Raw genomic sequence first — 48,022 nt, 5'->3', positions numbered from 1 at the left:
ACTCACATTAACTGGTTGAAGTTATGGGTATTTGCTTGTCTGGAGTTCGAGGAGAAGATGAACTTGCGGCGGGGTGTTTATCTCGGGAGGGAGTGCGTGCGGGATGGATCTCCGCGCCGCTGTTCTGCCGCTTCCCGCTCTCTGCACGCTGTGGGCAAGGCGCACCACGTGCTGGACAACCGGACGGGACAGACTCCCTCCTGTGCGCCCTGACCCATCAGGGTTACCCCTTCGATGAGCGGAAGAGGCTTGTTCCTCCCCCGGCGCGGTAACCCGCAAGTTACCCTTGTTCCCTTCGCAGGTTTTAACCTGATCAGGTTCCACGGATCCCGAATTAACGGTCTCAGCTTCGCGTCGTTCGACGGTCAGCACTCCGACAAGATGGCGCCAGTATAAGGGGGAAAATCTAAAGCACAAGCCGTTAACAATATGGGTCAACGGCTGGTGCAGTGGTCAGACGGGGTTACTCCCCGCGCGACCAGGTGCGGATGGCGGCGATCTCCGCGGCGGGGATCTGCAGGGATTCGAGGAATTCCTGATGGGCCTGCGGCTCCATCTTCTCGAACTGGATATGCCAGTTGCGCATCATCTCTTCAGTCATGCCGGCGGCCTGCATGATGGCAACCCAGCGTGCCTTGTCTACCATGGGGATCTCCTCGTGTGTCTGTTGGCGATAGAGGATGATGGCCCGCTGCTGACGCCTCAGCTCGGCGATCTCCTGCTCCAGTCGCAGCAGGTGACCATCGAGGCAGGAGTGGCTCTCCTGCCTCGCTGCCAGCAGGGTGCCGATCTCTTCGAGCGGCAGTCCCATGGCGCGAAAGCTGGCGATCTGCCGCCCCCGTTCCAGCTCGGCCTCGCCATAGCGGCGATAGCCGTTCTCCCCGCGCAGGGCGGGCAGCAGCAAACCGAGACGTTCGTAATAGAGCAGGGTGGTGCGGCTCAGGCCCAGTTCTCTGGCCAGCCGGGTAATCGTCAACATAGGGGTTCCTTCATCCAACGGGCTGAGGATAAACCCGCCTATTGTAGACGGGTCAACACCTTCGCAGGAGTGACCACCAGGATCAGGAGCCACGGGCAGTAACAGTGAGTGATATGAGAAGTGGGGTAGATAGGCAATCCGGAGAGGGATCCATGGCCGGCAGGTGATGCAGGCCCCCATGAAAGGGGCCTGCGAGTGAGGTTATTGAACCGGTGCTATGGTCAGGGATACGTTGCCAAACCCTTCGCTGGCAAGGGCCTCGCTGTCCAGATCCACACCGGTCAGAGCCACACCTTCAGCAGAGGAGTTACGCAACTGCGCAGCCTTCGCGGAACGGGTCTGGGGCTGACCAATCTCGATATCACCGGCAAACTGGCTCTCGGCATAGAAGTCACCGGTCACTGCCGAACGGATCGGGCGCAGCACACGGCCCAGGTTATTCTGCATGGTCGACAAGCCATACTCGCTGATGGTCCAGTTCCAGTCCCACCACTTCACTTCACCCGGGATATAACGCTTGTCCCACTGGTAGCGGATGCTGCTGGCCTTGTCGCGGAACGGGCCGACGGCAAAGGTGTGCTCCCAGGTAGGACGATTCTCAGGATGGGTATACCAGGCATTGCCGCCCCAACGCAGGAAGCCCTTCATGGTCAGGTCATAATTGACCTCGGCCTTGAACTCGTAGGGGTAGGAGATATTGGACTTGTAGAGCGCAACCCGCACCGGCAGGCTGGAGTGAGGCGGCACCGTGGGGCGCGCTTCAACCGAGACGGTCTCGGTGGTCGAGCCCCCGTGTTGGGAAGCCCAGCTCTGGCTCGCCGCAATCTCGATGGCAAGCTCGGTCTCACCCACCAGCGGCCACTGAAATTTGTTCTTGGTGGTCACCTTCTCGCTCAGGCTGTAGGTGTCGGTCTTCGACCAGTTGGTGGCCTTGTCGTACTTCAGGGTCACCACCACCTGCTGGGGAAGGTCGGTGTAGTTGGTCGCATTGGCCGTGATGGTCTTGACCAGCTGCTTGCCACTCTCGGTAACCTGACCATGGCTGAAGGAGTCGGGTTCCAGAGTATATGAGAAGTTGCTTACCTTGATGGAACTCTTCTCCCCACAACGATATCCGGAGCAGCCGCCGTCATTATTTCCCTTTATCAACCAGCCATCACCAACCCGGGTAACATCCATATCTTCCCCGACATAGGGGCTATGATTTCCACCTACCCAAGCGTATCCCAAATAATGGGCGAGATAACTGACTGGCTTGATAAAATAATCATTGTCGTGGACAAGACGCCATTGAACATCGACCTCATCACCCGCCGGAATATTCCAGTCAGAGAGTGTTGGTATTTCTCCGGAAACAGGTGAATTGGGATAACACCAGGTTTCTCCGGCAGTGCCCTGTTTGATTTCGCCATTATATCCCGGCCCCATAATCACCCAGCGATCCGCCAGCCCGGTGATCTGCCACTGCCCCATGCGGCTGACCAGATTACCCTTGATACTCATGGCTTCATCGCGGGTCAGAGGACGATAACCACTGGCACAGACGCCCGTGCCAAGACCCGCCCACTTGACCTGATCAGGGTAGACAGGTTCAGCCGCCTGCACCTGAGCGAGCATCAATGAAGACGCCAAAAACGCCAGATTGGCGGTAATTATTCTATTCATCATTTATCCCTCTTTCAGACATACGATAATTGTTATTGTGTAGAAATATCCTTTTTCATTTGACAGGTATGGACTCCGACAAAACCTGACACAAATAAAATAAACCACCAAAAAACATTCATGACAAACAAAATAATGGTGATACAGGAAAATAATTAGAGTGATGACTTTATTGAGGAATAAATCATAAATATTGTGACAGTCATTATTTAATGGCTGCCACAATATGGTGAAACCATATTAAATAAGAAGATACTGAATTACTCTTCCGGATTGATCACTTCAATTCCCTGCAATATTCCATCCGCCGAACGGATCAATACCAGCTCGCTCCCGGCATGCAGATCGGCGGCCGAGCCGTTGACCCAGCGCACCTGCGGATTGAGTGGCAATGTGCCCAGGGTGGCCAACGTGAGCTGCCGTTCATCGAAGGATTGCAGGCGATCTTGCGCCCGCTGCCAGGGCTGATTGGCCAGCGGGGCTCTGGCGGCCAGCAGCTCAATGCGGGTGGCAACGCCATCGGCCACCAGCAGGGCGAGCTGGTCGCCGGGTTTGAGTGGCTGCGGCCAAATCTCCCCCTGCCGCCAGATGGCGGCACTGCCCAGCTCCACTTCGGCCCCCTGAAATTGCAGGCGGATGCCGTCGCTGTGCTCCAGTTCCACCAGCCACAATTCGTCGGCTCCCGCCTGCGCCGCCCAGAGCGGCACACCCAGCATCCATGCACACCACTTTCTCGATTGTTCCATCTTCGTTCGTCCCTGAACAAAAAGCCCATGCTGGACAAGCATGGGCTTCATTCGGGAGCATTTCTAATCGGAACGCAGAGATCGGATCAGTCATCCTCACGGCAGCGGCTCAGGCGCATGCCGTCAAACTTGCACTCCAGCTCGAGCCAGCGCCCTTCAAACGGCGCCAGACTGTTATCCGAGGTGGTGTAGCCCCAGATCCGCCCCCCTTCGACCGGCCCCTCCAGATCCATTTCGTCCTTGTCATCTTCGTCGAGGGCCTCGACCTTGCGCACATAGCGCACGCCGTTCTCCACCACCCCCTTCATCTCGACCCAGGTACCGCCGAGGTCATCCTCGTTGAGCCAATCCTTGAAGCGAGTCTGGTCGTCGATCACGAACGGCATGCCGTTGACCATCAACTGGCCAAGCTGCCAGGTGGTGCGGCCGGTCAGTTTGAATTCGGTCGCCTGTGCGGTGCCAAGTGGCAACAAGATAAGCAGCAGGAGGGCGCAGAGAGACTTCTTCATCAGGGATCCTCGGGGTTACACTGGCAAACAGGATGCCGAATCCGGTGTGAAAAGAGCGTGAAACGCTCGCCAACCAGGAGAGCAAAGCATGAAGATTTTGGTAGTGGAAGACAATCCTCAGGTGGCGGAAACCATCATGGATTATCTGGAGCTGGCCGGTCACCGCCTCGATTGTGCCTATCACGGTCAGGCGGCGCTGCAACTGCTGGAGGAGCAGCGTTTCGACGTCATCATCATGGATGTGATGATGCCGCGCCTCGATGGCCTCAGCACGGTAGCGCGCCTGCGCGAGCAGGGGATTGCCACTCCCGTGCTGTTTCTCACCGCCCGCGACAGCCTGGAAGACAAGCTGGCGGGCTTCAAGGCGGGAGGGGATGACTATCTGGTCAAGCCGTTCGCCATGGAGGAGCTGGAGGTACGGCTGCAAGCTCTGAGTCTGCGTGGCCCGCGCGGCGATGTGGGGGCCATCAGCTTTGGCGATCTGACGGTCGATGTCGCCAGCGGCCGCGCCACCCGTGCCGGTGAGCCCCTCAAGCTCGGCAAGATCCCGTTCCAAATCCTCGCCCTGCTGGCCCGCCGCGCCCCCGCCATCGTCAGCCGTCAGGAGGTGCTCGACACCGTCTGGGGGGATGAGGAGCCCGACTCCGATGCCCTGCGCAGCCATATCTACGCCCTGCGCAACGCGCTCGACAAACCCTTCCCTACTCCCATGCTGGAGACCCTGCACGGTCAGGGCTATCGACTGGTGAGCGCATGAGCCTGCCGAGCCTGCGCCGCCGCCTGATCATGGCGCTCGGCGGCGCCGGGGTGGTGCTGCTGATCCTGCTCTCCGGCCTGATGATGGTGGCCGAGGACAAGATGGAGGAGCTGAGCCTGCGCCACTGGCTGGAAGCCGAAGTGACCCGCTACAGCGATGACTGGCTGCGACTCGGCCCGGCGGCGGCAGCTCCGAGCCCCAGACAGTTCTCCAGCTACTGGACCGAGGCGGGCCGCTTGCCGAAATGGCTGAAGCCCTACCAGACCCCCGGCTTTTTCGAGCACCAACTGGGCAAGGAGGACAAACACTTTCTGGTGGCCCGTCACCCCTCCGGCGAGGGACTGCTCTATCTGGTCTTCAACGACGACGCTGACGACTACCTCGACCCCTACGAAGACAAGCTGCATCTGGCGACCCGGCTGATCGGGGTGACCCTGCTGCTGGGCTGCCTCGGCTTCGGCATCTGGCTGGTGCGCCATATCACGGGGCCGCTGCAACGGCTGCAACAGAGGGTTGCCCACCTCACCCCGGATCAGGCGGATTTCGAACCCGACGCCCCCTGGCAGGAGCTGCGGGATATCGAGCTGGCGCTGCTGGCCGGCAAGCAGGAGGTGAGCGCAGTGTTCGCCCGCGAGCAGGAGTTCAGCCGCTTCGCCAGCCACGAGCTGCGCACCCCCAACATGGTGATCCAGGGCTCGGCCGCCCTGCTCGGCAAGGTGACGGATCTGCCCGCGCCAGCCGCCCGCGCCACCACCCGCATCCGCGCCGCCGCCGACGAGATGGCACTGCTCACCGAGACCTTCCTGCTGCTGGGCCGCAAGGAGGCTGTGGAGCGACCGCTGCAGCAGGTGACCCCGCTGATCCGTCAGGAGCTGGCCCGCCTCGCCCCGCTATTGCAACGGGAGGCCCTCGATATCCGGCTTAATCTGGATGAGAGCAGCGAAGTAAATGCCCCCCTCTCCCTGCTCGCCATCGCCCTCGGCAACCTGCTGAAAAATGCCCTGAGCTATGCCGAGGGACATATCGACATCGAGCTGTGTGGCCCGGTGCTCACCATCAGCAACCCGACGGCGGCGGCTCCGGATCAGATCCTCGGCTACGGCTGTGGCCTCACCATCATCCAGCGCATCTGCGAGAAGCTGGGCTGGCAGATCGATACCCGGCTGAAGGACGGAATTTTCAGCGCCCGGCTGGCGATGATCACTGCCGAACAGTTCCCTCTCCCTTTGGGAGAGGGTTAGGGTGAGGGCGCAGTGGCACCGCCAACCCACCAGCCAGATAGCAACAAGGCGCCCGAGGGCGCCCTGTTTCTATCTGACGGATGCAAGCCCGCGGCTCACTCCGCCGGTTTGTTCTTGCGGCTCGCCTTGAGTTCGAGGAACTCGATGATCTTGCCGGCCACATCCTTGCCCGAGGCGGCTTCCACCCCTTGCAGGCCGGGGGAAGAGTTGACCTCCAGCACCAGCGGGCCACGGGCGCTGCGCAGGATATCCACCCCCGCTACATCCAGCCCCATGATCTTGGCGGCCTGCACCGCGGTGGCGCGCTCTTCCGGGGTGATCTTGATCGCTTCGGCGGTGCCGCCACGGTGCAGGTTGGAGCGAAACTCCCCCGGCTGGGCCTGACGGCGCATGGCGGCAACCACCTTGCCGTTGACCACCAGACAGCGGATATCGGCACCATTGGCCTCGCGGATATACTCCTGTACCAGAATGTTGTTGTTGGTCTGGATAAAGGCTTCGATCACGCTCTCGGCGGCCTTCTGGGTCTCGCAGAGCACCACGCCAATCCCCTGGGTTCCCTCCAGCAGTTTCACCACCAGCGGCGCCCCGCCCACCATGGTGATGAGGTCGGGCACGTCGTGGGTGCTGTGGGCATAGCCGGTGATGGGCAGGCCGATGCCGTGGCGGGAGAGCAGCTGCATCGCCCGCAGCTTGTCGCGGGAACGGCTGATGGCCACCGAGCTGTTGAGGGCCATGGTGTTCATCATCTCGAACTGGCGCAGCACGGCGGTGCCGTAGGCGGTAATGCTGGCCCCGATCCGCGGGATCACGGCGTCATAGCTTCCCAGCTCCCCACCCTCGTAATGAATGGAGGGGTTGTGGGAAGCGATGTTCATATAGCAGCGCAGGGTGTCGAGCACCTCTACCTGATGACCGCGCGCCTGTGCCACCTCGACCAGACGGCGGGTGGAGTAGTTTTTCGGCTCACGGGATAAAATGGCGATCTTCATGACAATTCCGCTAGAAGGCTGTGCCTGGGCAGGATGGGGCGGGAGAGTATAAGGTGCCACAGCGCCAAGACAACGCCAATTGTTTATCCTGACAACAAGACAAACCACACCAAACCGCACGCTACCACATCACTGTGACCAACAGGTTAAACGGCGGCTCTGCGCAGGTTGTTCAACCCGAGCAAGGATGCCGCCGTTTCTCGTTAAAGATCAACCGATGTCACGCGGGAGTCAGTTCAGGTTGGGCCCCAGCCAGCGCTCGGCCTCGGCCAGCGTCATCCCCTTGCGGGCGGCGTAATCTTCCACCTGATCTTGCTGGATCTGCGCCACCGCGAAGTATTTGCTCTCGGGGTGGGAGAAGTACCAGCCCGACACCGCCGCCCCCGGCCACATGGCGTAGGATTCGGTCAGCTGCATGCCGATAGCCTGCTCCACCTCCAGCAGTTCCCAGATGCTCCCCTTCTCGGTGTGCTCCGGGCAGGCCGGATAACCGGGGGCCGGGCGGATGCCCTGATAGTTTTCGCGGATCAGCTCCTCGTTGCTGAGGGCCTCCTCGGGAGCATAACCCCAATGAACCTTGCGCACCTGCTCGTGCAGATACTCGGCAAAGGCTTCGGCGAGACGGTCGCACACCGCCTGAATGAGGATGGCGTTGTAGTCATCGTGCTGCGCCTTGTAGGCCTTGGCGATGGCCTCCTCGCCGATGCCGCCGGTCACCGCGAAGGCGCCGATCCAGTCGGGCTTGCCGCTCTCTTTCGGCGCCACATAGTCCGCCAGACAGTAGTTGGGGAAGCCCTGCTTCTCGCTCTGCTGGCGTAGGTGGTGCAGCACTTTTTTCACTTCGCTGCGCGACTCGTCGCAATAGACCTCGATGCTGTCCCCCACCGCATTGGCCGGGAACAGGCCGATGATGCCGGCGCAGCGCACGCTCTGATCCTGTTCCAGCTGATCCAGCATGGCGTTGGCATCGGCAAACAGCCTGGTCGCCTCCTCGCCGATAATCTCGTCTTCGAGGATGCGCGGAAACTTGCCCGCCAGCTCCCAGCTGAGGAAGAACGGCGTCCAGTCGATGTAGGGACGCAGCACCGAAATGGGTACATCTTCGAACTTCTGCACCCCGAGCTCGCGGGGCTTGGGTGGCTGGTAGCCAACCCAATCCAGCTGATGCCGGTTAGCGCGGGCGTGGGCCAGACTGACCGGGCGGGAGCGCGGCTGCTTGCGGGCATGCTGATCCCGGGCGATCTCGTACTCCTTGTCGATGCGGGCGACAAACGCCTCCTTCAGATCCGGGCTGAGCAGGCTCTGGGCCACCCCTACCGCGCGGGAGGCGTTGGAGACATAGACCACTGGCTCCGAGTAGTTCTGCTCGATCTTCACCGCAGTGTGGGCCTTGGAGGTGGTGGCACCGCCGATCAGCAGCGGCAGCTTGAAGCCCTGACGTTCCATCTCCTTGGCCACGTGCACCATCTCGTCCAGCGACGGGGTAATGAGACCCGACAACCCTATGATATCGGCGCCGACCTCACGCGCAGTCTTGAGAATGGTCTCGCAGGAGACCATGACCCCGAGGTCTATAATCTCGAAGTTGTTGCACTGCAGCACTACCCCGACGATGTTCTTGCCGATGTCGTGCACATCCCCTTTCACGGTCGCCAGCACTATCTTGCCGTTGCTGGAGCCGCCCGATTTTTCCGCCTCGATATAGGGCTGCAGATAGGCCACAGCCCGCTTCATCACCCGCGCCGATTTCACCACCTGCGGCAGGAACATCTTGCCCGCCCCGAACAGGTCGCCGACCACGTTCATGCCATCCATCAGCGGCCCTTCGATGACATGCAGCGGCTTCTCGGCGCCAGCGCGTGCCTCTTCGGTATCCTCTTCGATAAAGTCGGTGATCCCCTTGACCAGTGCGTGCTCCAGCCGCTTGCCCACCGGCCAGCTGCGCCACTCCTGATCCCGCGGATCCTCAGCCTGTGCACCGGCACCGCGATATTTCTCGGCGATGGCCAGCAGCTCCTCGGTGGCGTTGTCATTGAGGTTGAGCACCACCGCCTCGACCTTCTCTTTCAGCTCGGCCGGAATATCTTCATAGATGGCAAGCTGACCGGCGTTGACGATCCCCATGTCCATGCCGTTCTTGATAGCGTGATAGAGGAAGACGGCGTGAATCGCCTCGCGCACCGGCTCGTTGCCGCGAAACGAAAACGAGACGTTGGAGACGCCGCCGGAGATCATGGCGTGGGGCAGATGCGTCTTGATGTCCTTCACCGCCTCGATGAAGTCCACCGCGTAGTTGTTGTGCTCATCGATGCCGGTCGCTACCGCGAAGATATTTGGGTCGAAGATGATGTCTTCCGGCGGGAAACCGACCTGATCCACCAGGATTCGGTAGGCACGCTGGCAGATCTCGAACTTCCGGGCGCGGGTGTCGGCCTGCCCCACCTCATCGAACGCCATCACGATGACGGCGGCGCCGTAGCGGCGCAGCAGTTTCGCCTGCTGAATGAACTTCTCCTCCCCCTCTTTCATGGAGATGGAGTTGACCACCGGCTTGCCCTGCACGCACTTGAGGCCCGCTTCCAGCACCTCCCACTTGGAGGAGTCGATCATCACAGGCACCCGGGCGATATCTGGCTCACCGGCGATAAGGTTCAAGAAGCGCACCATGGCCGCTTCGGCGTCCAGCATCCCCTCGTCCATGTTGATGTCGATGATCTGGGCGCCGTTCTCCACCTGCTGCTTGGCGACATCGAGCGCCTCGTCGTAGAGCCCCTCCTTGATCAGCCGCTTGAACTTGGCCGAACCGGTGACGTTGGTGCGCTCCCCCACGTTCACGAACATGGATTCAGGGGTGATGATCAGCGGCTCAAGACCCGACAGGCGGCAGGCTACCGGCAGCTCGGGCAACACGCGCGGCTTGATGCCCGCCACGGCGTCGGCCATGGCGCGAATATGGGTCGGGGTGGTGCCGCAACAGCCACCGACCAGGTTGAGGAAGCCGCTTTGGGCCCACTCGCGGATATGCTCTGCCATCTCACCCGCATCGAGGTCGTACTCGCCGAACGCATTGGGCAGACCGGCGTTGGGGTGGGCGCTGACGCAGGATTCGCTGATGCGAGACAACTCCTCCACATACTGGCGAAGCTCGTCCGGCCCCAACGCACAGTTGAGGCCGAACGATACCGGTTTGACGTGGCGCAGCGAGTGGTAGAAGGCTTCGGTGGTCTGGCCCGAGAGGGTACGACCGGAGGCATCGGTAATGGTGCCGGAGATCATCACCGGCAGGCTGTAGCCCAGCGCCTCGAACACCCCTTCCACCGCGAAGGCGGCGGCCTTGGCGTTGAGGGTATCGAAGATGGTTTCAATCAGAATGATGTCGGCGCCGCCCTCGATCAGGGCATGGGTCGATTCGGTGTAGGCGGCCACCAGCTGGTCATAGGTGACGTTGCGCTTGCCGGGATCGTTCACATCCGGCGAGATGGAGGCGGTGCGGTTGGTGGGGCCCAACACCCCTGCCACGAAACGCGGCTTGGCGGGATCTTTTGCCGTCCACTCGTCGGCCACGGCGCGGGCCAGACGGGCGGCTTCACGGTTGATCTCGGCCGAGAATTCTTCCATCTCGTAATCGGCCATGGCGATGCGAGTGGCGTTGAAGGTGTTGGTCTCGAGAATGTCGGCCCCGGCAGCGCAATACTGCTCGTGGATCTCGCGGATCACCGCTGGACGGGTCAGCACCAGCAGATCGTTGTTGCCCTTGATGTCGGTATGCCAGTCGGCAAACCGCTCACCCCGATAATCCGCTTCCCCCAGCTTGTAGCCCTGGATCATGGTGCCCATGGCCCCGTCGATGATCAGGATCCGCTCCCTGAGGCAGGCTTCCAGCTTCTTTGTTACGTCCGACTGCTTGCTCGGCTCTCTGCTCGACATTACGTTCGACACCGCGTGTTCCTCTTACATCCATGCAACTGCGTAAACAGCATCCTAACAGCAAACAAATAAAATGGAAATCTAGCCGTCTATCAGTCCAAATGTGCCACCATATACTCATTTATGGGTAATGAGTAACATAGGGCCCGAGAGTAACCTATGCCCGTCCTGCATAGGGATACGTGCTTGCTGTCTACCAACGAGAAAAAAATAACTATGAGCGTCTACTACACACTCTGTTTTCTGGCAGCGTTGGCGATTTTTATCGCCTTTGCCAACCAGTATGTTGTGAAGATCCAGACCACCATCGCCATTACTGCGGGCTCCATGCTGATCTCCGCACTGCTGGTGCTGTTTGGCAAACTGGGCTGGTTCAACCTGGAACCTCTTGCCGTCAAGACCATGGAGAGCATCGACTTCCAGAACTTCCTGCTGAAGGGGATTCTGGGCTTCCTGCTGTTCGCCGGTGGCCTTGGCATCAACCTCAAGGCGCTGCGTAGCCAGAAGTGGGAGATCACCATTCTGGCCATCATTGCCACCCTGCTCTCCACCTTCCTCATCGGCTACGGCTTCTGGTTTATCGCCAAGCTGCTGGGCTGGGAGTTGCCGCTGGTCTACTGCATGCTGTTCGGCGCGCTGATCTCCCCCACTGACCCGATTGCCGTACTGGCCATCGTCAAGAAGATGAAAGCGCCACCCCAGATCGCCATCCAGATCGAAGGGGAATCCCTGTTCAACGACGGTGTTGGCCTCGTCATCTTCGCTACCGTGTTTGCCGTCGCCTTTGGCGGTGTCGAGCCCACCTTCGGTAGCGTGGCCGGTCTGTTCCTGCACGAAGCCCTCGGTGGCATCCTGTTCGGCGCCGTGCTGGGCCTTATCGCCCACGTGATGATCAGCGCCACCGATGACGGTTCATTGGAGCTGCTGCTGACCCTCTGCATCCCGACCGCCGGTTTTGCCTTTGCCAACATGATCGGCGTCTCTGGCGCACTGGCCATGGTGGTCACCGGCATCATGATCGGCAACTGGACCCGTCACTCCGGCTTCTCCGAGCAGAGCAGCCATCACCTGGATCACTTCTGGGAGTTGATGGACCAGTTCCTCAACGCCCTGCTGTTCCTGCTGATCGGTCTGGCGCTGGTACTGCTGGATCTCGCCTGGCGTGACTGGATCCTGCTGGTCATTGCGGTGCCGCTCTGCCTGGGCGCCCGCTTTATCAGCGTGTCGCTACCCTATGTGGCTTTCCGCCGATTCCGCAATTACAACACCTTCTCGGTGCGGATCCTCACTTGGGGTGGCCTGCGCGGTGGTCTGGCCATGGCGATGGCGCTGGCACTCCCCTCCGGCGTCATGATGATCCCGGAACATGGCGTCGATCTGCGGGAGGTCATCCTGGTGATGACCTACTCGGTGGTGATGTTCTCCATCGTGGTGCAAGGCATGACCATCACCCCGATGATCACGGCCGCCAAGAAGGCCTGTGGCGACTACTGAGTCGGCCCACTGTGCTGATTGCAGAATGAGAGAGGGCTCCCGTCGGGAGCCCTCTTTTTATGGCGGATAGTTGCGAATATTTGCTGCTGATAGCGCCTTGATTACACAGAGGAAAAGCGTACTGACTTCAACATCGGCAAATTATTGTTTGCTTTTTATTCATTTCGAGGAGAGAATGCTCGTCGGCTAGTTAATCAGCCCTGTTTATGTTTATCCTGCAATGCTTCACCTCACGATGAATCCTGCCAGTACCCGCATAACCTTCTTCTGATTTACTCGCCTTGAGAACCGTCAGGCTGTCTGCCTGCGTTGCCCGGCTCTCACGGTGCAGACCCGATCTGCCCACCCAATTTGATTTATGCATCAGCATATTCCTTGAAAGTGCAGACGCCCTTTAACCGGGCTGGGTATTCCTGCGCGCTTGTCGTTCACCCAATCGATCGCGCCCATTGACCTGACATTTGCCAATACAAGGAGCAAACACCTAATTTATATAGAGAAATACCATGATGAAAGCAGTACAAACACACAAGCCCCTGCGTCGCAGCAAACCCATCAACCTGCCTGTGCAAGAGCACGACAATGATGCGTTTCTGATCCAGTTCAGCACCCGCTTCAGCGGCGGTTTCGCCATCTCCTGTGATGGTATCGCTGGCGAGTTCTCCATCGAAGACCTCAACTGATCCTGCCTGCCCTCCGGCAGCGCCCGATGCAGACAGGCCGCAACTCACGGCGGCCTCTTTGCTTATCCCCCTCCGCCATCATCTGGTGATAGTACACCCCGCATCGTCTCTGCTCCTTCCCTTAGCCTCTTTATCTCATTCGCCTTGCAAACCACCAATGTGCCACTCCGATCACAAATCGCAGTAAAGCGAACCGCAAGAGGTAGCTGACATACCGAGTTGTCGTTATAAGAGAGCCCCTTATCTCCGGAGTATGAACAAGGCAATCAGATGGCCACCATCAGACAGGTCGCAACCCTCGCCAAGGTCTCGACGGCAACCGTCTCAAGAGTGATCAATAACTCTGCCCATGTTGAACCGGCGACCAGGGAACGGGTAGAGAAAGCAATGCGTGCGCTCGACTATCGACGCGACATGGCGGCAGTGGCTCTGGCAAAACGCAGCGGCAATATGCTCGGCCTGTTGACCGGCAATCTGGCCGATCCCTTCTTTGCCAGACTGGCCCGCGGAGTAGAAGCCATCAGCCGGCAGCACGGCTTTCGGTTGATGGTCTGTAGCGGGTCCCATCAAAGCGAGCAGGAGCAGTATGGGCTCGAGTTTCTGATCAATCAGGGCTGCGAAGCCATCGTTGCCCATACCACTCGCCTCTCTGACGAACTGCTGCTCCGTTACGCCTCACACATGCCAGCACTCATTCCCATCAATCGCTATCTGCCCGAGCTGGCTCACCGCAGTGTCTGGCTGGACAACCGGGCAGGCACCCGAGCCGCCGTCGACCATCTGGTGGCTCAAGGTCATCGCCGGATCGGCTTCATCACCTGTGATTTGCCCATCGCCGATCGGCAGCTCCGCCTGGAGGGATATGAGCAAGGAATGGCTCACTATCATCTGGCACTCAAACCACAGTGGGTTATCAGCCAGCCCTTTACCGAGGAGGGGGGCGAACAGGCGGCGGCGCGCTTGCTTGCTGAGTGCCCCGAGGTAACCGCCGTGCTCACTTTCAACGATGTGATGGCGGCAGGCATGATGTCGCACCTGAGAAAATGCGGGCGACGGATCCCTGAAGACCTGTCGATTATCGGGTTCGATGACATCATGCTGGCCCGCTACCTCTACCCGACACTGACCACTCTGCACTACCCCATTGAGACCATGGCCAAACGGGCTGCTGAGCTGGCCATCACCCGACTGCAACAGCAGGACCCGGGCCCGGAGATCCATGAGTTCACCCCTGCACTGGTCATTCGCGAGTCGGTTATGCCCCTGACGCAACCTCCCCTTCTGCGACCATGATCACGTTCCAGAACACCATGTAACCGGTTACATGGCTGGCGTGCAAGGCTCACATTTCCACCAGGCTGCTCGCCCCACAATGGCGCCATGTTCTGAAGCGATGGATCAACTGTGATGAAACAAGAGAGAAAGACCCTGACCCTGGGGCTTGCCACATTACCCATTCTGGTGATGCTGGGGCTCCTGATCGTTGGCTATGTTCTGATGGGATTGCGCATTGAGCCACTGCTCCTGCTGTCCGCCATCTTCACAGCACTGCTCGCCTGCTGGCAGGGATATAGCTGGGACGAGATCATCCAGTCCATCGTCCAGAAGCTGGCCAAGGCGATGCCGGTCATTCTGATCCTGGTCTGTGTGGGTGGATTGATTGGCAGCTGGATGTTCAGCGGCACCATCCCTTACATGGTCTATTGGGGGCTCAAGCTGATCAGCCCGCAATACATTCTCATTGCGGCCTTCTTCATCACCAGTCTGGTCTCGGTCTGTACCGGTACCTCCTGGGGATCAGCGGGCACCGTCGGGGTAGCCCTGATGGGGGTTGCGCACGGTCTGGATGTTTCGCTGGCAGCGGCAGCCGGGGCGGTGGTGTCAGGCGCCTATTTCGGCGACAAGATCTCTCCTCTCTCCGATTCGACCAACTTCGCCGCCATTGTGGCCGATACCACCCTCTACGCCCATATCCAGCACCTGCTCTGGACCACGCTGCCCAGCTTCCTGCTGGCTGCCGGCGTCTTCTTCGTCGCCGGTTTTTCAGTCATCGGTGAAGAGGTGGCCACACCGGAGAAGGTCATCACCATCCTGTCCACACTGGAGCAGCTCTACCACTTCAATCCTCTCCTGCTGCTGCCCCCGCTGATTGTGCTGTGGGGGGCGATCGCCAAGAAGCCCACTATTCCCTTGATGCTGCTGGCCAGCGCCATCGCCATTATCCTCGGGATTACGTTGCAGGGATTGCCGCTACAGTCCGGTTTCAATGCCCTGATCGACGGCTTCAACCTCACCATGTTCACCCCGCTGGGTCATGACGTCAGCCAGCTGCTCCCCGATATCCCCCGCCTACTCAATCGCGGTGGCATGTTCTCGATGATGAGCACCATTCTACTGGTCTTCTGCGCCTTCTCCTTTGCCGGTGTACTGACCCTGACGGGGGCGCTCGACCTCATCATCAATCGCCTGCTGACCCTTATTCACTCCACTGGCCAATTGATCGCCTCGACCATTGCAACCACCCTGCTGGTCACCGGTGCCACCAGTGACGGCAAGCTGGCCCTGCTCATCCCGGGCGAGCTGTTTCAGGACGCCTACCGTCGCATGGGGCTGGATACCAAGAACCTCTCCCGCACCATAGAGGATGCGGGCACCGTGATTGAGCCCCTGATCCCCTGGACGGCTGCTGGTGTCTATATGGCGGGCACCCTTGGCATCCCGACGCTCGATTACCTCCCCTGGGCCATCCAGTGCTATGCCGCCCTTTTCTTTGCCCTGGGCTACGGCTTTACCGGTATTGGCATCGCCCATGCAGACCGGAAAGAGGTGACAGAGGAGCCGCGGACCATGACAGTGGCGGAGGAGCGATAAGATGCCGGAGCACAACTTTGACCAAGTGATTGATCGCCACAATACCAACTCCATCAAATGGGACTGTATGCCCCAGTACCTTGGCATCGACGGCAGCGATCTGCTACCCATGTGGGTATCCGATTTCGACTTTGCCTGTCCACCAACCGTGCAGCAGGCACTGCAACGGCGGGTCGCCCACGGCGTATTCGGATACAGCGAGCGACGGGATGACTACTTCAGCGCCATACAACAGTGGTTTGCCCGGCGCCATCAGATCACCATAGAACGGGAGTGGATCCACTCCGTCGAGGGGGTGATCCCCGGCATCTCGCTGCTACTGCAAATGCTGACACAACCCGGAGAAGGGATTGTTGTCCAGGGCCCCTGTTATGGTTCCTTTGCCAAGATCATCGCGCTGAACGAGCGACGACTGCTAGATAACCCGTTGCTGCGAAAAGGGAATCGCTACGAGATGGATCTGCCGCAGCTGGCACGTCTCTTCATGGTGGAGCGCCCCGCCATGATGATCCTCTGCAATCCCCACAACCCGACCGGCAGGAGCTGGACGTTCACCGAGCTCTATGAACTGGCGACCCTGTGCCAGCAGCACGGCGTGACGCTGGTATCAGACGAGATCTGGGCCGATCTGCAACTGGCTGGCCATCGGCACACCTCGGTGCTCTCCCTGCCGCCCCATTTGCTGCCCAACATGGTGGTGGCGACCTCTGCCAGCAAGAGCTTCGGTCTCTCCTCGCTGCGCATCTCCAACTTCATCATCCCGGATCCTGCGCTGCGCCAGCGCTTCAAACAGCGTCTCGATGCCCATGGTCTGGATGTATTCAATGCGCTCTCCATGGAGGCTGCCACTGCGGCCTATCAGCACGGCGAGGCATGGCTAAACGGGCTGCTCGCCTATCTGACAGATAATCGCCACTGGTTTGCCGAGCAACTGGCAACCCGGTTGCCCCGTCTGCAACTGATGGAGGCCGATGCCACCTATCTGGCCTGGATCGATTGCCGCCAGCTGGAGCTGGATGACGATGAGCTGAAACAGCGGCTTATCGAAGAGGCGAGAGTTGTCCCGTCGATGGGGATCGGCTTTGGCAAAGGGGGGCAGGGCTTTATTCGCCTCAATCTGGGCTGCCCGCGCAGCTATCTGGAACAAGCACTCACCGGACTGGAGCGGCTGGTGTCCAGATAAAATCGCAGAGCAGGGGACAACAGGGGTAGAGCATGCCGCCCCGCTGTCTCCTGCATCCCCCAACTGTGAGTTCACCGGCAGTTTCCCGCTCTGGTGCACCACAAGATGCAATAACGGAACGACCGCCACAGGCAGAGACTCGGAATGGTGATACAAACAGGGTCTCTTCAATCCACCTGATAACGATGCCTGCATGATGACGAAGCTTGAACGCCCCTACTTTTCCAGCGTGCACGAGACCGATGAGGGGCTAAGCAGCCCCCTCTCGCTCTACTCCGTTTATGAGGCGATCGATGTGGAACTGCGGGCTCCCCACGAGATGGCCGGTTACCACTGGCATGGCCAGGTGGAAGTCAACATCCCGTTCGACGGTGATGTGGAGTACACCATGAATGGCCAATCCTTTACCCTGGCGGCAGGGCATGCAGGGTTGTTCTGGGCGGCCATCCCCCATCAGCTGACCCGTATCGGCCACTGCTCGCAGATGGGCCTCATCAATATACCGATCCATCTGTTTCTCTCCTGGCCCATCAATCGGGAGCTGCTGAATCAGGTCACCCATGGCGGCGTACTGCAGTCGCGATCAGCCATGCTGGTGAGCGAGTTTGAACTGACCCGCTGGGTCACGGAGAGCCGGATGGATGACCCTGGCCGTCAGCAACTGGTTGCCGACGAGATCTGCCTGATGTTGCGGCGCCTAGGGCTGGATGGCTGGAGCCGCCTGCTCGCCAACCACAGCAATCAGGGGACGACGACGGGTGCCTCAAAACACTCCCAGTTCCATGTGCAGCAGATGCTCGAATACATTGCCGCCCACCATGATGCCCCGCTCACCACCAGGGAGCTGGCCGATCATGTTGGGTTGCACCCCAACTACGCCATGGGGCTGTTTCAGAAGGTGATGCAGATGAGCATCAAGCAGTACGTCACCGCGATGCGGATCAACCATGCCAGAGCCCTGCTCAGCGATACCGACCGTACCATCCTCGATGTCGCACTGACGGCAGGTTTCAACTCCAGCAGCCGCTTCTATGAGACCTTCCAGCGTTATCTGGGGCTGACACCGAGTCGCTACCGCCAACTGAGTCGGGAACGGGCCAACTCTTCGCAGTAAATTCCCAAATAAAAAAGGGGCTCACGCCCCCTGACTCAATCTCTCCCCGCTTAGCGGGACGGTACCGATACATTCACTCGTCCACCCGGCGGCACAGTCACCTCGACCGCACTCACAGTGACTCCGTTGAGGCGCTGCATACGCGCCTTGCGCAGCTTGCCATCCACCAGCAGGAATCCGTGGTTGCCCGGGAAGCGGGCCTCCCAGAACAGCGCGCGCGGCCCCGTGTTGCCCAACTTGCTGGCGGTAACGCCCTCATGGCGCAGTGACAACCGGTGGGCCCCGACCGGCAGTTGCTCGATGGCTACCCAGTCGATGAAAGCGGGCAATCGGGGCAGGGTTGCCACCCGGTGCGCGGCCGCATCCGGCTCAACCCCCATCATCCCCTCCACGGTCTGCGACACCAGCGTAAAGGAGATCTCCGGATAGTCGCCATTGGTGCCCTGACTAGGCCGCTCATGGGGGAGATTTCGCTTGGCCAGAATGTAGCGCATCCAGCGCCACGCCTCCTCGTTGCGCAGATATGGGAAATAGGTATCCGGCAAATAGGTGTAGGCCTCGATGTTGGCAGGTGCCTGCGGTGTTGTGCCGATCCCCTCGCCCACCATCTCGCTGATATAGTCGAGATAGCGGTCATTGCGCGGCCCCGGCTCTGATAGCTGCTTCATCGGAATAAACCAGCTGTTCTCCTTGCCAAAATCGTTGCGCTTGCTGAGATTGCTGTCGAGGATGCGGGCATAGTGGCCCTGCTCATCCCCGGCAACCCGGCTCCACTCCTCGTTGAAGTAGCGCTTCAGCAGCACCGCCTTGCGCTGCCAGACTTGCGCCGCCCGCTTTTCACCGCGAGCCTGCAGCATAGCGGCATAAGCCAGCGTCGCCTGATACTGGGAGCCGATGGCATCGGCTGCCTCTATCGGGTGCTCACCCCGCTCGTTGTAGGTGCAGGATCCCTGGAAAATACCTCCCTTGCCCTCGGCGATCCCGTTGGGGTGCTGCTCATCATGCAGCGCGATGAAGTCGGTCAGCACCTTGCCGTAAAAGGACCACAGCTCGGGATCCTCGATATAGCGGCGATCGCCGCTCCAGAGGTAGGCGTGGTAAGCCTTCTCCACCAACTCGAACTGGGCGGGCACCTCGCGCACGAACCAGCTGTCGTCCTTGTAGTCGATGGTGTGGGGAGAGCCATCAAAGTTGAAGGCCCAGAGGGTATACCACTTGCGCGCGTCGGTGGCATTGCGAGCAAACACCTTGAACATCGAAAAGTTCTCGGCGCGCCAGCCAGCAATCTCGGCACCGGCAACCTGATGGGCAAAGTCGCGTCCGTAAAAGGCCGTGCGATCGTAATAGCCGGCCCAGTATGAGGGGATGTAGTCATGCAGGCCGGTGCCATCCCCCTCCGGGTGGTACTCGTCCTTGTTGGTGACGCCACGCTGGCCGGTCATGATGAACTGCGCCGTTTTGGCGGCCGCCCAGTTGAATCCTTCCGCCAGTTCGGTGCTGGAAGAGCTGAGATGCACGGCCGGTTGCGATGCTGCCTCCACTCCGGCGGCGACCGCCGGCTGCGCACAGAGGGTAGCGATGCCTGCCGCCATCATGGCGCATGAGAGACGGGCCCGGCGACTCATTGGATATCCCATGTTCAACTCCTTTGATGATGAACGCCGACCCCAAGGTCGGCGTTATAGGTGAAAGAGATCAGCTGGCCGCCGCCTGCGCCTGCTTGGCCTCGATACTTTCGGATTCATATTTGCACATCAGATGATCTACCACCTTGCTCTGGTAGTGGCCGTTGAGCTTGTAGAAGCGGAAGTAAACAAACAGGGTCAGGGCAAAGAAGATGGCCGGCAGCACCACCATGATGGCCTGCATGCCGAAGAGGGTTTCGGCACTCTGCACCGCATTGGGGACATAACCGACCAGAGTCAACATGACACCGATGAAGAAGCCGGCGAAGGCCGAGCCAGCCTTGACCACCATGGTCTGCACCGAGTAAGCGATGCTCTCGTTGCGGGTGCCAAGCTTGTACTCGCCATAGTCGACCGTGTCGGCGACCATGATCACCTGTAGCACCCAGAACAGGGCGGTACCTATGTGGAGCAGGATGCCGGAGAGGATGATCAGCGCGACATTCTGGGGAGCAATGAAACCGATATACATCAGCATCAGGCAGCTCGTTATGGGGCAGAGTGAGGCCAACGCCCAGAGCACCCGCCGCGAGATGAAGCGGGCCAGCCGCGGGAAGATCATCAGGGTGATCAGGTTGGCGATGCCCCCGTACATCATGAAGCTGGGAAAGAGGGACTCCTGACCAATCACATAGGTAAAGTAGTAGATGGCGAAGGCGGTGATGGTGTTGTTCGCCACGTTGTAGCAGAGCGCCATAAACAGCACGCTGGTGAGCTGATCGTTGCGGAAAATAAGCTTGACCGAATCCATGATGGTGGTGCGCTGCTGACTGACAGTGGGGGTCGCGGCCGAGCTGTAGCGCTCCTTAACATTGCGCAGGGTGACCAGGGTCGAGACAAGAAAGAAGGCGACCAGGATGAAGGTGAACATCAGAAAACCGTGGGCCTTGTCCCCCTGGCCAAAATAGTCCACTACCTTGAGGCCGATGGCACCGGTAATAAGCCAGGAGAGACTGGCAAAGAAGCGGGGATAGGGAACCAGTGCCTCGCGCTCGTGCTTATCGATGGTCAACGTTGGCACCAGCGACCAGAAGGGGATATCCATCAGGGTATAGGTCATGCCCCACAGGATGTAGGTGATGGCCACATAGACGAGCAGGGCCGTCCCTTCGAAATAGTGGGCACTGAACACCATCACCAGGGCGATGGAGTTGACCACTGTACCGATCAGTATCCAGGGTTTGAACTTGCCCCAACGGCTACGGGTATTGTCGACAATCCACCCCATGATGGGGTCATTGACCGCATCCCAAATCCTGGCAATCAGAAAGATGGTGCCGACGAAGGCAGCCGACACCCCCACCACATCCGTGTAGTAGAACATCAGGTACATGTAGACGATGCCGATGGCAAAATCCTTGCCGAAGGCCCCGAAGCCATAGCTCAACTTGGTTTTCAGCGAGACGCTCATGGTTTATCTCCTTGGGGGTTAAGCCCCCCGCAGGGGGCTCTTGCTCAGCCGTGAATCCACTCCGGCAACCAGCCGCGGTGGGCTTCAATCAGTTCGTCGATCAGGGCGTAGATCTCGTCCATGCCAAGCACTGCTGCGGTGTGGGGGTCGAGCAGGGCTGCATGGTAGATGCTTTCCCGCTTGCGCTCGGTGATCGCTTCGGTGACTAGCGCCTGCACGTTGATGTTGGTGCTCATCAGGGCGGCCAGATGGGTTGGCAGCCGACCGATGGCGGTGGGCTGAATGCCGTTGGCATCCACCAGACAGGGCACCTCCACGCAGCAGCCATCCGGCAGGTTGGTAATGAGGCCGTCGTTTCTGACGTTGCCATAAATGACGCTGGGCTGACCGCTCCAGAGGGAGTTGATGATGACGCTCGCATACTCGTTCGATTCGGGCACCTCGACCCGTTCGGCCTGACGATAGGCAGTGAGGTCATCCTGCCAGCGGGCAATCTGCTCGACGCAGCGCTTGGGATACTCGTCTAGCGGCACCTTGTAGCGCTCGATGAGATCAGGGCGCCCCGGCTTGATGAAGTAGGGGGTGTACTCGGCAAAGTGTTCGGAGGATTCGGTAACGAAGTAACCAAACTTCTTGAACAGCTCGTAACGCACCAGATTCTGGCAACGCTGGTTGTGGTGCAGGCCGGGCTTAGGGGCAGTCCCCGCTTCATAGGCAGCCAGCAGCTCGGGATAGAGATTGACGAATTCGCCGCTCTCCAGCTGACGCTCAAGGGTCAAATAGAAGGCCATGTGGTTGATACCGGCACAGCGATAACGCAAGGTCGTCGGATCGATGCCGAGATCACGGGCCAACTCGTGCGCCGTTCCCTGCACCGAGTGGCACAGTCCCACCTGCTTGATATGAGGGAACTGTTGATACATGGCCCAGGTGTTCATCGCCATCGGGTTGACGTAGTTGAGCATGGTGGCGTCGGGGCACACCTCGCTCATTACCTCGCACACCCGCCAAAGATGAGGGATGGTGCGCAGTGCCCGCATGATGCCGCCGGGCCCAAGCGTATCGGCAATGGTCTGTTCGAGACCGTGGCGTTTGCACACCTCGAAATCGGTCACGGTACAGGGCTCGTAACCGCCGATCTGGAAAGCAACGATGACAAAGTTGGCCGCTGCCAGCGCAGGTTTCAGCTCGGTATGGCAACTGAGCAGCCCCTTGGCACCGCTGGAATCCATCAGCTTGCGCACCACAATCTGGGACTCTTCCAGCCGCTGTGGATCTATGTCCATCAGGGAGATGTTGGCATTTTTCAGGGCCGGTTTGTGAAACACATCCCCCAGGATGTTCTTCACAAAGATGGTAGAGCCTGCGCCGATAAAGGTGATATTGGGAGTTCTCATGTCCATTGCTCCAATGACGGTGAAACCAGTGTGCCTACTATGCAGGGCTGGTCCCGTCAGGTGCGTCTCGCTTACGGAACAGAGACTCCCAAAAACTCATTTTTGATGGGCTGGCTGACAAGATCTTAGAAAACGGGACACTTGTTCCCGAAAGTGGGACTCCCCTCTCCTGGCATCGACCGGCTCGCAGACAGCCGGAACGTTACTCCGTTACCCCGGATTCGAGCAGCAGGCACTCATCGGCATCTTCGCTCAATTTGACCAGTCGACTGTGCACCAGCCCCAGCTTGGCCAGCAGGCCGATGGATCGCTCGTTGCCCGGAGTGACGATGGCAACTACCTGCCCGATCCCCAACCGGCTTTTGCCATCGGCAAGGGTGGCCTGCGCCGCTTCAATGGCGTAGCCCTGGCCACGATATTGCGGCAGGAAGGCGTAACCGATATCGACCTGCTCCAGGGTATCGCGCTTGATCAGACCGCAGATACCGAGGCTGGCACCGTCATCCTTGCGCTCCACCAGATAGAGCCCGTGACCATAGCGGGCATAGCTGACTGCCGGCCCCTGCTGGATATACTCCTGCGCCTGTTCGAGGGTGCGAATGCCCCGATCACCGATGTAGCGATAGAAGTCACCGTCATTGAGCAGCTCAAGGATGAAGGGGGCGTCGGTGGCGATCATTTCGCGCAGGATCAGGCGGGAGGAGGCAATCATGGCAAGGGCTCTCAAACGGAAAGTGAAGGGCAAAGAGTGCCCCGTCACTCCCGGGCTGGCAAGCCTGTGGCACCATCACTCATACAAAAGGGGCCGCAGTGCGACCCCTGACGAGATGGGAGAAACGGGCTCAGGCGGCCAGCAGTCCGGCATAGCCGTTGCCCTGCTCGCGCAGCGCAGTGAACTGGGCAGCGCAATCGGCCCAGCTCAGCCCCAACGCATCTGCCACCTTGTGGGGCCACTCAGGGGGCACCTCTTCCCCCACATCGGACTGGGCCGCCAGCACAATGGCCAGATGGATCAACCCGGCCTCGGCGGAAAATACCTTGGCCAGCATGGGATTGTAGTGATACTCCACCGCATTGCTGATGGTATCGGGAAACTTCCAGTAACGAGCCATGGCCGCCCCGACCTGGGCATAGTTGAAGCCAACCACCAGCTCTTCTGCCTTGGCCCGCCCCTTGTGCAGCTCCAGATCGTGAATGTGGTGGACAGTGTTTTCAGGCAGCCCCACGTGCATCACCAGCCGGCCAAGATCGTGCAGCAGAGCGCAGGTAAAAACCTCATCTCCCTTCATCCCTTTCTTCACCGCCAGACGGCGGGCCAGTTCAGCCACGTTGAAGACGCAGCCCCAGAAATGTTTGAGATCAATGCCGGGCACGGCCTTGACCGATTCGGTGAGCCCGCAGGCCAGCACCATGTTGCGCACCATCGCCAACCCCAGCCGCACCGCGGCTTCATTGACGGTGCCGATCTGACGACTGCTGCCGAATTTGGCCGAGTTGGCCAGCCGCAGCAACTTGGCGGAGATGACAGGGTCCTTGTTGATCAACTTGCTGATCTTCAGCAGATCCGGATCCTTTTCATTGAAGGTCTGGATCAAATCGCGCATCACTTCAGGGATCTGGGGCAGTAGCTTGGGCTCAGCCAGCAGGGAATCTATCGTGGGCATAGGCGTGTCCATCCATGTTATCTGTGTTCCAACCTGTTTGCCTTGGCAAACTCTTCCTAATTATGGGTAACAAATGGCCTCCTCATCGGATTGTTTATTCGCTGGCCATTCAAGGTGTTAGTCACATTCAGGCTATACTGGCCGCCACATTCACTGTTGCGGATATCCCATGAACGACACTCAGGAATTTTTTGACGAAGAGACGCTGCTGGAGATGGTGGAGAACCAGCTCAACGATGGTCACCCTCCCCATGTGAAGGCGACCCTGATGCGGCTGGTGATGAAGGGCACCCCGCGGGAAGAGGCGTTGCAATATATCGCCTGCGCCCTAGGGGCCGAGCTGATGGCGATGGAGGCCGATCAGGGCCCCTTCAATCTGACCCGCTACGGCGAATTCCTCGACAGCCTGCCCGAGATGCCGTGGGCTGACTGATAACCGGAGCTGACCAAGGCGCTACGCCTTTGCATGACTCCTTAAAAACAGAAGGGCGGGCGCCAATGGCCCCGCCCTTGTTGTATGGATCCGCTCCGGATCAGAACTGGGAGTTGATGACCACCTCTTCCCCCAGCGCCCCTGCCAACGGCAGTGGTCGATAGCTGGAGTTGGCGGCCCGCAGCAGCCGAATGCCGCGAATGCCGACCTCCTGCGCCGCCTTGATATCACCGTAGAAGAGCGTCATCTGCTTATCCTTGAGCCACTGCACCTTGGTGTTCTGCCCCGCTGGCCACCGGCGAAGATCACCGGATTGAGCTGGTCGGCCGGAATATTCATGGTCTGCTGCAGGATCTGGCTCACGGTCTCGGTCTTGGTGGCTAGCCCCCCATTTTATCCGCCCGGGATAAGCCTCCACCAACCAGGATATGACAAGCCTCTTTTGACCCTAGATATCGGCTGGAAGAGCCAGAGTGGGCTATAACTGCTTAACACCCGCTATTGATATCAAAATCAACGACTCTCTCTGGAGATGCCATGGACGCGCACACTTCCTCTTCCAATACCACAGGTTCGGCCCCTTCCACTCATCATGCCGGGATAGACACCCTCGATCAGGTGCTGGTACGGCTCGAACTCTCGCCAGAGGGGCAGATCCTTGATGCCAACCCGCGATTTCTGAGCCTCATGGGCTACACGCTAGATGAGCTCTCCGGCAAGCACTACGGCATGCTGCTCTCCCCGAACCAGGTGCAATCCGCCACACATGACACCTTTCAGGCAGCACTGCGCAGCGGCTCCTCGCAGGAGGACGAGCTTCACCTGCTGGACAAGCCGGGGCGGGATGTCTGGATCCGTGGAGCCTGCAGCCCGGTTCTGGATGACAATGGACAACTATCTCGTATGACTCTGTACGCCATGGATCTGACCGGGCAGAAGCAGCTCACGGCCAGCTTCGAGGGCCAGCTCAATGCGCTGAGCCGGGTCATGGGCAAGGTCGAGTTTTCGCTGGAGGGCACCATACTGGATGCCAATCCACGCTTTCTCGACATAGTGGGTTACCAGCTGGAAGAGCTGAAAGGGCAACACCACAGGCTGCTGGTTGACCCAGACTACGCCCAGTCGGCGGATTACCTCGCCTTCTGGGACACGCTGCGCCGGGGCGAGTTTCTGGCTGGCGAATTCTGCCGCCTGAACAAGCAGGGACAGGAGGTATGGATCCAGGGCTCCTACAACCCCGTGCTGGATCTGAACGGCAAGCCCAGTAAAATCGTCAAGTTTGCCACCGACATCACGGCGCAGGTGGAGCAGCACCGCCAGCTCAAACAGGCGATGGTGGAAGCGGAAGAGGCCGCCAGAGTGCGCGAGGAGCTGCACAAGTCTCTGCAAGAGATGTCGACCCCTGTCACCCCTATCTGGGACGGGATCCTGCTGCTGCCACTGGTTGGGATCATCGACTCCATGCGCACTGCCGACGTGATGAACAAGTCGCTCACCAAGATTGCCGAAACCCGCGCCCGGGTCTTTGTGCTGGATATTGCCGGAGTCGCCACCGTGGACACTGGCGTCGCCAACCAGCTGATCAAGATCACCAAGGCGACCCAGTTTATGGGCTGTGAAGCCATCATCTCGGGAGTCTCCCCCGCCATTGCCCGTACCATGGTGGAGCTGGGGGTGTCGGTCGGTGACGTCCGTACCACGGCGACCCTGAGAGACGCCTTCGAAATAGCGCTCAAACGGGTTGGCTCAGCCCTCTAGGTCGCGGCAATGACCATGCAGCTCAACAACGATCTTGGCATCGCCGATATGGCCGACTGCATAGTAGTCAGCATGCGCCCCGATCTCGGAGACGACGGCATGCAGATGCTGATGCAGGCCCTCTCCCAGCGACTGGTACACGGGCGTCACCATGCAGTCTTGCTCGACTTCTCCGGCGTCATGCTACTGGATCACCATGAATTCAGACAGGTTTGCAAACTTGCCGAGGTGTGCCGTCTGTTGGGTGCCACCTGCCTGCTGGTAGGGCTAAATGCCGGGATCGCCGCATTTCTGGCGCTAGCCGAGGCACAGCCCGGGCCACTGCGCTGCTTCATCGACATGGACGACGCTTTTGCCCATGTCAGCCGCCTCCAGGGCGAGGAGTAAACCGCCATGATACAAGAGCATGCGACCCGGGAGGCCAGCTATCCGCTACGCCACGATATCGATCTGCACCTGGCTGTGATGTCGGTTCGTCGGCTCCCATTTATCGCCAACCTATCCGACGTGGATCGCGCCATGCTCTCCACCGTGGTCTCCGAACTTGGCAGCAATATCCTGAAATACGCCGGGCAGGGGGAGATCACCCTGATGCTCCATCACCCGAAGGGGAGATCCTGCATCGATATCATCGCCCGTGACAAAGGGCCCGGCATATCGGATGTCTATCAGGCCCTGCAGGATCACTACAGCACTTCCGGCACCCTGGGACTGGGACTGCCCGGCGTGCGGCGCATGATGTCAGAGCTCACCATCAGCACACCGCCGGAAGGGGGCACCCTGGTGCAGGCGCGCAAATGGCTGGGTTCTGTACCCTCGGTCCCACGTCTCATCACGCCCACCCAACAATGGGGGCAGGCAGGTCTGACACTGGTCTGGGCTAGCGAAAACAGACCCTGTTATCCGGAAAAGGTCTCCGGCGATCTGGTCTTTATCCGACCCACATCCGACGGCGTCTTGCTGGTACTGATCGATGTCAGCGGCCACGGCTCCTCGGCCAACAAGCTGGCACTGATACTGCAAGAGGCGCTGCAAAACACCCCTGAACAGGAGCCGGCACCTCTGCTGCAGCTGTTGCACCAACACTGCATCGGTACCCGGGGAGCGGCCGCTGGCATAGCCCTGGTCAACAGTGAACGGGGTGAACTGAGCTACGCCGGCATCGGCAACACCCGCATCTGTCTGCGCGGCCATGACCTCTGGCGCGGTATCTCCCGTGATGGGGTGCTGGGGGAGCGCTTCCCCACCCCCTTGCTGCAACGGCAGCCCATCAAGCCGGGGGATGTGCTGATGCTCTATTCGGATGGCATCAGCGAGTCACTCAACCTGCGTGACGGCGCACTGGATCTGGGGGCTGATCCCGTCATTCTGGCCCGTCAAGTCATAGACCATAGTGGGCGCAGCACCGACGATGCGAGCTGTATTGTGCTGCGGGTACAACCAGAGAAGGAGCGCTAGATGCGGCAGCTGATCGGTGATATCAGGCTCTCTGGCCCGACGGCAGCCCTCACCGCCAGACGCAAGGTGATCCAGGTGCTCACCTGCATCGACAAGAGCCCCACCTTCGTGGCGCCGCTGGCGGGTACCACCTCGGAGCTGGTGCGCCAGCTGACGGCAACCATCGACTCACTGCAACTCCAGCTTTGGCTGGAGAGCAATACGCGGGAGCTGTGGGTCTCCCTCTCGGCCGACGAGCCACTGCAGCACAACGCACCCGGTGCAACCCATGGCAGCATCCGGCTGGTTCCTCATGCTGACACCGCCATCGCTCTGGTATGCCACCTGCCACACTGGCCCGATGACGCTCTGCTGTTGCAGATGCAGCAGCAGTTCGCTGAACCGACCCGGGATGAGCTGTTCGCCGTGATGCAGACCAAGAATCAGGAGCTGGAGCAGGCCTATGAGCTGGCAGAAAGCGCAACCCGGGCCAAAAGCGATTTTCTCGCCAACATGAGCCATGAAATCCGCACCCCGATGAACGCCATTCTGGGTATGGCCCACCTCGCCCTGCAAACACGCCTCGACTCGCAGCAGGCTGATTATCTGGGCAAGATCCAGCGCTCGGCCCATCACCTGCTCGGCATCATCAACGATATCCTCGACTTCTCCAAGATCGAGGCGGGCAAGCTGGATCTGGAGCAGATCGAGTTCGATCTCGACCATGTGCTGGAAAATCTGGCAACCCTGGTGGGCGAGAAGGCCGAAGCCAAAGGCATAGAACTGCTGTTCGAGGTCGATCACCAGCTAGACACCCTGCTCTATGGCGATCCCCTGCGGCTCGGCCAGATCCTGATCAACTACGCCAACAACGCAGTCAAATTCACCGAGCAGGGGGAGATACTGGTCAAGGTCACTTGTCTGGAGAAACGACCGCAAGAGGTGCTGTTGCACTGCTCGGTGCAGGACACGGGGATCGGCATGAGCCAGGAGCAGCAGCAACGGCTGTTCCAGTCTTTCCAGCAGGCGGACAGCTCCACCACCCGCAAATACGGCGGCACCGGCCTCGGGCTCGCCATCTCCCGCGAACTGGCGGCACTGATGGGAGGGGAGGTCGGCGTGCAGAGCGAACCGGGCAAGGGAAGCACTTTCTGGTTTACTGCCCGACTCGGCCGCGGCAGATACCGCTCACGCTATCTGCCAAGTCTGGATCTGCGTGGCCGCCGCATACTGGTGGTCGACGACAGTGCCAGCGCCCGCACCATACTGGCTGCCCTGCTGCGCAGCATGAGTTTCGTGGTCGACACCGCCGAATCGGGTCAGCAAGGGCTGCAGATGATCGCCTGTGCCGAGCAGGAAGGTAACGCCTACGAGGTGGTGCTGCTGGATTGGCACATGCCCGGGCTGGATGGCATAGAGACGGGGCGCCGCCTCATCGCCCGCGGCCTTGGCAAGCGGCTTTATCGGGTCATGGTGACAGGTTATGGGCGGGAAGAGATTTTTCGCGAAGCAGAGGCCGCCGGCTTTGATAGGGTGCTGGTCAAACCAGTCTGTGCCTCTGTGTTGTTTGATACCATCATTGGGCTGTTCGGCCAGCAAACCACGGCGACTGCCTTGAAGCCCACCCAGCCTACCCACAACTATCGCTTCGAGGGACTCCGTATACTGCTGGCAGAAGACAACGAGCTGAATCAGCAGGTGGCCATGGAACTGCTGCGAGCGGCGGGCATCGACGTCAGCATTGCTGCCAATGGTGCCATTGCTCTGGAAATGGCTGCGCAACAACCATACGACCTGATCCTGATGGACATGCAGATGCCGGTGATGGATGGACTGACTGCCACCCGTCAGTTGCGCCAGCAAGAGAGCGAAGGGCACCACACTCCGATCCTCGCCATGACGGCCAATGTCATGGCCGGTGACCGGGAACGCTGTCTGGCGGCCGGTATGGATGACCACATCGCCAAGCCCATCGACCCCGACAAGCTTTATGCCGCACTGCAGTGCTGGGCCCCTGCCTTCAGCGTTGAAACCGATGCAATACCCAAGAGCGCACCTTCACCACAGCACCAGCCATTGCAGCCTCAGTTAAGAGCGCTCGGACTCAATGCCGAAGCCGCCCTGCAACGGCTGATGTACAACTGGGGGTGGTATCAGGATCTGCTGCAACGATTTGCCCAACAGGGCACCCGGCCCATGCAGAGCCTGATCGCCGCCCTGCAGAAGAACGACCGGGAGGAGGCCCATCGTCAGGCCCATACCCTCAAGGGGATTACCGCCACTCTGGGCGCCGAACCACTGCGGGGTATCTCGGCCAGGCTGGAGAGTGCACTCTCCCGGGGGGATGACACCACCAGCCTGCTTCCACTGGCGGAACAGGGGCTGCAGATGCAGCAGCAACTGAGCGATGGCCTACAGGCCCTGCTACCCACCCAGACCACAGCCGACCTGCCGGAGCAAGAACAAGTCGACCTGGCGCCCCTGCTGGCGCAGCTGATCCGGCTGCTGGCGGAAGATGATGCCGGAGCTCTGACCCTGTTCCAGCAGCATCAGCAGCAGCTGACGAGAGTGCTGGGAGAGACGGCATCCAGGATGGCTGACGCCATTACCGGCTTCCGTTTTACGGATGCACTTGCACATCTGCAACGAGTCCGGGCCCTCAGGCCCGATCTGTTCAACCAAGAGTGAGGGCACCACCATGCTCAACCTGCTGGATCCCGATACCAAGCCCACCCTGCTGGTGGTTGATGACACCCCTGAAAACCTCTCATTGCTCAGCGCCTTGCTCAGCCCACAATACCGGGTCAAGGTCGCCATCAGTGGCCAGCGGGCACTGGAGATACTGTCATCAGACTCCCGGGTAGATTTGATCCTGCTTGATGTCGTGATGCCCGGGATGGATGGTTATCAGGTGATGCAGGCACTGCAGGAGATGCCGCAGGCACGGCATATTCCGGTGATTTTTCTGACTGCCAAGGTAGAGGAGAGCGCCGAGGCACATGGACTGGCTCTCGGCGCCGTGGACTATATTCACAAGCCGATCTCCCCCGCCATCGTGCTGGCCCGCGTCAGAAACCACCTTGAGCTGAAGGCGGCACGGGATCTGCTACATGACCAAAATGCCTATCTGGAGCAGGAGGTGGAACGACGCACCCGAGAAAACGAGCTGATCCAGAACATCACCATCCACTCCCTCGCCTCTCTGGCCGAAACCCGGGACAACGAGACCGGCAACCACATTCTGCGCACCCAGCATTATGTGAAGCTATTGGCGGAAACTCTCTGCGAGCACCCTCGCTTTCGTGCCGAGCTGACCCCCAAGACAATAGAGCTGCTGTTCAAGTCGGCCCCCCTGCACGATATCGGCAAAGTCGGCGTACCGGACCGGATCCTGCTCAAACCTGGCAAACTCGATGAAGATGAGTTCGCCCAGATGAAACACCACTCCACCCTTGGCAAGGAGGCCATAGTCCACGCCGAGGAAGCGCTGGGGGTAGAGGTGGAATTTCTGAGACTGGCCAAGGAGATCGCCTGCTACCACCACGAGAAGTGGGATGGCACCGGCTACCCCTACGGTCTGATAGGAGATGAAATTCCCCTCTCGGCCCGACTGATGGCGCTGGCAGATGTGTACGATGCCTTGATCAGCAAGCGGTGTTACAAGGCAGCCATGACCCATGCAGAGGTGGTGCCCATTATTTTGGCGGGAAGGGGCAACCATTTTGATCCCGACATCACGGATGCCTTCGCTCACATCCACGTGCAGTTTCACGAGATCGCGCTGCGCTACAACGACGACAAGAGCGATCAGGAGGCCAAACTCGACTAGGTGCTGGAATCAGCAGGCAACAAGTCAGTGAAGATGAAACCATCGCGCTCCACCGTCTCCCCCGTGCAGATCGCCAGCGGGCGCAGAAACATGGGACCATCCCAGGCCAGAGTGTGAAACTCGCCGTTCTCGCCGCACGGATCGACCCCCGCCGGCAGCGCCGCCAGCAGTGCCTCGTCAAAATCGTGGCCACCCAGGCTGGCATCCAGCTTGTTCGGGTCGAGAGCACTGATCCGCGCCTTCAACCCAGCGGCCACCATCTGCGACGCCAGTTCACGGGTATTGCTGCCCCACAGCGGGAACAGTGGTTCGATGCCGGTGCCTGCCAGCTGCTTTTCACGGTAGGCGCGCACATCCTCAAGGAACAAGTCGCCAAAGGCCATATGGCGGATCCCCTGTGCCACCACATCGGCGATAAAGCCGGTCATGATGCGGGCGTAATCCTCGTTGCTGCAGGGCCAGGGCAGATCGATGGTGATGAGGGGCAGCCCGACGCAGGCGGCCTGTTCGGTCAACAGCTGCTTGCGCACCCCGTGCATCGCCACCCGCTCGAATGCCTGATTGAGGGTGGTAAACAGCCCCACCACCTCGATGGCGGGATCCTGCCGCAACTGATGCAGAGCCCATGCGCAATCCTTGCCGCTGCTCCAGGAGAGCAGTACCCGTTTCTTTTCCATCATTCCTCCGCCAGCGGGGCACTCGGATTGCCCCAAAAAGATGCAAGACAGTGTTGCGAATTGCGCGATTTACACACAAGAGGCAGGCAGCATACTCTCGATCACCTGTATATACCCCTTGTCCGGGGTGACAATAACTAAAAAAACCGATGGGAAACATACGGATATGACCACGACCACACAACAACACGATCACGCCCGCCCCCTCAATCGACAGGATTACAAAACTCTGAGCCTGGCTGCCCTCGGCGGCGCGCTGGAGTTTTACGACTTCATCATCTTCGTCTTCTTCGCCGTGGTCATCGGCGAGCTGTTCTTCCCGGCCGACATTCCCGAGTGGCTGCGCCAGTTCCAGACCTTCGGCATCTTCGCCGCCGGTTATCTGGCCCGCCCGCTTGGCGGCATCATCATGGCCCACTTTGGCGATCTCATCGGTCGCAAGCGGATGTTCACCCTCAGCATCATCATGATGGCGCTGCCGACCCTGTTGATCGGTCTGCTGCCCACCTATGCGGTGCTCGGCATCGGCGCCCCCATCGCCCTGCTGGGATTGCGGATCCTGCAAGGCGCCGCCATCGGCGGTGAAGTGCCGGGCGCCTGGGTATTTGTCGCCGAGCACGTTCCTGCCCGTCGGGTCGGGGTCGCCTGCGGCACGCTCACGGCGGGATTGACGGCCGGCATCCTGCTCGGCTCCCTCATCGCCACTGCGGTCAACAAGAGCCTGACCCCGGCCGAAGTGAGTGACTGGGGCTGGCGAGTTCCCTTCCTGCTGGGCGGTATCTTCGGCATCGTCGCCATGTACCTGCGTCGCTGGTTGCACGAGACCCCGGTTTTCGCCGAGATGAAGGCCAACAAGACCCTGGCTGACGAGCTGCCCCTCAAGTCGGTGCTGCGCAACCACAAGAGCAGCGTGGTGGTCTCCATGCTGCTCACCTGGCTGCTCTCCGCCGGTATCGTGGTGGTGATCCTGATGACCCCGACCTATCTGCAGAAGGTTTATGGCATCAGCCCGGCGGACGCCCTGACCGCCAACTCGCTGGCGATCATTGCCCTGACCCTCGGCTGCATCGTCTATGGCCGACTGATCGACCTGCTGGGCAGCGGTCTCACCTTCATGTTCGGCTCCCTGCTGCTGGCAGGCTCCAGCTACGCCTTCTATCACGGTCTGGCGGCCGGTACGAGCCAGCTGGTGCCGCTCTACATGCTGGCGGGCTTTGCGGTCGGGATTGTCGGCGCCGTGCCTTACGTGATGGTCAACGCCTTCCCGCCGGTGGTGCGCTTCTCAGGTCTGTCGTTCTCCTACAACGTGGCCTACGCCATCTTCGGCGGCCTTACCCCGATGGCGGTGACCCTCTGGATGAAGAGCGACATGCTGGCCCCCTCCCACTATGTGGTAAGCCTGTCGGTGCTGGGTTTCGCCATCGGCCTCTGGCTCTGGTTCCAGCAACGGGCCATCCGGCAACAGCAAGCGCCGCAAGCGGCCTGAACCGAACATCAAGCCCCGGTATCTGCCGGGGCTTTTTTGTACTGCTTATGTTCAGTTTCGCCAGCATAAGATAGCCTCCCTCTTGAGTCAGGTGACCACCTGGATCAAGGTATTCCCATTCATCCCTGCTATCCGAGGCTCAACATGTTCTTTCAGGTCGTATTTCTCGCTTTGCTGGCGTTGCTGCCCATGGTCAATCCGCCTACCACGGCCACCCTGCTGCTGGGGCTGAGCAAGGGGATGTCGCGCGAACATGTGCGACGTCAGGTCAATATGGCGGCCATCTATCTGTTCTGCACCCTCTGCATCACTTTCTTTATCGGCTCCTCGATTCTGGATCTGTTCGGTATCTCCATTCCGGGTTTGCGCCTAGCCGGGGGGCTCATCATCGGCTTTATCGGCTTTCGCATGCTGTTCCCCGCCCCCAGCCAGCAGAGCGGGGTCGATATCAACCAGAGCATTGCCTTCGTACCACTCACCATGCCCAGCATGTGCGGGCCGGGCACCATGGCGCTGGTGATAAGCGGGGCAGCCCAGATTGCCGAGCTGCCTGACGAGTACAACCGCCTCACCATCTATGGCGCCATGGTCACTGCGTTTGCCCTGATGAGCCTGATCAGCTGGGGAGTATTGAAGCTGGCGGATCCGGTCTGCAAGATCCTTGGCGCCACCGGCATCGATGCCATGACACGCATCATGGGCTTCCTGCTGGTCTGCATGGGTATGCAGTTTTGCATCAACGGCATCAAGGAAGTGGCACAGGATCCGGTCTTCCACGGCGGCCAGGCCGTGCAAACCGCACCGGCGCTACCGCAGGCTTCCGGCACGTTTGATCAGTTGCCGCAAAAGCCCGTCAGCCCTGATTGAAAACGGTATCAAAAAGTCCCTGACGATCTGCACTGATCTTGTTCCTGATCATGTTATTGACACAAAAATGGGTTAGTTTGTTTTTTATACAGACTTTATTCAGACGGACGCTGATAGGTTTGTTGATGAATACCCACTCAACTTCAGGAGAGTATGCAGATGGAGAAGATACTGACCGAAATAGGGAGCCATAGCCTGTTTCACGAGTACCTGAACGTGGTTGGGATTGCGAGCCCATCCCTCGCCAAGATTGAGCAACACTGGGAATATAAAAAGCGGGAGCAGCTGGTCGCCAAAATCCAGATCGACAAACAGGGCAATGCCCGTTACTTCATCGATGCTCGCGCAATATCCATCAACTGATACCGAATAACCAGCCAGCCCCGCTCCACCGAACGGGGCTTTTTGTTGTCTGCGATCCCGCACTCGCTGACCCGCATTATCTCTGCTGTTGCCAGAAGCTCTGTTTGTTTTTTGTACAGCACTCATTCAGCTCGACATGGCTATCTTGTATCTGCCCCCCTTGTTCCAGAAGAGTGCCCATATGACCAAGATGCTGACCGAAATCGGCAGTCATAGCCTGTTTCACGAATACCTGAATGTGCTCGGCATAGCCAATCCAGCTCTTGCCAACATAGAACAACTGTGGGAACACAGGCAGCAAGAGAGGCTGCTCGCCAAAATCCAGATCGACAAACAGGGTAAAGCCCGTTACTTCATCGACGCCCGCGCCATCTCGGTCAATTAACACTGATGATTCTGCAAGCCCCGGCCTACTGACCGGGGCTTTTTGTTGCATTCCCATCAAGCAGGCTAGCCAATCCCCCTGTCACCCCCTCTTCTCTCCATACTCCTCTAATGGAATTTTATCTCCTTTAAAAACAAAATAACTGGAATAATTAATTATGCGATGCTGATCTCATAATAAAAATCAAAAATCGTTCATGATGGCCAACATCAAAAAAGATGATTTACGCCGGGAATGGCGACGACCTGAAGTAGAGGAAGCGATGACCATTGACCTATCAAGCATGATTACCGAAACCCGCAATCCAGCCAGCATCGAGATCGATCAGCTCCCGACGCTGGATATGCTGCGGATCATCAATCAAGAAGATCAACACGTTGCAGTGGCTGTAGGCCAACTGCTGCCCGAGATCGCCAAGGCGGTCGATGCTATTGCAGCCGCATTTGGCAAAGGCGGCCGCCTGATCTACATCGGGGCTGGCACCTCCGGGCGCCTCGGCATCCTGGACGCCAGCGAATGCCCGCCCACCTACGGGGTCTCTGCCGAGCTGGTCATCGGCCTGATTGCCGGGGGCCACAAGGCCATACTGCAGGCGGTGGAGAATGCCGAAGACGATGCAGAACTCGGTGCCAACGATCTTAAAAATATCCACTTCAGTGCCCACGACGTGCTGGTGGGTATCGCAGCCAGCGGGCGAACCCCCTATGTGCTGGGCGCCATGCAATATGCCAGGAGCCTGGGTGCCACAGTGTGCAGCATCAGCTGCAACCCGGGCAGCCCGCTCGCCAAAGCGGCCGACATCAGCATGGTCGCCGTGGTCGGCCCCGAGATTGTGACCGGCTCCTCCCGCATGAAAGCGGGCACAGCCCAGAAGCTGATCCTCAATATGCTCTCGACCGGCGCCATGATCCGTACCGGCAAGGTCTACGGCAATCTGATGGTGGATGTGGAGGCGACCAACGCCAAACTGGTGGAGCGCCAGAAGCGCATCGTCATGGAAGCAACCGAATGTGATCGTGGCACGGCCGAGCAGGCTCTTGCTGCCGCAGATAACCATTGCAAGACCGCCATTGTGATGATCCTGGCCAATATCTCCGCCAGCGAAGCACGAGAGCGGCTGAAAAGCAGCGGCGGCTTTATCAGCAAATGCACAGATTAATCGGCCGACCGCACATTGGCCGCGCCAGCAATGGCGACAGGATAACAACATAAGCGGGGGCATCCGCCCCCTCACATCAGACTGACCGGGTTCTTTATGGCAAAAATAACTGATTCCATGATTGGCCAGATCATCCAGGCCATCGGCGGCCGGGATAACATCACCAACTGTGGCCACTGCATGACCCGCTTGCGGCTGAGCCTGGCGGACAGCCTGCATGCCGATCGCGATACCATCAAACGGATCGCCGGGGTGATGGGGGTGATTGAAAGCGACAACCAGTTCCAGATAGTGCTTGGTCCGGGCAAGGCCCAGACCGCCTGCGAAATGATGAACGGCATGCTGAGTGCGGACGCGGGCATCCTCACCGCCCCCCGCCCGCAATCAGCGGATCTTGTCGACATCGCCGCCGCCAACAAACAGGCGCTGAAGCAGAAACAGAGCAGTGCGGCGCACCGCTTCCTGGCCAAGTTTGCCACCATTTTCACACCGCTGATCCCCGGTTTTATCGCTGCGGGTCTGCTGCTCGGCTGCGCCACCCTGATCGAGCAAACCCTGCTGCTGGAAGGACAGCAGACAGGGGGCATGCTGGCCGAATTTGTCGGCTACATGAAGCTCTTCAGCAAGGGATTGTTCAGCTTCCTCAGCATACTGATCGGCTACAACGCCCAGAAGGCGTTTGGTGGCTCCGGCGTCAACGGTGCCATCATCGCCTCTCTGTTTGTCATGGGTTATGACCCTCAGGCCAGCAGCGGCATCTACTCCGGTATCACCGACTTCTTCGGCCATCAGATCGATCCCCGCGGCAACATCATCGGCGTGCTGATCGCCTGCATCATAGGCGCCTCAGTTGAGCGCCAGGTTCGCCGCTACATGCCGGACAGTCTGGATATGATCCTCACTTCCTGCATCACCCTGCTGATCATGGGAGCCGTCACCTTTATCCTGATCATGCCCCTCGGCGTGCAGCTCTATAACGGCATGTCCTGGCTCTTCATCAACCTCAATGGCAACCCGTTCGGTACCGCTATTCTGGCTGGCCTGTTCCTCATCTCGGTGATGTTCGGCATCCACCAGGGATTCGTTCCAGTCTACTTTGCGCTGATGGATGCCCAGGGCTTCAACTCCCTGTTTCCTATCCTGGCGCTGGCCGGTGCCGGACAGGTAGGGGCTGCGCTGGCGCTCTACAGCCGGGCAGGCAAGGATTCCCTACTGCGCACTCAGGTGAAGGGCACCATCATTCCGGGCATTCTGGGGGTCGGTGAGCCGCTCATCTACGGCGTCACCCTGCCGCGGGTCAAACCCTTTATCACGGCCTGCTGCGGTGGTTCGCTGGGGGGCTTCGTGGTTGGCCTGATCTCCTGGCTGGGTCTGCCGGTCGGCCTCAACACCGTCTTTGGACCATCCGGTATCGTCGCCCTGCCGCTGATGACCTCCGCCCAGGGGATCTTCCCCGGCATGATGGTCTATGCGGTCGGCCTCGCCGTCGCCTACCTCGGCGGCTATCTCTTCACCCTGATGTTCGGCTGCAAGAACGTCGATCTGAGTTAATCCCTCCTCCGGATTTCTAGCCAAGGTCTGGCCCCGAGCAATCGGGGTCATGGCCAAACTCATCCCGGCTCTGGCACAGAGCCCGTACAGGAACGATAAAAAATGAAAAAATCCATGCTTGCTCTGGTTCTTCCCGCACTGCTCGGCACAGGTTCCGCTCATGCGGCCGTCATCTATCAGGCTGACGATGGCTCCAACGTCGACCTCTACGGCCGTCTTGGCTTCAATATTTCCGACAAGAAGAGCGGCAATGATCAGGGTGACTTCGATGGCCGTATCGGCTTTACCGCCCGCCAGACCGTCAATGACGATGTCGCAGTGATCGGCATGGCGCAATATCAGGTCAATGCAGCCGAATACGCCAACAACGTGCAGAAGAACAGCAGCGACCTCACTGCCCGTTACGTCTGGGCCGGGATCGACGGTGGCCAGTGGGGCAAGGTGACCGGCGGGCGCGTCTCTTCCGGCCTCATCATGTTCACCGATATTGGCGATGTGTTTGCCGCCTCTGATGTCTCCATGGCTCGTCAGGCCAGCAAGGTGGACTCCACCGCCGTGCAGGTGTTCCGTCAGGATGGCACCCTGCAGTACCAGAACACCCTCGGCAATCTGGATCTCTCGCTCGCCTACATCCTTGGTAACGGCACCTCGGATCTTGATTACGGCTACAACGGCGCCCTGCGCTACACCTTCGATCTGGGCAATGCCGGTAAACTGGCTCCGGTCGTGGCGTATCAGCAGACCAAAGCCGCCCAGAGCAGTGGCAGCAAGGTCGATCCCAATGCCGATGAGTATCGCTTCGCCGGGATCGGTACCCGCTACTATCTCGGCCCTCTGATGTTGGGCGCCCTCTATAGCAAGGATCAGGTGACCTATCGCGATGGCCGTGCCGACAGTGAAGACAAGGTGTGGGAACTGACCGCGGTGTATGACATCAACCAGAAGTGGGCGGCCCGCGCAGGCTATCGTCACCTCGTCAATGAGGGTGGCGACCAGATGGCACTGCGCGATACTACGCTGGAGCTACAATACAAGCTCACCCCGCGATCTTCCCTCTACAGCGCCTATGTGATCCGCAATGGTGAAGATGGTCTGGCTGGAAGCACCATCACCAGCTTTGGTGGCAGCAGCAACAGCGAGAGCTTCTACCACCTCGGCCTGCGCTACGAATTCTGATCTGGTTGCCGGCCTGCGGGCCGGCTCCTTCATGGAGTCTTATGATGGCACGATCCTCCCTGCTCTCTCCCCTACTATTATCCCCCCTGTTTGCCCTGCTGCTCAGCGTACCGGCCACGGCAGCCCGACTGGAGCTGGCCGATACCCTCACCCTGCTCGCTTCGCCACAGGGCAAACCCTCGGCCTTCACCCGGACCATTGAGCTCCCGGCGGGAGAGTCCCGACTGCTGGTGCGCTTTGACAGCCCAAGTGACCCTCGCTCCACCAACGAGAGCCAGGGACGCGTGACCTCGGCTCCTCTGCTGGTTACCCTTACAGCACCATCACAAGGGACGCTGCAACTGACCCCCCCGGTGCTGACCAGCTCCTCGGCTATCCGCCAGTTTGCCGCCAGCCCGGCCCTGCAGCTGAGTGACGACAAGGGCACCTCACAACCGCTGGCACTACAAGCCCTGCCACGCAACCAGGATAGTCTGGGCACCGATTACCAGGCCCTGCTGGCAAGCCATACGCCAACAGTGAGTCCGACCCCCATTTTCGCAACACAAGCCGCAACTACCGCTCATACAGCTTTGGTACTTACGCCGGAGCAGGCGGATGCCACCCTGCGGGAACTCTATCTGGCGGCCGATGCCAAGCGGCGTAAAGCCTTTATCCGCTGGGCCCTTGACCTCTAGCAGACAACAAAAAACCACCTGTTCAGGTGGTTTTTTGTTGTACGGATGATGCTGCGGGAGAGCAGGCATCACTCCTTGTTGAGTCGGTCGATGGCATCCCGGGTACCGTCAATCAGGGCCCAGGCTCGCTCGTCTCTGCGCTGCACCAGGCCGAGGAACAGGATGTCGGTAATGGTGTTCTGGGCGGTACGGGAGGAGATGGAAGAGATACGCAGTTCGTTCTCCTCCGCCACCGTATCCAGCACCATGTCGGCCATCTGGCGCAACTGGGTTTGCCGGAACGAAGTCACGGCAATCAGGGTGGCACCATTGCGCTTGGCCAGCTCGGCCGCCGCCAGCACATCACGGCTGGCGCCAGAATAGGAGATGACCAGCTGCACATCACCCGGCCCCAGGGTCTGGGCGATGGAGATCTGCACATGGCTATCCTGGGCAAACAGGGTAGTTACGCCAATTTTGAGCAACTTGTACCAGAGATCCTTGGCGGTCAGTGCAGAACCGCCAATCCCCACCAGCTGTACCCGCCCGGCGCCATCTATGGTGTCGAGTACCTGCTTCAGCAGAGCACTGTCGAGAGCCTGTGTGGTCTCGATAATAGAATTGATCTTCTCCTGCGCCAGCTTCTTGGCCATGGTCTCCAGATCATCGTCTCGCCCGATGCCATTGTAGAGATCACCGACATTGTCGGTCTTGATGGCATGCTTGCGCCCCAGATCCTCGCTGACCGCCAGCTTGAAGGCGGTGAAGCCCTTGAACCCGATCTTCTGAGTGAACTTCACTATGCTCGACTGGCTCACCTCCGCCTGCTGGGCCAGCTCCTGAGAGGAGAAGTGGGTCACCTGTTCCGGACAGGAGAGGATGTAATCGGCAATCTTGAGCTCGCTGGGGGAGAGCTGGCTCCTGATATTGGATATTTTCGACAGGGTAAGCATGGTTTCTCTCTGTTCTTGTTCTGCGTCGAGGCTTACTGGGTGCCACCCACGGTGAGCTGATCCAGTTTGAGGGTGGGTTGGCCGACACCGACCGGCACGCTCTGCCCCTCCTTGCCGCAGATGCCAACCCCGCGATCCAGCGCAAGATCGCTGCCCACCATGGAGACCTGGCTCATCGCCTCGGGGCCGTTGCCGATCAGGGTCGCGCCCTTGATGGGAGCGGTGATCTTGCCATCCTCGATGAGGTAGGCCTCGGAGGCGGAGAAGACAAACTTGCCGGAGGTGATGTCCACCTGACCGCCGCCGAAGTTGGGGGCATAAATGCCCTTCTTCACCGAGGCGATGATCTCCGCCGGATCATACTGACCCGCCAGCATGTAGGTGTTGGTCATGCGCGGCATCGGCATGGCGGCGTAGGATTCGCGGCGCCCGTTGCCGGTGAGCGGTACCCCCATCAGGCGGGCGTTCTGTTTGTCCTGCAAATACCCCTTGAGGATACCGTTCTCGATCAGCACGTTGTAACCGCCCGGCGTCCCCTCGTCATCAATGGAGACGGAGCCGCGCCGACCCGGCAGGGTGCCATCATCGACGATGGTGCAGTGCTTGGAGGCCACCTGCTCGCCGATGCGGCCGGCAAATGCGGAAGATCCCTTGCGGTTGAAATCCCCCTCCAGACCATGACCTACCGCCTCGTGCAGCAGCACGCCAGGCCAGCCGGAGCCCAACACCACCGGCATGGTGCCGGCTGGCGCGTCGATGGCTTCCAGATTGACCAGCGCCTGACGCACCGCTTCACGCACATAGCCAAAGGCGCGGCTCTCCAGCCCGTCCAGTTCGAGGAACCAGTCGTAACCAAAGCGCCCACCGCCACCGGCACTGCCACGCTCGCGGCGATCGCCCTTCTCGGCGATCACGGTCACCGACAGACGCACCAGCGGACGCACATCGGCGGCCAGGGTGCCGTCGGTCGCGGCCACCAGCACCTCTTCGTAGACGCCGCTGATGGAGGCCATCACCTGATTGATGGCGGGATCCAGACTCCTGGCGAACTTGTCCATCTGCTCCAGCAGGGCAATCTTCTGGTGCTTGTCGAGGGTCTGCAGCGGATCCATGGCCGGATAGAGCAGGTTCGCTTCGGTGCGCGCCCATGCCTTCACCTTGCCGTGAGCACCGGCAGCGGCGATGCCGCGGGCGGCAGTCACCGACTGTTGCAGCGCCAGCAGGCTCAGCTCGTCCGAGTAGGCGAAACCGGTCTTCTCGCCGCTGACGGCGCGCACCCCGACCCCCTGATCGATGTTGTAGCTGCCATCCTTGACAATGCCATCTTCCAGCATCCAGGACTCGTGCCAGCTGCGCTGGAAATAGAGATCGCCGAACTCGACCTGGTGGCTCATCAGGCTGCCGAGCAACTGCTGCAGGCGCCCTTCGTCGAGGTCGTTCGGGGCCAACAGGGAGGCACTAACCTGGCTCAATAGACTCAATCTTTTTCTCCACTCTCGTAACGAGCTGTTTTAAATCGTCTTGCCGACGGGTTGGCAACAAGCCGCACCATCACAACAAACGGGCATGCTCCAGCACGGGCAAACGGCTGCGTTTCAATTTTTCACCACACCATCAGAGCAAACGGGCGTGTTGCAGCACTGGCATGGTGCGTTTCAATTCGTCGATAAGCCCGGGCTCCATCTGCGCCAGCACAGTGCCGCGCCCGGACTCTTTGCTCGCCAGCACCCGACCCCAGGGGTCGATCACCATGCTGTGGCCCCAGGTCTGGCGCCCTGTCTCGTGAGTGCCGCCCTGATTGGCAGCGACTACGTAGCACTGGTTTTCGATAGCGCGAGCCCGCAGCAGCGGCTCCCAGTGCGCCTCGCCGGTCACGGCGGTAAAGGCGGCAGGCACCAGCAGCACGCGGGCACCGGCACGGGCCAACTGACGGTAGAGCTCGGGAAAGCGCAAATCATAACAGATCGAGAGGCCGAGGGGACCAAAGGGAGAGTCCACCAACACAGGCGCTTCCCCCGGGCTGAAGGTCTCCGACTCACGGTAGCGACCGTGATTATCCGCCACATCCACGTCGAACAGGTGGATCTTGTGGTAGTGGCCCCTAAGCTCACCGCTTGGGTCAAACACCAGCGAGCTGGTGTGGATATGGTCGGAACCTGAGATGGTGGTCGGCATAGCCCCGGCCACCAGCCAGATACCGTAATCGCGAGCCCATTCGGCCAGTTGTTGCTGAATGGGCGTTGCTCCGCTCAGAGCGGCGCTGGGATCGGAGCCGATTGCCTCGGCACCATCCAGATAGCCCTGCCGTTCGCCAAACAGGGCAAAGTTCTCAGGCAGCAGCACCAGCAGCGGCCGCTCTTTGGGCAAGGCCGCCAGTTCGGCGGCAATCTGCTTCCGGTTATCCTGCCAGTGACGGCCAGATACCAACTGTATTGCGGCTAACCACATGACTCTCTCCTTGTCGCTTGGGCCATCAGACGGTGACAGCATCCCCTGCCTGCAGGGTGTAATCCAGCACTATGATGCGCGCCAGCACCGGGCGGAAGATGGCCTTGAGGGCATCGTGATCCGGATGGGGCAGATAGCGCTGGCGGGCTGCTTCGTCGGCGAAGGTCATCAGCACGCTGTGGGTAAAGCCATCATCCCTCCCCTCCGGGCTGTCATTCTCCCCCCACTCCACGGCGGTCACGCCGCTGACCTGATGGGGAATGGCGAGAAAGGCGGTACGCACCGCATCTACCCGGGCAGGCTGGGTGTCCGGCTTGAAGGCGATCAGCAGGATATGTCGGATCATGGCTAACTCCTTGTGATGGTGCCGGGCCGCTCGTTCAGCGCTGAGCGGGCCCTGCGTGTTTGGGGCTCAGCAGGAAAGGGGTCACCTCTTGGGTCGGCAGGCTGGGGGCAACGGCATCTACCGCCTCTTTCTGCTGCTGGTTGAGCTTGATGCGCGCGCGATCGCGCCCCGCCTCGATCAGCTTGGGTGCGTCGAGCGAGCCCGAGATGCGAAAATCGATGCGGGTCACCACATCCACCACCGGCTCCAGCAGTTTGGAGAGGGCCAGCACATAGAGACCCGTGACCGGCGTGATGGAGAAAGCCGCCACCACCGGCAGGGTGCCCCCCAGATTGGGAGAGAAGCTCAGCTCGTAGTCGAGCCGCCAGCGCACCAGATCGGCGATCCCCTCGCCGCGCAGGTTGCCTGCCGCCCCCTTCATATAGAAATCATCGTTGCTGACCAGCCCCTGCTTGATGGTGGCAGAAGCAGACATGGATTCGAAGTAGAAGCCCTTGTCGAACACATCGCGAAAATCGAGCCGAAGCTTGCGCAGCAGGGAGTCGAGACTGAGCAGAGAGAGCAGCCGCGCCCCCTTGTCGTTGACCTCGCGCAGGGTGCCGCCCTCCAGCTGATAGTTGGCACTCCCCCCCAGAGTCGGCAGACTCGGGCGATAGGGCACATCCTGCCAGTTGAGATCAAAGGCGAGGGAGCCGGGGGCATCACCGATGGGCGAGGTGTAGCCGAGCCGCTTGAGCAGCAGCTCGCTGTTGTTACTGGTCAGCTTGCCACGGGCCCGCGTCTCCATCCGGTTGCCATCGGCCAGCCAGTCGACGCTGCCGGCAAGCTGACTGCCTGCCAACCGCATATCCAGCCCCTTGAGAGTCACCTTGTTGGCGCCCGGCAGCAGCTCGCCTTTCACTTCGCCAAGCGGCAACTCGCCAAAGCGGCAATCGACACAGCTGAATGTCAGCCAGGGGATCGAAGCCATGATGGCGTTATCCTGCTTCGCATCGGGATCCGGGCTGAGATCCGAACTCTTGCCGGACCAGTAGATGCGGGCAAACTTGGCATCCACCGGACGGTTGGCCACTGCGGGCAGGCGGATCACCCCCATCACATCGGGGCTATCGATCATCACTTCGGTCGCCTGATTGGTCGGTCCCACGGTGAAACGCGCCGCCTTGAGGGTGGCACTGCCGATATAGGCACGGGCCAGCTGCCCATCCACCCACCACTCCTGTGGCAGGAAGGCAGGGCCGACTACCGCATTACCGGTCTGGTTCTGCGCTGGCAGCCATTGCTTGAGTCGCGCCAGCCAGCCGCCCACATCGGCCTCCTGCTGGTTGATGGCAAGCAACATGGGGGCATCGCGCATTACCCGGGCACCCGGTTGGCCTATATCAACCCGCACCCGACTGAGATAAGGCACCCCCTCGCCGTAGACCAGCCGGGTCTGCATATCCACATCAGCCCCCAGCACGGCGCGAATGTCGGCGCTGCCATCCCGGCCACGGGCGATCACCTTGAGCGGCAGCCGGCTGGCGCTGCTCTTGGCCAGCGGCAGCGGCAGATCCAGCCCCATCCCCTGCAGGTTGGAGTCGAGCGCCAGCTGGAAGCTGAACGGCTTGCTCTCGGGCAAGATCAACTCGAGCTTGCCGCCCCAGTTGCTGCGGCCGTTGAGGATACCGTACGAAGAGATGGCGGCGGGTTGGCGGCGGCTATCCCATTGCCCCTTGAAATCGAGGTCGACCTGATAGTGATCCGGATGCTGGCGCCCCTGATAGTCGAGGGTCAGCGGCTGGTTCCACAGGCTCGCCTTGAGGTTGCTGAAACGGGTCTGCTGGTTGTCATACTCGAGGCGCCCCTGCACCTTCTCCAGCGGCAGATCCAGACTGGCGACCCGCACCTTGTTGTTGCTGAAGGTGGCATCGCCACTCGCCTTCACCTCGCTCTCGCCATCGAGAGGAATATCGAGCTTGACCGATCCTGCCATCGGGCCACGGATCTCGATCTCCCGCAGCGCCTGTCCCACCGAACTGCCCAGCGGGGAGTCCTGCAGGTAGTCGCTGATGGCCTTACCCTCCCCCTGCACCTTGGCATCCACATAGAGGTGGGCGCCTGGGGAGAGATCCGGGATCCAGGCATGCACCGAGTCGGAGCTCGCCTTGCCAAGTCGGGTGGAGCGGCTGCGCATATCGAGGCCGGCATTCTGGAACAAGAGATCGATCTGCAGGTCGGTGAGCGGTTGCCAACCAGGGAAGAACTCGTAGGTGGCCCGCTCCAGCGGCACCGCCACCTGGAAGATGCCATCACCTTTCTCATAAGGGAAATCCCGAAACTCCCCATACCAGAGCAGGTCGGCCCCCTTGGCCTTGCCCCCCTTGATGGCGCCGCTCAGGTAATCCACCAGCCCCTTGTCCATCGCCTGCAGCGGGAAGTAGCGATCCGCATGGCCCGCATTCTTCACATCGATGCGACCGGTCAGGGCGAGGAAAGGGTGCTCGAACAGATCGAGGCGGAAACGGCTGGACAGGGTCAGATCCGGGTTATCCAGCGCGATATCCTGCCCGTACAGCACCCAGCCCTGTTCCTCGCGCCACCAGTCGAGGCGGGCCGAGAAGTTGTCGACCGGGATCGGCATCTTGAAGTGACGGGCGGGATCCACTTTGTCGTTTGCCAGCGCCACTCTGGCGCTGCCCCCCTTGGGGGTGAGCCAGAATTCACCGTTGAGATCCTGCATCCCGGGCACGTCGTGCCAGGCATTGAGGCTCACATTGACGATCTCGCCGCTGAGGGATATATCCTGCCACCCGGCATCCGCCTGCAGGGTCAAATCTGTCAGCTTGCCCTTGGGTTTGGTCTGCTTGAGCAGCTCGCTCTGGGCAGGATAAATCGCGGAGACCAGCTGGCTCAGCTGGGCAAGCTGGTCGAGATCGATCTGCGGCACATAGCCCTGCACCCGCTCACCGATCCGCTCCAGCTGCAACCGGCTGTGCAGCCAGGGTTTACCATCCAGCTTGAAGGTGACGCCATGGCTGGCCAGTTGCCAGTTTTCACCATCGCGGCGTAGCTGAACCTTGCCGCCATCGAGGCCGAAACGGTGCATCTCCCCTTTCTTGGGATCCTTCCAGATCAGGTAGTTGTTGCCAAAGGCCAGTAGGGTATTGCCCAGCTTGCCGCTGTCAAACTCGCTCCAGAGCTGGAAATCGAGCTGCCCGGCCACCTTGGGTTCACCAGCATGGAGCCTGGCGAGGGTCGGGGTAATATCGAGCTGGCGGGCACCCAGATAGAGCTGCCCCTTGAGGCGATCGAGCCGATCTTGTGGCGTATCTACATCGAGTATCAGGTCCAGGGTGCTCTCGCCTACCCCGTTGATGAGATAGGCCTTACCGACCCCCTGATGGCGCTTGCCACGATTCTGCCAGCGCAGATGGGCGATATCGAGTGCCCGCATATCGCCGAGCGCCGTGGTGACGCTGAGGTGGGTATCGTGCACATCAAAGGTGGAGAGCTGGGTCAGCAGAAAGCGCAGCAGGGCTCCCTGCTGGGGATCGCCGGATGGGCTGTCGTCAGCCGGCTGACTGAAATCGAGGGTGATATCGCCATCGCTCAGGATCAGCTCGCCAAAGACCGGCTTGAGCTGGTTGAGGGTGCGCCAGAAGTCGAGATGAACCCAGGCCTTGCCGAGCTTGATGGTATAGCGCCTGGAGTCGGGGGCGACGGCGAGGTGTTGCAGCTCGAGGGCCGGGCCGGACTGTGTCCAGCTCAGCCCAATCTGATCAACGCTGACCTTGATTTGCGAATCGCCGAGCAGAGAGTTGATAAGGCTCTCCCGGTACTGATTCAGCAAAGGGCCTCCGACCCGTACCAGCGTGACCAGCATGGCCAGCAGTACGAACAGAACCCCCAGGGCCAACCAGCCCCGACTCAGCCAGCGATAGACCAATTACATCATCACCACGTCGAACTGCTCCTGACCACAGAGGGGTTCGCTCACCACCCGCACCTGCTTGCCGATGAATACTTCCAGCTCCGCCAGACTGTGGGACTCCTCGCCATGGAGATAATCGGCCACCGCAGGCGCGGCGTAGACGGTGAACTGATCCGCATCGTAGGCGCGATTGACCCGGATGATCTCCCGCAGGATCTCGAAGCAGACCGACTCCACCGTCTTGACCCGGCCACGCCCCTTGCACTC

At 60.0% G+C, this 48,022-nt stretch carries 41 protein-coding genes, 1 pseudogene and 1 riboswitch; of the genes and pseudogenes, 23 read left to right on the top strand and 19 right to left on the bottom strand.

Annotated features, from left to right (window positions below):
* Positions 1-213: hypothetical protein (locus G5358_RS05765; RefSeq protein WP_421323777.1), on the top strand; the 213-nt coding region annotated here is incomplete at its 5' end.
* Positions 214-273: 60 nt separating this feature from the next.
* A riboswitch (TPP riboswitch) is annotated at positions 274-386 on the bottom strand.
* Positions 387-463: 77 nt separating this feature from the next.
* Here the strand turns inward: G5358_RS05765 and G5358_RS05760 are convergent.
* From G5358_RS05760 to G5358_RS05745, 4 genes are all read right to left on the bottom strand, one after another.
* A complete protein-coding gene (locus tag G5358_RS05760; protein ID WP_005342946.1) occupies positions 464-979 on the bottom strand; it encodes a MerR family transcriptional regulator in 516 nt (171 codons plus the stop codon).
* A gap of 201 nt (positions 980-1,180) precedes the next feature.
* Positions 1,181-2,644, bottom strand: coding sequence for an aerolysin AerA (gene aerA, locus G5358_RS05755; protein WP_421295030.1), 1,464 nt, complete (start codon positions 2,642-2,644; stop codon positions 1,181-1,183).
* A 260-nt stretch (positions 2,645-2,904) separates the two neighbouring features.
* The gene (locus G5358_RS05750) at positions 2,905-3,390 is read right to left on the bottom strand and encodes a hypothetical protein (RefSeq protein ID WP_421323776.1); all 486 of its coding nucleotides are present in this window, start codon (positions 3,388-3,390) and stop codon (positions 2,905-2,907) included.
* 86 nt (positions 3,391-3,476) lie between these two features.
* Complete coding sequence (locus G5358_RS05745; protein ID WP_005340092.1) at positions 3,477-3,899, bottom strand: hypothetical protein; 423 nt, start codon at positions 3,897-3,899, stop codon at positions 3,477-3,479.
* 88 nt (positions 3,900-3,987) lie between these two features.
* On the opposite strand from G5358_RS05745, the gene G5358_RS05740 reads away from it, so the two are divergent.
* Both G5358_RS05740 and G5358_RS05735 read left to right on the top strand, forming a co-directional pair.
* Positions 3,988-4,656 (top strand): response regulator transcription factor, encoded by a 669-nt coding sequence (locus G5358_RS05740; protein ID WP_019446511.1) that lies wholly within the window; start codon positions 3,988-3,990, stop codon positions 4,654-4,656.
* Positions 4,653-5,897, top strand: a complete 1,245-nt coding sequence (locus G5358_RS05735) for a sensor histidine kinase (RefSeq protein WP_103251108.1) — start codon at positions 4,653-4,655, stop codon at positions 5,895-5,897. Before G5358_RS05740 ends, G5358_RS05735 begins: the two co-directional genes overlap by 4 nt.
* 95 nt (positions 5,898-5,992) lie before the next feature.
* Here G5358_RS05735 and rimK read toward each other — a convergent pair whose 3' ends face one another.
* Positions 5,993-6,889 carry a 30S ribosomal protein S6--L-glutamate ligase gene (rimK, locus tag G5358_RS05730; protein ID WP_005340088.1) on the bottom strand — a complete coding sequence of 299 codons (897 nt, stop codon included), beginning with the start codon at positions 6,887-6,889 and terminating at the stop codon, positions 5,993-5,995.
* A gap of 231 nt (positions 6,890-7,120) precedes the next feature.
* Positions 7,121-10,816 carry a methionine synthase gene (metH, locus tag G5358_RS05725; protein WP_421323778.1) on the bottom strand — a complete coding sequence of 1,232 codons (3,696 nt, stop codon included), beginning with the start codon at positions 10,814-10,816 and terminating at the stop codon, positions 7,121-7,123.
* 216 nt (positions 10,817-11,032) lie between these two features.
* Here metH and G5358_RS05720 point away from each other — a divergent pair, with 216 nt between their 5' ends.
* The 6 genes from G5358_RS05720 to melR all read left to right on the top strand — a co-directional run bounded on the left by G5358_RS05720 (position 11,033) and on the right by melR (position 18,161).
* The gene (locus G5358_RS05720; protein WP_019446508.1) at positions 11,033-12,310 is read left to right on the top strand and encodes a cation:proton antiporter; all 1,278 of its coding nucleotides are present in this window, start codon (positions 11,033-11,035) and stop codon (positions 12,308-12,310) included.
* A 506-nt stretch (positions 12,311-12,816) separates the two neighbouring features.
* A complete protein-coding gene (locus G5358_RS05715) occupies positions 12,817-12,993 on the top strand; it encodes a hypothetical protein (RefSeq protein ID WP_005340085.1) in 177 nt (58 codons plus the stop codon).
* Between the two features lie 270 nt (positions 12,994-13,263).
* Positions 13,264-14,286, top strand: coding sequence for a LacI family DNA-binding transcriptional regulator (locus tag G5358_RS05710; RefSeq protein WP_216952773.1), 1,023 nt, complete (start codon positions 13,264-13,266; stop codon positions 14,284-14,286).
* A gap of 114 nt (positions 14,287-14,400) precedes the next feature.
* On the top strand, positions 14,401-15,864 hold the full coding sequence (nhaC, locus tag G5358_RS05705; RefSeq protein WP_421205577.1) for a Na+/H+ antiporter NhaC: 1,464 nt from the start codon (positions 14,401-14,403) through the stop codon (positions 15,862-15,864).
* Position 15,865: 1 nt separating this feature from the next.
* Positions 15,866-17,047 carry a MalY/PatB family protein gene (locus G5358_RS05700; protein WP_421172684.1) on the top strand — a complete coding sequence of 394 codons (1,182 nt, stop codon included), beginning with the start codon at positions 15,866-15,868 and terminating at the stop codon, positions 17,045-17,047.
* A gap of 193 nt (positions 17,048-17,240) precedes the next feature.
* Positions 17,241-18,161: a transcriptional regulator MelR gene (gene melR, locus G5358_RS05695; RefSeq protein ID WP_421172683.1), complete on the top strand. Its 921-nt coding sequence runs from the start codon at positions 17,241-17,243 to the stop codon at positions 18,159-18,161.
* Positions 18,162-18,211: 50 nt separating this feature from the next.
* Here melR and G5358_RS05690 read toward each other — a convergent pair whose 3' ends face one another.
* The 5 genes from G5358_RS05690 to G5358_RS05670 form a co-directional block, all read right to left on the bottom strand.
* Entirely contained in the window at positions 18,212-19,798 is a 1,587-nt protein-coding gene (locus G5358_RS05690) for a hypothetical protein (protein WP_421205581.1), read from the bottom strand.
* Positions 19,799-19,856: 58 nt separating this feature from the next.
* On the bottom strand, positions 19,857-21,257 hold the full coding sequence (melB, locus tag G5358_RS05685; protein WP_216952768.1) for a melibiose:sodium transporter MelB: 1,401 nt from the start codon (positions 21,255-21,257) through the stop codon (positions 19,857-19,859).
* A gap of 44 nt (positions 21,258-21,301) precedes the next feature.
* Entirely contained in the window at positions 21,302-22,654 is a 1,353-nt protein-coding gene (locus G5358_RS05680; protein WP_216952767.1) for an alpha-glucosidase/alpha-galactosidase, read from the bottom strand.
* A gap of 202 nt (positions 22,655-22,856) precedes the next feature.
* Entirely contained in the window at positions 22,857-23,366 is a 510-nt protein-coding gene (locus tag G5358_RS05675; protein WP_216952766.1) for a GNAT family N-acetyltransferase, read from the bottom strand.
* Positions 23,367-23,496: 130 nt separating this feature from the next.
* Entirely contained in the window at positions 23,497-24,318 is an 822-nt protein-coding gene (locus tag G5358_RS05670; RefSeq protein WP_216952765.1) for an HDOD domain-containing protein, read from the bottom strand.
* A gap of 169 nt (positions 24,319-24,487) precedes the next feature.
* On the opposite strand from G5358_RS05670, the gene G5358_RS05665 reads away from it, so the two are divergent.
* A complete protein-coding gene (locus tag G5358_RS05665; RefSeq protein WP_042658108.1) occupies positions 24,488-24,751 on the top strand; it encodes a hypothetical protein in 264 nt (87 codons plus the stop codon).
* A 100-nt stretch (positions 24,752-24,851) separates the two neighbouring features.
* On the opposite strand, the gene G5358_RS05660 is transcribed toward G5358_RS05665, so the two are convergent.
* Positions 24,852-24,998, bottom strand: coding sequence for a hypothetical protein (locus G5358_RS05660; protein ID WP_302055900.1), 147 nt, complete (start codon positions 24,996-24,998; stop codon positions 24,852-24,854).
* 290 nt (positions 24,999-25,288) lie between these two features.
* Here G5358_RS05660 and G5358_RS05655 point away from each other — a divergent pair, with 290 nt between their 5' ends.
* From G5358_RS05655 to G5358_RS05635, 5 genes are read left to right on the top strand one after another with little or no spacing between them, the layout of a single operon-like run.
* Positions 25,289-26,509 (top strand): PAS domain-containing protein, encoded by a 1,221-nt coding sequence (locus G5358_RS05655; protein WP_421323775.1) that lies wholly within the window; start codon positions 25,289-25,291, stop codon positions 26,507-26,509.
* Positions 26,510-26,524: 15 nt separating this feature from the next.
* Entirely contained in the window at positions 26,525-26,896 is a 372-nt protein-coding gene (locus G5358_RS05650) for an anti-anti-sigma factor (protein ID WP_216954502.1), read from the top strand.
* 6 nt (positions 26,897-26,902) lie between these two features.
* Entirely contained in the window at positions 26,903-27,967 is a 1,065-nt protein-coding gene (locus G5358_RS05645; RefSeq protein ID WP_216952763.1) for an ATP-binding SpoIIE family protein phosphatase, read from the top strand.
* Complete coding sequence (locus G5358_RS05640; protein ID WP_216952762.1) at positions 27,968-30,634, top strand: response regulator; 2,667 nt, start codon at positions 27,968-27,970, stop codon at positions 30,632-30,634.
* Positions 30,573-31,775: an HD-GYP domain-containing protein gene (locus G5358_RS05635; RefSeq protein WP_216952761.1), complete on the top strand. Its 1,203-nt coding sequence runs from the start codon at positions 30,573-30,575 to the stop codon at positions 31,773-31,775. Before G5358_RS05640 ends, G5358_RS05635 begins: the two co-directional genes overlap by 62 nt.
* Here the strand turns inward: G5358_RS05635 and G5358_RS05630 are convergent.
* Positions 31,772-32,452, bottom strand: coding sequence for an adenine nucleotide alpha hydrolase (locus G5358_RS05630; RefSeq protein ID WP_216954501.1), 681 nt, complete (start codon positions 32,450-32,452; stop codon positions 31,772-31,774). The genes G5358_RS05635 and G5358_RS05630 overlap by 4 nt on opposite strands.
* Positions 32,453-32,618: 166 nt before the next feature.
* On the opposite strand from G5358_RS05630, the gene G5358_RS05625 reads away from it, so the two are divergent.
* The 8 genes from G5358_RS05625 to G5358_RS05590 all read left to right on the top strand — a co-directional run bounded on the left by G5358_RS05625 (position 32,619) and on the right by G5358_RS05590 (position 40,116).
* Entirely contained in the window at positions 32,619-33,938 is a 1,320-nt protein-coding gene (locus tag G5358_RS05625) for an MFS transporter (protein ID WP_151287144.1), read from the top strand.
* Positions 33,939-34,082: 144 nt separating this feature from the next.
* Complete coding sequence (locus G5358_RS05620) at positions 34,083-34,805, top strand: MarC family NAAT transporter (RefSeq protein ID WP_151287145.1); 723 nt, start codon at positions 34,083-34,085, stop codon at positions 34,803-34,805.
* Positions 34,806-34,964: 159 nt separating this feature from the next.
* On the top strand, positions 34,965-35,168 hold the full coding sequence (locus G5358_RS05615) for a hypothetical protein (protein ID WP_216952760.1): 204 nt from the start codon (positions 34,965-34,967) through the stop codon (positions 35,166-35,168).
* Between the two features lie 181 nt (positions 35,169-35,349).
* The gene (locus G5358_RS05610) at positions 35,350-35,553 is read left to right on the top strand and encodes a hypothetical protein (RefSeq protein ID WP_041209699.1); all 204 of its coding nucleotides are present in this window, start codon (positions 35,350-35,352) and stop codon (positions 35,551-35,553) included.
* A gap of 262 nt (positions 35,554-35,815) precedes the next feature.
* The gene (murQ, locus tag G5358_RS05605; protein WP_227341511.1) at positions 35,816-36,712 is read left to right on the top strand and encodes an N-acetylmuramic acid 6-phosphate etherase; all 897 of its coding nucleotides are present in this window, start codon (positions 35,816-35,818) and stop codon (positions 36,710-36,712) included.
* A 96-nt stretch (positions 36,713-36,808) separates the two neighbouring features.
* Positions 36,809-38,263, top strand: a complete 1,455-nt coding sequence (gene murP, locus G5358_RS05600; protein ID WP_041234056.1) for a PTS N-acetylmuramic acid transporter subunit IIBC — start codon at positions 36,809-36,811, stop codon at positions 38,261-38,263.
* A 102-nt stretch (positions 38,264-38,365) separates the two neighbouring features.
* The gene (locus G5358_RS05595; protein ID WP_227341512.1) at positions 38,366-39,439 is read left to right on the top strand and encodes a porin; all 1,074 of its coding nucleotides are present in this window, start codon (positions 38,366-38,368) and stop codon (positions 39,437-39,439) included.
* Between the two features lie 41 nt (positions 39,440-39,480).
* Entirely contained in the window at positions 39,481-40,116 is a 636-nt protein-coding gene (locus G5358_RS05590; protein ID WP_421323774.1) for a DUF2057 family protein, read from the top strand.
* Between the two features lie 68 nt (positions 40,117-40,184).
* Here the strand turns inward: G5358_RS05590 and G5358_RS05585 are convergent, their stop codons facing one another.
* From G5358_RS05585 to G5358_RS05560, 6 genes and pseudogenes are all read right to left on the bottom strand, one after another.
* On the bottom strand, positions 40,185-41,048 hold the full coding sequence (locus G5358_RS05585; protein ID WP_108588468.1) for an SIS domain-containing protein: 864 nt from the start codon (positions 41,046-41,048) through the stop codon (positions 40,185-40,187).
* Between the two features lie 32 nt (positions 41,049-41,080).
* Positions 41,081-42,529: a metalloprotease TldD gene (tldD, locus tag G5358_RS05580; protein WP_005348653.1), complete on the bottom strand. Its 1,449-nt coding sequence runs from the start codon at positions 42,527-42,529 to the stop codon at positions 41,081-41,083.
* Between the two features lie 133 nt (positions 42,530-42,662).
* Positions 42,663-43,496, bottom strand: coding sequence for a carbon-nitrogen hydrolase family protein (locus tag G5358_RS05575; RefSeq protein ID WP_421323773.1), 834 nt, complete (start codon positions 43,494-43,496; stop codon positions 42,663-42,665).
* A gap of 25 nt (positions 43,497-43,521) precedes the next feature.
* A complete protein-coding gene (locus G5358_RS05570) occupies positions 43,522-43,842 on the bottom strand; it encodes a Dabb family protein (protein ID WP_042052565.1) in 321 nt (106 codons plus the stop codon).
* A gap of 34 nt (positions 43,843-43,876) precedes the next feature.
* Positions 43,877-47,770, bottom strand: coding sequence for a YhdP family protein (locus G5358_RS05565; protein WP_421323772.1), 3,894 nt, complete (start codon positions 47,768-47,770; stop codon positions 43,877-43,879).
* Positions 47,771-48,022: pseudogene (locus tag G5358_RS05560) on the bottom strand (Rne/Rng family ribonuclease); the annotation flags it as partial.

The organism is Aeromonas sp. 604176 (genome assembly GCF_049170755.1).
GTDB lineage: Bacteria > Pseudomonadota > Gammaproteobacteria > Enterobacterales > Aeromonadaceae > Aeromonas > Aeromonas veronii_A.
This window is presented reverse-complemented; position numbering and strand designations above follow the sequence as displayed.

Excerpts from the sequence above, each read along its gene's own strand:
- aerA (WP_421295030.1), bottom strand. The coding sequence starts at position 2,644 with ATGAATAGAATAATTACCGCCAATCTGGCGTTTTTGGCGTCTTCATTG.
- G5358_RS05670 (WP_216952765.1), bottom strand. The coding sequence starts at position 24,318 with ATGCCCACGATAGATTCCCTGCTGGCTGAGCCCAAGCTACTGCCCCAG.
- rimK (WP_005340088.1), bottom strand. The coding sequence starts at position 6,889 with ATGAAGATCGCCATTTTATCCCGTGAGCCGAAAAACTACTCCACCCGC.
- nhaC (WP_421205577.1), top strand. The coding sequence starts at position 14,401 with ATGAAACAAGAGAGAAAGACCCTGACCCTGGGGCTTGCCACATTACCC.
- G5358_RS05650 (WP_216954502.1), top strand. The coding sequence starts at position 26,525 with ATGCAGCTCAACAACGATCTTGGCATCGCCGATATGGCCGACTGCATA.
- melR (WP_421172683.1), top strand. The coding sequence starts at position 17,241 with ATGATGACGAAGCTTGAACGCCCCTACTTTTCCAGCGTGCACGAGACC.
- G5358_RS05750 (WP_421323776.1), bottom strand. The coding sequence starts at position 3,390 with ATGGAACAATCGAGAAAGTGGTGTGCATGGATGCTGGGTGTGCCGCTC.
- G5358_RS05745 (WP_005340092.1), bottom strand. The coding sequence starts at position 3,899 with ATGAAGAAGTCTCTCTGCGCCCTCCTGCTGCTTATCTTGTTGCCACTT.
- G5358_RS05570 (WP_042052565.1), bottom strand. The coding sequence starts at position 43,842 with ATGATCCGACATATCCTGCTGATCGCCTTCAAGCCGGACACCCAGCCT.
- G5358_RS05680 (WP_216952767.1), bottom strand. The coding sequence starts at position 22,654 with ATGAGAACTCCCAATATCACCTTTATCGGCGCAGGCTCTACCATCTTT.
- G5358_RS05610 (WP_041209699.1), top strand. The coding sequence starts at position 35,350 with ATGACCAAGATGCTGACCGAAATCGGCAGTCATAGCCTGTTTCACGAA.
- G5358_RS05740 (WP_019446511.1), top strand. The coding sequence starts at position 3,988 with ATGAAGATTTTGGTAGTGGAAGACAATCCTCAGGTGGCGGAAACCATC.
- G5358_RS05660 (WP_302055900.1), bottom strand. The coding sequence starts at position 24,998 with ATGACGCTCTTCTACGGTGATATCAAGGCGGCGCAGGAGGTCGGCATT.
- melB (WP_216952768.1), bottom strand. The coding sequence starts at position 21,257 with ATGAGCGTCTCGCTGAAAACCAAGTTGAGCTATGGCTTCGGGGCCTTC.
- G5358_RS05715 (WP_005340085.1), top strand. The coding sequence starts at position 12,817 with ATGATGAAAGCAGTACAAACACACAAGCCCCTGCGTCGCAGCAAACCC.
- G5358_RS05575 (WP_421323773.1), bottom strand. The coding sequence starts at position 43,496 with ATGTGGTTAGCCGCAATACAGTTGGTATCTGGCCGTCACTGGCAGGAT.
- murQ (WP_227341511.1), top strand. The coding sequence starts at position 35,816 with ATGACCATTGACCTATCAAGCATGATTACCGAAACCCGCAATCCAGCC.
- G5358_RS05760 (WP_005342946.1), bottom strand. The coding sequence starts at position 979 with ATGTTGACGATTACCCGGCTGGCCAGAGAACTGGGCCTGAGCCGCACC.
- murP (WP_041234056.1), top strand. The coding sequence starts at position 36,809 with ATGGCAAAAATAACTGATTCCATGATTGGCCAGATCATCCAGGCCATC.
- G5358_RS05590 (WP_421323774.1), top strand. The coding sequence starts at position 39,481 with ATGATGGCACGATCCTCCCTGCTCTCTCCCCTACTATTATCCCCCCTG.
- G5358_RS05675 (WP_216952766.1), bottom strand. The coding sequence starts at position 23,366 with ATGATTGCCTCCTCCCGCCTGATCCTGCGCGAAATGATCGCCACCGAC.
- G5358_RS05620 (WP_151287145.1), top strand. The coding sequence starts at position 34,083 with ATGTTCTTTCAGGTCGTATTTCTCGCTTTGCTGGCGTTGCTGCCCATG.
- G5358_RS05585 (WP_108588468.1), bottom strand. The coding sequence starts at position 41,048 with ATGCTTACCCTGTCGAAAATATCCAATATCAGGAGCCAGCTCTCCCCC.
- G5358_RS05635 (WP_216952761.1), top strand. The coding sequence starts at position 30,573 with ATGCACTTGCACATCTGCAACGAGTCCGGGCCCTCAGGCCCGATCTGT.
- G5358_RS05595 (WP_227341512.1), top strand. The coding sequence starts at position 38,366 with ATGAAAAAATCCATGCTTGCTCTGGTTCTTCCCGCACTGCTCGGCACA.
- G5358_RS05640 (WP_216952762.1), top strand. The coding sequence starts at position 27,968 with ATGCGGCAGCTGATCGGTGATATCAGGCTCTCTGGCCCGACGGCAGCC.
- G5358_RS05710 (WP_216952773.1), top strand. The coding sequence starts at position 13,264 with ATGGCCACCATCAGACAGGTCGCAACCCTCGCCAAGGTCTCGACGGCA.
- G5358_RS05665 (WP_042658108.1), top strand. The coding sequence starts at position 24,488 with ATGAACGACACTCAGGAATTTTTTGACGAAGAGACGCTGCTGGAGATG.
- G5358_RS05615 (WP_216952760.1), top strand. The coding sequence starts at position 34,965 with ATGGAGAAGATACTGACCGAAATAGGGAGCCATAGCCTGTTTCACGAG.
- G5358_RS05700 (WP_421172684.1), top strand. The coding sequence starts at position 15,866 with ATGCCGGAGCACAACTTTGACCAAGTGATTGATCGCCACAATACCAAC.
- G5358_RS05690 (WP_421205581.1), bottom strand. The coding sequence starts at position 19,798 with ATGGGATATCCAATGAGTCGCCGGGCCCGTCTCTCATGCGCCATGATG.
- G5358_RS05645 (WP_216952763.1), top strand. The coding sequence starts at position 26,903 with ATGATACAAGAGCATGCGACCCGGGAGGCCAGCTATCCGCTACGCCAC.
- G5358_RS05625 (WP_151287144.1), top strand. The coding sequence starts at position 32,619 with ATGACCACGACCACACAACAACACGATCACGCCCGCCCCCTCAATCGA.
- G5358_RS05720 (WP_019446508.1), top strand. The coding sequence starts at position 11,033 with ATGAGCGTCTACTACACACTCTGTTTTCTGGCAGCGTTGGCGATTTTT.
- G5358_RS05630 (WP_216954501.1), bottom strand. The coding sequence starts at position 32,452 with ATGGAAAAGAAACGGGTACTGCTCTCCTGGAGCAGCGGCAAGGATTGC.
- G5358_RS05655 (WP_421323775.1), top strand. The coding sequence starts at position 25,289 with ATGGACGCGCACACTTCCTCTTCCAATACCACAGGTTCGGCCCCTTCC.
- metH (WP_421323778.1), bottom strand. The coding sequence starts at position 10,816 with ATGTCGAGCAGAGAGCCGAGCAAGCAGTCGGACGTAACAAAGAAGCTG.
- G5358_RS05735 (WP_103251108.1), top strand. The coding sequence starts at position 4,653 with ATGAGCCTGCCGAGCCTGCGCCGCCGCCTGATCATGGCGCTCGGCGGC.